The sequence below is a fragment of the Buttiauxella sp. AC142 genome (genome assembly GCF_979253435.1).
In genome coordinates, this window is sequence record NZ_CEEDCH010000001.1 from 1,784,339 (window position 1) to 1,842,009 (window position 57,671).

Sequence of the window (57,671 nt, forward strand, 5' to 3'; positions counted from 1 at the left end):
TGATTTTGCACGACAGCCTCGGCCTTGCTGACGAGCTGGAAAAAGAGATGGTCAGCGTAGTCGATACCTTCCAGTGCGAATGGCAAACCACGCTCAACAGCCCGGATCGCCTGGCATTGTTCCGCTCTTACGTGAACAGCGAACAACCGGACGAAGCGGTGCAGCGTCAGACTCTGCGCGGCCAGTTACAACCGGTCAGCGAAGTTGTCCATCTGCCCCCCACGACGCCAGCCAAACCCTGGCACGCGGTGTGTGATATCAACGCCATTCCTTTGCAGGCAGGCATTGGCGCGCGTTTAGGCGAGCTGCAAATCGCTCTGTTCCGTTTTGGCGATGCGATTTACGCGCTCGATAACCTCGAGCCGGGCAGCGATGCCAACGTGCTTTCGCGCGGTATTGTCGGCGATGCGGGCGGCGAGCCGATTGTTATTTCCCCGCTGTATAAACATCGCATTCGTCTGCGCGACGGGCGCACTCAGGATGGCGAACAGGCGGTTCGCGCCTGGCCGGTGAAAGTGGAACAAGGCACCGTGTGGGTGGGAAGCCAGGCGCTGATTATGCGTGCGGAGGCATCATGACTAACGTCGTGCGTTCAACATGCCCTTACTGCGGCGTCGGTTGCGGTGTGGAGGTTCGTCAAACCGAGAGCCGAGGTTTTGAGATAAGCGGTGACAAACAGCATCCGGCAAACTTTGGGCGGCTGTGCGTCAAAGGTGCGGCATTAGGCGAAACGCTGGGTCTGGAAGGGCGTTTGCTGTATCCCGAAATCAATGGCGAGCGCGTGGAATGGGAAGCCGCGCTGGATGAAACGGCGCATCGTTTGCAGGCGATTATTGACGAGTTCGGCCCCAAAGCGGTGGCGTTTTACGCCTCCGGCCAGTTGTTGACCGAGGATTATTACGCAGCCAATAAGCTGATGAAGGGGTTTATTGGCGCGGGGAATATCGACACCAATTCGCGGCTGTGTATGTCCTCGGCGGTAGTGGGATACAAACGCGCATTTGGCGCGGATTTTGTGCCATGCAGCTATGAGGATCTTGAGCAAACTGACTTGGTTATCCTGGTGGGTTCCAATGCGGCCTGGGCGCATCCGGTTCTGTATCAACGCCTGATGAAGGCTAAACAACAGCGCCCGCAGATGAAAATGGTGGTTATCGACCCGCGTCGTACGGCGACGTGTGACATTGCCGATTTGCACCTCGCGCTTCGTCCGGGCAGTGACGCCGCATTGTTTGTTGGGTTATTGAACCATTTGCAGCCGTCATTGGCGGAAACGACATTTGACGGGCAAACCGCAGCGCTGGATATCGCCGCCGACTGGACACTGGAGAAATGCGCGGACTTTTGCCAGCTCGAAAGCGCGGATGTGCAGACTTTATGGCAATGGTTCGCCCAGGCAAACCGGGCGATGACGCTTTACACCATGGGCATTAACCAGTCGTCGAGCGGCAGTGATAAATGCAATGCGATCATCAACGTGCATCTGGCGAGCGGCAAAATTGGGCGCGAAGGGTGCGGCCCCTTTTCGCTGACCGGACAACCGAATGCCATGGGCGGGCGTGAAGTCGGCGGCCTGGCGAATCAACTGGCCTGCCATATGAATTTTGAGCCAGCCGATATCGCCCGTGTCGGGCGTTTTTGGGGTACTGAACGTATTGCCGAAACGCCGGGGTTAATGGCCGTCGAACTGTTTGAAGCGGTAGGGCGCGGTGAAGTCAAAGCCGTGTGGATTATGGGCACCAATCCCCTGGTTTCGCTGCCGGATAGCTCGCATGTGGCGCAGGCACTGGCGAAATGCCCGCTGGTGATTGTCTCGGAGGTGGTGTCAGACACGGATACTTCGCGTTTCGCCACCGTCAAATTTCCGGCACTGGCATGGGGAGAAAAAAACGGAACCGTCACCAACTCTGAACGGCGTATTTCCCGCCAGCGTGCGTTTCTACCCGCACCGGGCGAAGCGCGCGCCGACTGGTGGATGGTCGCGCAAATTGCCCAACGCCTGGGTTATCGCGAAGCCTTTCAGTGGCAACATCCCCATCAAATATTCAGCGAACATGCGGCTCTTTCCGGCTATGAAAATAACGGCACTCGCGCATTTGATATCAGCGGTCTGGCAAATTTAAGCCGCGTGCAATACGACGCGCTTGAACCTGTGCGCTGGCCAGTCACGGGGCAGGAGCATCCACCCTTTAAAAGCTGGCATCCGAACGGGAAGTTCCAGTTGCTGCCGGTTGAACCGGCTTTACCCCAGGCGAGCGCCGACCACACTTACCCGCTGATTCTCAACAGCGGGCGTATTCGCGACCAGTGGCACACCATGACGCGCACTGGCAACGTGCCGCGCCTGATGCAGCACATGAAAATGCCGTTACTGGAGATCCATCCGCGTGACGCCAAACGTTACGGTGTCACTAATAGTGGTCTGGTCAGAGTGGCTTCACGTTCCGGTGGCATGGTTGCGAAGGCGTGGGTGAGCGAAAACCAACTGCCGGGAAACGTGTTTGTACCGATGCACTGGAACCAGCAGTTTGCGCGTAAAGGGCAGATCAACAGCCTGGTGAAAAGCGTGTGCGATCCCCATTCCGGGCAGCCTGAAAGCAAACAAACAGCCGTGCGCATTCAGCGCTGGCAGCCTGGATGGTGTGGTGAGATTTTTGCGCGTGAAGATATCGTGTTTGCGCAGGAGATCCAATGGTGGAAGCAGGCTTCACCCGGTGTTACGCATTTCCTGTGTGCCGCAGACACTCATGCTTCTGCATGGATAGAAGCGCTTGCTGCCGGACGCGGCTGGCAGTTGCAAACCGCCAGCGGAGACGGTCAGTTTTACCATGTCCTCGCCTGGCAATACGGGGAGTTACAGCTGGCTTTCTATAGCGCAAACGCCTGGCCTCAGATCGCCACGGCTGCGGTAGTGAATGCGTTTGAACAGGCCCCGAAAACGGCGGCGGATCGCCATCGGCTGTTAGCCGGAAAAGCGCCCGGCGCACATGCCGATGTGGGTTCGACAGTGTGTAGTTGCTTTGGTGTGGGAGAGAAAACGATTCTTGCCGCAATCGCAGGGGGCTGCCAGTCCGTCGCACAACTGGGTGAAAAACTGCGTTGTGGCACCAACTGCGGCTCTTGTATTCCAGAGCTGAAAGCGTTGTTGAAATAACACCCGGAGTAATCCGTGTTTACGAGTTTGGGAATGAATTGCTGCGGTGTGATGTTATAATTTCCAGATGTTTAGAAAAGCCGTTCCATTTTTCACCCTGTCATACGCACTCCTTAGCGCTGGAGGGGCTGCCAGTACCCGCCAGACCTTTATCGAGAAAGCCGAAAACCCTTTTGACCAGTCAACCGAACAACTGCCCGATTTGGGGATGGCCCCGGAATCGGACGCCGCCGCACGTGAAATTGCCGCCATGGCAAAGAAATTCGGTGAAGCCAGCATGGTCGATGATGGGCTGGATGCGGGGGATCAGGCGCGATTGCTGGCTTTTACTCGCCTGCGCGATGTGCTCACCGACAAAGTCACCAGTGAAGCGGAATCGCTGTTATCTCCCTGGGGGAAAGCCAGCGTCAATTTGCTGGTGGATGAGCACGGTAACTGGAACGGCAGCAGCGCCTCTTTGTTTACGCCCTGGCAGGATAACAACCGTTATCTCACCTGGAGCCAGGTGGGGTTTACCCAGCATGACGACGGGTCGATAGGGAATATCGGTGCCGGGCAGCGTTGGGTGGCGGGCGGCTGGCTGCTGGGATATAACGCTTTTTACGACAATCAGCTTGCCAACAATTTACAGCGTGCCGGGTTTGGCACCGAAGCGTGGGGCGAGTATTTACGTCTGTCGGCTAATTATTATCAGCCATTATCCAGTTGGCAGGACGGGAGTAGCGAAACTCTGGAGCAGCGTCTGGCGCGAGGTTATGACATTACCGCGCAGGCGTGGCTGCCGTTTTATCGCCATATCAATACCAGCCTCAGCTTCGAGAAATACTACGGTAATAGCGTTGACTTGTTTGATAGCGGTACGGGTTATCGTAACCCGGTGGCGGTGACGATGGGATTGAGTTACACGCCGATACCGCTGCTGACGCTCACCGCGCAGCATAAGCAGGGTGAAAGCGGCGTATCGCAGGATAATCTCGGCCTGAAGCTGAATTACCGTTTTGGTGTGCCGGTGGCAAAACAGTTGTCTGCGGCTGAAGTTGCGACCACCAGTTCATTACGCGGCAGCCGTTACGACAACGTGGAGCGTGATTCCTTGCCGGTGATGGAATATCGCCAGCGTAAAACGTTATCGGTATTTTTGGCGACGCCGCCATGGGAATTGCATGCGGGCGAAACGGTGGCACTTAAGCTGCAAATTCGCGCCAGCCATAAAATCCGCAATATTACCTGGCAGGGCGATACCCAGGCGTTGAGCCTGACGCCGCCTGCGAATAACCGCGACACTAACGGCTGGAGCATGATCATGCCGATGTGGAACGATAACGGCCCGAATGAATATCGTCTTTCTGTGGTGATTGAAGATGATAAGGGCCAGAAAGTGACGTCTAACTGGATTACGCTGAAACTGGCGGAGCCGTTGGTGGTGAGTCCACTTGCCGATCCGCGTTATGAGTTGTTACCGCAATAATCTGTGATTTCGGGATACGGTTTGGTTTTGTAGGGTGGATAAGCGAAGCGTCATCCACCACATTCCCCGTTCTAACCTTAAAATATCCGGTCCTGATGCACCCAAACCGCCGCTTCGACACGGGATTTCAGTTTCATCTTTTTAAGCAGGTGCTTAACGTGAACCTTCACCGTACTTTCGGTGATATCGAGGCGGCGGGCAATCATCTTATTCGGCAAACCCTGGGCGATGAGTTTAAGGATATCGCGCTCGCGTGGTGTCAGCAGGTTAACGTCACGGTCAGACGTGGCGCGATTTGCACGCAGGCTGGCGGCCAGCACTGGCGTTAACGCTTCGCTTAATACCATTTCACCCGCAGCGGCCTGTTGCAACGCTTTGAGTAAATCTTCTGGCTCCATATCTTTCAGCAGATAACCATCTGCGCCGCGTTTCAGCGCGGTGACAACGTCTTCCTCATGATTTGAAACGCTGAAAACCACAATGCGACCAGACAGCGGTTTTTCACGCAGGCAATCGAGTGTTTCCAGTCCGTTCATCCCTGGCATATTCAAATCCAACAGGATCAAATCAGGGTCGAGTTCTTCGGCAAGTTGTACGCCTTGTTCACCATTCCCCGCTTCACCAACAACCGCCAGTTCCGGCGCCATACTGATGAGTTGTTTAACGCCAGTGCGCAGCATGGGATGATCGTCGATAAGCAATATGGTCGAGGCTTCCGGGTTACTCATGTTGTGCTCCTGGGTTTATTTCGGGGATAAAACTCACGATGACCTGAGTGCCGCCACCAGGGCGTTCGCGCACCTGGCAATCGCCTCTCAGACTTTGCGCACGATCTCGCATAATAATAAGACCGTAATGGTTACGGCGCTCGCCGTTGTCGGGAATGCCACAGCCGTTATCCCAGATGGTTAAGGTAATTTGATTGTCGCGATGAATTACGCTGACGCCACTTGCGGTGGCGTTGGCGTGTTTCAGACTGTTATTTAACGCTTCACGGGTAATTTGCACCAGGTGAATGGCCTGATGAGACGGCACCAGGCGCGGCGGCACCTGGTAATCCAGATTGACCGGGAAGCCGAGTTTTTCGCTAAATTCGCGGCAACTGGCTTCCAGCGCCGGGCGCAGCCCCGGCTCGATTAATTGCAGGCGGAAGGTCGTCAGTAATTCACGCAGTTGTCGCCATGAAGTATTCAGCTCGCTCCGCATCTGCCCCAGCAGCGTCTGCATTTCGGCGGGCAGGGAAGCGCCTTGCATTTGCAGGCAGCTGACCTGCATTTTCAGGCAGGAGAGCGACTGGGCGATCGAATCATGTAATTCGCGGGCGATGGCTGAACGTTCTTCCATGACTACCAGTTGCTGCTGGCGCTCGTACTGCCGCTCAAGCGCCAACGTGGCGGTGAGCTGTTCCATTAGGGTTAAAACCAGTTGCTGCTGGTCATGCGTCAGGCTGCTACCGAGCGGTAATTGCGCCAGCACCAGACCGTACTGAATGTGGTTATCGGTCAAACGCCATTTTTGTGCGGTGGTTTCGCAAGGTTGTAGCAATGGCTCGCGCGGGCAAAGATTACAGCCGCTGGCTTCACAACTGCTGTCAGGTTGGTAGGTATATTCTTCGTAATTCTCTTCGTCTTCATATTCATAAACCCGCAGCTCGATGTTACGCAGCGGGGTCAAATGCTGTAATTCGCTGAGAACCGGCGACAGGCGCTGGCACAGCGGAGCTTGCGAGTGCAGGCGGCGGTTAGCCTGATACAAAAATGAGAGGATCTGGTTTTTTTGCTCAAGCCCGGCGGTTTTTTCACGCACGCGTTGCTCAAGGCTGGCGTAGCTTTCCGCCAGTTCGGCAGACATGCTATTAAGCGCGATGCCCAGCGTTGCCATTTCATTGCGACCACGAACGTTCACGCGGTGAGTGAAGTCCCGCTGCCCAATCGCCTGCGCCATGGTCAGCAATTTCTGCCAGGGACGCAGTAACTGTTTGCGTAACCAGATGACGGTGAAAATGATCAGCAGGCCCATTAATGCCGCCATGCCAAGTTGCAGCTGGATAATCCGGTGCAGGCGCATTTCGGTGGTGTGATCAAAGGTGGTGACAAGCTTATCTATGCGGGCGACAAAACCGGCAACATGCGGTTTAACCTGGTCGGCATTGTTGGCACGGCGCAGCGCGGGTTCGAGTTCCTCACGCCAGTAATGTTGCAGGGCGGCGAGTTTATCTTGTTGGCCGTCTTGTTCCGCCGCCTCCTGTAAATCTTTGCTCCAGGTGGTTTGTTCCATCTCATCGAGCAGCGCGTTGTCCTGATCGTTAAGCGGAATAGACGCCAGCAGACGATAGCTTTGCATGCGCATCGAACCCGCTTTATTGATGGCGTGCGCGTTACCCTGAATTCCTTGCGCCAGCCAGCCCGCAAGACTCATACCCGCGACACCCAACAATGCCAGCAACAGCACAATTAAGGCCAATTGGTTGAACAAAGTGAGCGGAGAGAGCAGGCGTTTAAGCATTAACAGAGGAACTCCGTAGAGTGAAAAATGACAATGCGGTTATTTTCAGACATCCCCCGGAGTATACCCATACCCCTTAAGGATTACCCACTAATTGCCAGGGATGGCATATTTCAGTGTAAGGGTATTAACAGCTTCTTTCAGGCATGTGAAAAACCACACTATTTACGGATTTGTTCATTACCCACAAAGAATGACGGTTATTTTTTGACCATTATTCTGATGGGTTATCCCTTGATTCACATCAATTTTTATTCCTCGTTAGCACCTAATGTGGCGGCAATTACTCTCACTCTTTTTGAGGTGTTTATGTCTCAGTCCCCCACAAATAACCAGAAATCGGGGTCGCTCATCACCGAATGGCGACCAGAAGAACCCGCATTCTGGCAAAGTAAGGGTCACGGCATTGCCAGCCGTAACTTATGGATTTCCGTTCCGTGTTTGCTGTTGGCGTTCTGCGTCTGGATGCTGTTCAGCGCGGTAGCCGTTAACCTGAACAAAGTCGGTTTTAACTTCACCACTGACCAACTCTTTATGCTGACGGCGCTGCCGTCTGTGTCCGGTGCTTTGCTGCGCGTGCCTTACTCCTTTATGGTGCCAGTGTTCGGTGGCCGCCGCTGGACCGCATTCAGCACCGGGATTTTGATCATCCCTTGCGTGTGGTTGGGCTTCGCGGTGCAAAACCCGGCAACACCTTTTAGCGTGTTTATCATGATTGCGTTGCTGTGCGGCTTCGCCGGGGCGAACTTTGCTTCCAGCATGGCAAACATCAGTTTCTTCTTCCCGAAAGCAAAACAGGGCGGCGCGCTGGGTATTAACGGCGGTTTAGGTAACCTGGGCGTGAGCGTGATGCAGTTAGTCGCCCCGCTGGTGATCTCGCTTTCCATGTTTGCGGTATTTGGCGGAACAGGCGTTGAGCAGGCTGACGGCACCATGCTGTTCCTCGAAAACGCCGCATGGGTTTGGGTGCCGCTGTTGGCTATCTTCACCATTGCAGCCTGGTTCGGGATGAACGATCTGGCCACGTCTAAAGCCTCTTTAAAAGAGCAGTTGCCGGTTCTGAAACGTGCCCACCTGTGGATTATGGGCGTGCTGTATCTGGCGACGTTCGGCTCGTTTATCGGTTTCTCCGCCGGTTTTGCGATGCTGGCTAAAACGCAGTTCCCTGACGTCAACATTTTGCACTTTGCTTTCTTCGGCCCGCTGTTTGGTGCGCTGGCTCGTTCTGCGGGCGGGGCGATTTCTGACCGCTTTGGCGGCACGCGTGTTTCGCTGTTGAACTTTATCTTCATGGCAATTTTCAGTGCGCTGCTGTTTACCACGCTGCCTCACAATGGCGTTGGCGGTAACTTTATTGCCTTCTTTGGCGTGTTCCTGATGCTGTTCCTGACGGCTGGTCTGGGGAGTGGTTCTACCTTCCAGATGATCTCCGTTATCTTCCGCAAATTGACCATGGACCGCGTGAAAGCGCAGGGTGGAACGGAAGAGCGTGCGCTGCGTGAAGCGGCAACTGATACTGCTGCGGCACTGGGGTTCATCTCTGCCATTGGCGCCATTGGCGGGTTCTTTATCCCGAAAGCGTTCGGCACCTCGCTTGCGCTGACCGGTTCTCCGGCGGGCGCGATGAAAGTGTTCCTGGTGTTTTATATTGTTTGTGTGGTGATCACCTGGGCCGTATATGGCCGGAAGTCATCCAAATAATCGTTTTGACCTTTTGGTTATCCCTTGCGCGACTTCGGTCGCGCTTTTTTTTGCCTGAAATTCCTCCCCGATCCGGCTTTATTCTGCGAGAAACCTCACATTTAGAATAACTACCCCGCCAGATCCCATTGTCACATTCACTGGCTAAGAGTACCGTGACGATAAATCTGGTTTAAACCAAATGGATTAAAACATGAAAACCCATTCCACCGTAGAAACGGCAAAAGAGATGCTCAATGACTGGCTGAGCAAAGGTGTCGTCCAGCCGGGCGGGAAATTACCTTCCGAGCGTGAGCTGGAAGAATTACTGGGCATCAAGCGCATGACACTGCGGCAGGCGTTGTTGTTTCTCGAAGGGGAAGAAAAGATCTTTCGTAAAGATCGTCGCGGCTGGTTTGTGGCCTTGCCGTGCTTCAAATACACCCCGAACACTTCCACCAGTTTTAAGCAGGCAGCTTTGGAGCAGGGGCGTTTGCCGTCCTGGGGTTTTCTGGAAAAAGAGCGGGTTTATACCGCGGAACCCGAAATTTTGTCGCAGTTGAATGTAAAAGACGGTGATGAAATCTACAAAATTTGCGGCTGGGGAGCGCTTGATAACCATAAAGTTTTCTATCACGAAACCTTTATCAACGCGCAGTCCGCTCCCGGTTTTATCGACAAATTAGGCGATCGTTCTTTTGTTGATGTATGGCAAGAAGCCTTCGGCAAAAGTTCGCACACGCAGCATTTAGCGTTTAAACCCACACGACTTTCGGCAGGGGCTTGCAAAGGGATGGGCGGCACCGCAGGAACACCTTCTATCCGGGTTGAAAAATACCGCGCCGATGAAGCCGGGCAAGTTATTCAGGTTGATATCGAATATTGGCGTTTTGAATCAGTAGAGTTTTATATCGATTTCCAGGAGTTTCCATGAACAACATCCAGGCTACAAAAATTGTCGAACGCGCCGCAAATCTGCCGCTGTATCTACATGCCTATGCGTTTCATTTAAATATGCGCATGGAGAAGATTCTGCCGGAAGATTTACTGGATATTGCCAGCCAGCAGCAACTGAAAGGGGTGAAAATTCATGTTGTGGATGGAGAAAGCCAGTCGTTACGGCATGCCAGCGATGAGCGACTTGAGAAGTTTGCAGAAAAATCGCGCCATTTGGGGTTGGATGTTCACATCGAAACCAGCGCCTCGGATGCCCAAACCATTGATGAGGCGGTGAACATTGCGTTGAAATCCGGGGCGACTTCGGTGCGGTTTTATCCGCGCTATGAAGGGACACTTTCTGAGGTCACGGAAATCATTGCTCAGGATATTCAATACATTAAAGCGCAATACCAACACAGCGGCCTGACATTTACGCTTGAGCAACACGAAGATTTACAGAGTCACGAACTGGTGCAGCTGGTTCAACAGGCTGATTTTCCGCAGCTTTCCCTGCTGTTTGACTTTGCCAACATGATTAATGCCAACGAAGAGCCGCTTGAGGCGCTGGCGGTGATGGGAAAAGAAGTCACTCAGGTGCATATCAAAGATGCGTTAATCAATCACGAAGGTGAAGGGCGCGGGCATACCGCATGTATTTCTGGCGCAGGTGAATTACCGTTTAAAGAATTATTACTGCAATTAATTTGTCTGGGCGAAGATAAACCGCAAGTCACCGCCTTCGGTCTGGAAGAAGAAGTAGATTATTACGCACCGGCATTTCGTTTTACCAACGAAGATAAAAACCCGTGGATTCCATTGCGCCAGATGAGTGAAACCCCGTTGCCGACCTCCGGGCTGGAAGAAAGGCTCAATAAAGAAATTGACGATGCAATGAATCAAATAATGCATGTGCGTAATATTCTTGGCGATCTTCATAAAGACGCTGTAGCTATTTTAAGAAAGTAATTAATCAATAAACATTTAAATTCAGCTGTCTCACTTTTTGTGAGGTAACTGTACTCTCAAAATAATAATTAATTCCGCTAATTCAGGGGTGGGTGTCTTATGCTATCTAAAAAAAGATGGACTATATTTAGTTTGTTGGTTCTGTGCGGCGGGACAATATATAAATTGCCGTCCTTGAAAGACGCATTTTATGTTCCGATGCAGGAGTATTTTCACCTGACCAACGGTGAGATTGGTAATGCGATGTCGGTTAACTCCATTGTCACGACCATTGGTTTCTTCTTATCCATTTACTTTTCCGACAAACTACCGCGCCGCTTTACCATGTCGCTTTCACTGATTGCGACTGGCCTGTTGGGGATCTACCTTTCTACCATGCCGGGCTACTGGGGTATACTGTTTGTCTGGGCGTTGTTCGGCGTGACTTGCGACATGCTCAACTGGCCGGTGTTGCTAAAGTCGGTGAGCTTGCTGGGGGACAACACTCAACAGGGGCGCTTGTTTGGCTTCTTTGAAACCGGGCGAGGGATTGTCGATACCGTTATCGCATTTAGCGCCCTGGCGGTGTTCACCTGGTTTGGCAGCGATTATTTCGGATTTAAAGCAGCAATATTGTTTTACTCTTTTATCGCTATTCTGGTCGGTGTGGTTATTTTCTTTGTATTAAAAGAAAGTCCGGAAGAACAAGCGGCTAAACAAGAGAAGGCAGAGAAAAAAGAAGCGAACCCCGGCCTAGGCGGTGTATTAAAAAACAAAACTGTCTGGCTAATCGCTTTTAGCGTGTTCTGTGTTTATGCGGTGTATTGCGGGCTGACATTCTTTATTCCATTCTTAAGAAATGTCTACGCTTTACCGATTGCGTTGGTAGGGGCGTATGGGATTATCAATCAGTATTGTTTGAAAATGGTAGGTGGCCCGATTGGTGGATTAATTGCGGATAAGGTTTTAAAATCACCCAGCCAATATTTGTTCTATACCTTTATAATTAGTGCGCTGGCTTTGGTTGCATTAATATTACTGCCTCATGAACAAATGCCTGTTTATTTAGGCATGGCCTGCACCCTGATGTTTGGTGCGGTCATCTTTACTCAGCGAGCGGTATTTTTTGCCCCTATTGGCGAGGCGGGAATCAGTGAGAAAAATACCGGTGCGGCAATGGCGTTAGGAAGTTTTATCGGTTATGCCCCAGCGATGTTCTGCTACAGCCTGTATGGCTACATCTTAGATACCAACCCAGGGTTATTGGGCTACAAAATCGTGTTTGGCTTGATGGCTGTTTTCGCCTGCGCCGGAATAGTGATTTCGGGCCTGCTTATCAAAAACATTCGTGCGGAACGCAAAGCAGAACCGCTAACTGTCTGATCATTACACCATTCAACATGGGGCTTCTCTGCAAGGGGATGCCCCATTTTTTTGCTTCAATGCTCCCTATATTGGCTGACTTACCCCTTAATACCCAGTCGCTCTGATTTCTACTCCTTGCAGAAAGTAGAGAATCGTTATTTTGATTATATATCAGTTGCTTAACTATAAAGTACGGATTGCCACTTTGGTGGTATATCGACCGTCTACGTGCAAATCTTCCTCCGCCCCAGTTGATCGTTATCAATTCTCCCTTCATATGCGCGCGTTACCGTGCCAACAAATTAGCAATGTCGTATTCATAAGATAGAGCCTCCAGGCTCCACATCAGGAGAACCCCGATGAGCAAATTTCTTGACCGGTTTCGGTACTTCAAACAGAAGGGCGAAACTTTTGCCGATGGACATGGCCAACTGCTCGATACCAATCGTGATTGGGAAGAAGGTTATCGTCAGCGTTGGCAGCACGACAAAGTGGTTCGCTCCACTCACGGTGTAAACTGCACGGGCTCCTGTAGCTGGAAGATCTACGTCAAAAGTGGCCTGGTGACCTGGGAAACTCAACAAACTGACTACCCGCGTACTCGCCCGGATATGCCAAACCATGAACCACGCGGCTGCCCACGCGGCGCCAGTTATTCCTGGTATCTCTATAGCGCGAACCGCCTGAAATATCCTTTGATGCGCAAGCGTCTGATCAAACTTTGGCGTGAAGCGAAAACTCTGCACGAAGACCCCGTCGATGCCTGGGCCTCAATCATCAACGACCCGGAAAAAGCAAAAAGTTATAAACAAGCCCGTGGTCGCGGTGGTTTTGTGCGCTCAAGCTGGGCTGAAGTAAATGAACTGATTGCCGCCGCTAACGTCTTTACCGCAAAAACGTTCGGCCCTGACCGTATCGCAGGCTTCTCGCCGATTCCGGCGATGTCGATGGTGTCGTATGCTTCCGGCGCGCGCTACCTTTCCCTGATTGGCGGGACTTGCCTGAGCTTCTACGACTGGTATTGCGATTTGCCGCCAGCGTCACCGATGACCTGGGGCGAGCAAACTGACGTCCCGGAATCCGCAGACTGGTACAACTCAAGCTACATCATCGCCTGGGGTTCTAACGTTCCGCAGACGCGTACGCCAGATGCTCACTTCTTTACCGAAGTGCGTTACAAAGGCACCAAAACCGTGGCGGTTACGCCGGATTACGCTGAAATCGCCAAGCTGTGCGACCAGTGGCTGGCACCGAAACAAGGTACGGATGCGGCGATGGCGCTGGCGATGGGCCACGTTATGCTGCGTGAATTCCATCTCGATAACCCAAGCCAATATTTCACCGATTACGTGCGCCGTTACACCGACATGCCAATGCTGGTGATGCTCGAGGAGCGTGACGGCTTCTACGCCGCAGGCCGCATGTTACGTGCGTCCGATCTGGTTGATGGTCTGGGTCAGGAAAATAACCCGCAATGGAAAACCGTTGCACTCGATAACCAGAACGGCGAACTGCTGGCACCAAACGGTTCTATCGGATACCGCTGGGGCGAGAAGGGCAAGTGGAACCTGGAGCAACGTGATGGCACCAGCGGCGAAGAAGCCGAACTGCGCCTGAGCCTGCTCGGCAGCCACGACGAAGTGGCGGATGTGGGCTTCCCATATTTTGGTGGTGAAAGCACCGAACACTTCAGCAACGTTAAGCTCGATAACGTGCTAATGCACAAACTGCCGGTGAAACGTATTCAACTGGCAGATGGTTCAAGCACGCTGGTCACGACCGTTTATGACCTGACGCTGGCGAACTATGGTCTGGATCGCGGCCTGAACGACGAAAACTGCGCCTCCAGCTATGACGACGTGAAAGCGTATACCCCGGCGTGGGCGGAACAAATCACTGGCGTTTCTCGCCAGAACATTATCCGTATCGCTCGTGAATTTGCTGACAACGCCGACAAAACCCATGGACGTTCGATGATCATCGTCGGTGCCGGTATGAACCACTGGTTCCACATGGACATGAACTACCGTGGCCTGATCAATATGCTGATCTTCTGCGGTTGCGTCGGCCAAAGCGGCGGCGGCTGGGCACACTATGTGGGCCAGGAAAAACTGCGTCCACAAACCGGCTGGACTCCGCTGGCATTTGCTCTCGACTGGCAGCGCCCGCCACGCCACATGAACAGCACGTCATTCTTCTACAACCATTCCAGCCAGTGGCGCTACGAGTCGTTGACTGCTGAAGAACTGTTGTCTCCGCTGGCGGATAAATCCCGCTATAGCGGTCATTTAATTGACTTCAACGTGCGTGCTGAACGCATGGGCTGGTTGCCATCGGCACCGCAGTTGAACACCAACCCATTACACATTGCGAAGCAGGCGAAAGCGGCAGGCATGAGCCCGGCTGATTTCACCGCGCAGCAACTGAAAAGCGGCGATATTCGCTTTGCGGCGGAGCAACCAGATGCGGGCAATAACCATCCGCGCAACTTGTTCGTCTGGCGCTCAAACCTGCTGGGTTCTTCCGGTAAGGGCCACGAGTACATGCTCAAATACCTGTTGGGTACTGAGAACGGTATTCAGGGCAAAGATTTGGGCAAAGAAGGCGGCGTGATGCCGGAAGAAGTCGAGTGGGTTGATAACGGTCTGGATGGAAAACTGGACTTGGTCGTGACGCTGGACTTCCGCCTGTCGAGCACCTGTTTGTATTCCGATATCGTGCTGCCAACGGCGACCTGGTATGAGAAAGACGATATGAATACTTCGGACATGCATCCGTTTATTCACCCGCTTTCAGCAGCCGTTGACCCAGCCTGGGATTCAAAAAGCGACTGGGAAATTTATAAAGCCATCGCGAAGAAATTCTCCGAAGTGTGCGTCGGCCATTTAGGCAAAGAAACCGACGTGGTGACACTGCCGATTCAGCACGACTCCGCCGCAGAACTGGCGCAGCCGTTTGGCGTGATGGACTGGAAAAAAGGCGAATGTGACCTGATTCCGGGTAAAACTGCACCGCATTTGATCACCGTTGAACGTGATTACCCGGCGACTTACGAGCGTTTCACCTCGATTGGCCCGCTGATGGAAACCATCGGTAACGGCGGCAAGGGCATCGCCTGGAATACCCAGGCTGAGATGGACTTGCTGCGTAAGCTTAATTACACCAAAGCAGATGGCCCGGCGAAAGGCCAGCCGATGATCAACACGGCGATTGATGCCGCAGAAATGATCCTCACCCTGGCACCCGAAACCAACGGCCAGGTGGCGGTGAAAGCCTGGGCAGCACTGAGTGAGTTTACCGGTCGTGACCACACGCACCTGGCGCTCAATAAAGAAGACGAAAAGATTCGCTTCCGCGATATCCAGGCGCAACCGCGCAAAATCATCTCCAGCCCGACCTGGTCTGGCCTTGAAGACGAACACGTTTCTTACAGCGCGGGTTACACCAACGTTCACGAGCTGATTCCGTGGCGCACGCTGTCTGGCCGCCAGCAGCTGTATCAGGATCACCAGTGGATGCGTGATTTTGGCGAAAGCCTGCTGGTATACCGTCCGCCGATTGATACCCGCTCCGTAAAAGGTGTGATGGGTAAGAAATCGAACGGTAACCCGGAAAAAGCGCTGAACTTCCTGACGCCGCACCAGAAATGGGGCATTCACTCAACATACAGCGACAACTTGCTGATGCTGACGCTGTCACGCGGCGGCCCGATTGTCTGGATGAGTGAAATCGACGCCAAAGATCTGGGCATCGAAGATAACGACTGGATTGAAGTGTTCAACAAAAACGGGGCGCTGACGGCGCGTGCGGTTGTGAGCCAGCGTGTGCCGGAAGGCATGACCATGATGTATCACGCCCAGGAACGCATCGTGAACCTGCCGGGTTCTGAAATTACCGGTCAACGCGGGGGGATTCATAACTCGGTCACCCGAATTAGCCCGAAACCAACGCACATGATTGGCGGCTACGCGCAACTGGCCTACGGCTTTAACTACTACGGCACCGTCGGGTCAAACCGTGATGAGTTCGTGGTGGTGCGCAAGATGAAAGACATTAACTGGTTAGACGGTGAAGGCAACGACCAGAAACAGGAGAGCGTAAAATGAAAATTCGTTCACAAGTCGGCATGGTGCTGAATCTTGATAAATGCATCGGCTGTCACACCTGTTCTGTGACCTGTAAAAACGTCTGGACCAGCCGCGAAGGGATGGAGTACGCGTGGTTCAATAACGTCGAAACCAAACCGGGGATTGGCTACCCGAACGACTGGGAAAACCAGGAAAAATGGAAGGGCGGTTGGATCCGTAAAATCAACGGCAAACTGCAACCGCGCATGGGCAACCGTGCCATGTTGTTGGGTAAAATCTTCGCTAACCCGCATCTGCCGGGCATCGACGATTATTACGAGCCGTTTGATTATGACTATCAGCATCTGCATAACGCGCCGGAAGGTAAGCACCAGCCGATTGCACGCCCACGCTCGCTGATTACCGGCCAGCGCATGAACAAAATCGAAGCTGGCCCGAACTGGGAAGAGATCCTCGGTGGCGAATTTGAAAAACGCGCCAAAGATCAGAACTTCGTCAACATGCAGAAGGCGATGTACGGCCAGTTCGAAAACACCTTTATGGCGTATCTGCCGCGCTTGTGCGAACACTGCCTGAACCCGGCATGTGTGGCGACTTGCCCGAGCGGTGCCATCTATAAACGTGAAGAAGACGGCATTGTGCTGATTGACCAGGACAAATGTCGCGGATGGCGGATGTGCATCACCGGTTGCCCGTACAAAAAAATCTACTTCAACTGGAAGAGCGGCAAATCAGAAAAATGCATTTTCTGTTACCCGCGTATCGAAGCAGGCCAACCCACTGTCTGTTCCGAGACTTGCGTAGGTCGTATTCGTTACCTCGGCGTGTTGTTGTACGACGCGGATGCGATTGAATCCGCAGCCAGCACCGAGAACGAAAAAGATCTGTACGAGCGTCAGTTGAGCATTTTCCTCAACCCGAATGACCCGGCGGTGATTGAACAAGCGCTGAAAGACGGCATTCCGCAGAGCGTAATCGACGCAGCACAGCAGTCGCCAGTTTATAAAATGGCGATGGACTGGAAACTGGCGCTGCCTTTGCACCCGGAATATCGCACGCTGCCGATGGTGTGGTATGTGCCGCCGTTGTCGCCAATTCAGTCTGCGGCTGACGCAGGTGAGCTTCCGCATACCGGGATCCTGCCTGACGTTGAAAGCCTGCGTATTCCGGTGGAATACCTGGCAAATCTGTTGACTGCGGGTGACACCGCGCCGGTTCTGCGCGCTCTGAAACGCATGATGGCGATGCGCCATTACAAACGTGCTGAAACGGTGGAAGGTGTTCACGATATTAGCGCGCTGGAAGAAGTGGGTTTGACTGAAGCGCAGGCGCAGGAAATGTATCGCTATCTGGCCATAGCGAATTACGAAGATCGCTTCGTGATCCCAAGCAGCCACCGTGAACTGGCCGCAGATGCATTCCCTGAAAGCAAAGGTTGTGGTTTCAGCTTTGGTGATGGCTGCCATGGCTCTGACAGCAAATTCAACCTGTTCAACAGTAAACGTATCGACGCGATTGATGTGTCCAGCAAAACGGAGCCAAAACCATGATTGAACTTCTGGTGATTTCCCGCTTGCTGGAGTATCCGGATGCTGCCCTGTGGCAGCATCAACAGGAACTCCGCGAGGCATTGGCTGAAGGGAGTGCGTTAAATCTGCAACCGGCGGCCCAGCTCAACGGTTTCATTACCTCATTGTGCAACCGTGATTTGCTGGATGCGCAGGCAAGTTATAGCGAACTGTTTGACCGTGGCCGCGCGACCTCGCTATTGCTGTTCGAACACGTTCACGGTGAATCCCGTGATCGCGGGCAGGCGATGGTGAACCTGATGAACCAGTATCAGCAGGCGGGTATGGAAATCGACAGCCGCGAGTTGCCGGACCATCTTCCGTTGTACCTGGAATACTTGTCACAACGCGACGAAGCCGAAGCGCGTGGCGGTTTGCAGGATGTGGCACCGATTCTGGCACTGCTGGCAGCGCGCCTGAAACAGCGTGAAAGTGATTACGCCGTTCTGTTTGACGTGCTGTTGGGGTTATCGCAAAGCGATGTGGCCGTTGAAAGTGTGAGCCAACAAATTGCCGGTGAAGCACGTGATGACACTCCGCAAGCTCTGGATGCCGTTTGGGAAGAAGAGCAGGTGAAATTTGTTGCAGAGGCAGGGTGTGGCGAGTCTGAAATTAGCAGCCATCAGCGTCGTTTTGCCGGGGCTGTCGCTCCGCAGTATCTGAATATCGGAGGACAGTAATCATGCATTTTCTCAATGTGTTCTTCTATGACATGTATCCGTACATTTGCGGTACTGTTTTCCTGCTGGGCAGTTGGCTGCGCTATGACTACGGGCAGTACACGTGGAAAGCCGGTTCCAGCCAAATGCTCGATCGCAAAGGGATGAATCTGGCGTCAAACCTGTTCCATATCGGGATTCTGGGGATTTTCGCCGGGCACTTCCTCGGCATGTTAACGCCACACTGGATGTACGAGTCATTCCTGCCAATTGATGTGAAGCAGAAGATGGCGATGATTGCCGGTGGCGCATGTGGTGTGATGACGCTGGTGGGCGGTTTGCTGCTGCTTAAGCGCCGTCTGTTTAATCCACGTGTGCGGGCGACATCAAGCGTGGCGGATATTTTGATTCTGAGCTTGCTGATGATTCAATGCGCACTCGGCCTGCTGACGATTCCGTTTTCGGCTCAGCACATGGACGGCAGCGAGATGATGAAGCTGGTGGGATGGGCGCAGGCGGTGGTGACGTTCCACGGCGGCGCATCTGAGCATCTGGATGGCGTGGCGTTTATCTTCCGTGTGCATCTGGTGTTGGGGATGACGCTGTTCCTGCTGTTCCCGTTCACCCGTCTGGTGCATGTCTGGAGTGCTCCGGTGGAGTATTTGACGCGTAAGTATCAGGTAGTTCGCGCTCGTCGCTGAGTGTTGTTATTTGATTTGAAAGATACCTGGCTTCGGCCGGGTATTTTTTTGTGCTTTTGTTGATGGTGTCGGATGACGCTGCGCTTATCCGACCTACGGAACGGTTTTGCGTTTGGTGTTGAATTTGGTTTTGTAGGTTGGATAAGCATAGCGTCATCCAACAAAGGATCTGTATGCAGTGCGATTTGGAATTTGTTTGGGAGGTACTACTTGAGAATGGTGGCGGGGGAAGGATTCGAACCTTCGAAGTCGATGACGGCAGATTTACAGTCTGCTCCCTTTGGCCGCTCGGGAACCCCGCCAGGGGTGTGATGCTTGTTTAAAACTACTGGCCGAACTTAATGCTTGAAGATGGTGGCGGGGGAAGGATTCGAACCTTCGAAGTCGATGACGGCAGATTTACAGTCTGCTCCCTTTGGCCGCTCGGGAACCCCGCCAGGGGTATTACTTTTTGTTGGCTTTCTTGCTCGCGTCCTTTGTCTGGAAGCGGGGCGCATCATATCAAATGAAGCGCCGCTGTAAAGCATTCGCTGTAAGAAAATGAATCGTTTGCCGTTTTTTTACACGTAACGTCGTAAACCTAAGCAATTACATGATTGACCTACAGAATAATCGTGCGATTACCATAAACAAACACGCGTTGCGCCAGAACCTGATACAGAGCACGGCTCAAAACATTTTTCTCAACATCACGCCCGGCACGCATCATATCTTCTGCGGTGTAGGTGTGATCGACGTGAATCACATCCTGCATGATGATTGGGCCTTCATCCAGATTGTCATTCACATAGTGCGCGGTGGCGCCAATGATCTTCACGCCGCGCTCGTAGGCCTGGTGATAAGGGCGTGCGCCAATAAAAGCAGGCAGGAATGAGTGGTGGATATTGATAATCTGGTTCGGGAAGCGTGAAACGAATTCTGGAGTTAACACGCGCATGTATTTAGCCAGCACCACATAATCAGGTTGATGCGCTTCAATCGCGTCAGCCATCTGTTTATCGTGATCTTCGCGCGTCAGACCTTCATGGCTCACCAGCTCAAACGGGATATCAAAACGCTCGACCAGAGTGCGCAGCGTTTCGTGGTTGCCAATAACGGCGGCGATTTCGACATCGAGGCCGCCGTAATTCGCTTTCATTAATAAATCGCCCAGGCAGTGCGCTTCTTTAGTGACAAGAATCACCACGCGGCGACGGCCAGCAGGAATGAGTTCACGCAATGAACCTTCAGGCAATGCGCCATCCAAATCTGCCAGCAAAGTGGTGTCGTTGAAAATACCTTCGAGTTCGGTACGCATAAAGAAGCGCCCGGTGCGATGGTCAACAAACTCATTGTTCTGAACGATGTTCAGTTCGTGCTTGTAACAAATATTGGTGATCTTGGCGATCAGGCCCTTTGCGTCAGGGCAAATGGTGCGGAGTACTTTTCGCTGTAATGATTGCATTGCAGGGTGAGTCCTGTTGTTCGTTTGTTTGCTAAATATCTTGTGCCACGTCGCGTTAACGCCCACAACACTTTTTATATTTTTTGCCGGAACCGCAAGGGCAGGGGTCATTACGACCAAATTGCGGGCGGGTTCCGTCGACATAGTACCACTGACCGTTTTCCTTTAAGAAACGAGAACGTTCAATGATGGCACTTTCCTCGCCTTGCTCTTCAAAGCGTGCGACGAAACTGACGAAACCTTCGTTTTCGTCATCGCCATCTGCCGATTCATAAACGGTTAGACCCAGCCAGTGCGTCGTCGCAAAGCTACCGGAAATATCGGTCTTCAGCGAAGGGCTACGAGTCTGGGGATACCAGGTTGCGACAAGGTAATCTGCGTCTTGCATCACATAGGCGCTATAACGTGAGCGCATAAGCTGTGATGGTGTTGGCGCATGGCGCTCCGCGCGTAGGTAAGGCTGGCAACATAAGCTATACTCCAGACCGCTACCACAAGGGCAAAGTTGCGACACAGCATCTCCTTGGTTACAAAAAAATAGTCAGCGTAAATACGCGGGGTAGTTATGTTAACTGAGCTGTGGCGAGTTCGCCACGCGGTGATATACCGGGGAAGAAAGACCGAGGCGAAATGAGACAGGTAAAGATCGGCCTGGCATTAGGGTCGGGAGCAGCAAAAGGATGGGCGCATATTGGTGTCATTAATGCGTTAAAACGAGCGGGAATTCAGGTTGATATCGTAGCAGGTTGCTCGGTGGGGGCGCTGGTTGGCGCGGCGTACGCCAGTAATCGTTTACCTATGATGGAACGCTGGGTGCGTTCGTTCGGCTATTGGGACGTACTGCGGCTGATGGATCTTTCCTGGCGTCGTGGCGGTTTGTTACGTGGCGAGAGAGTTTTCAACAACGTCCGTAAAATCATAACTGAAGAAAAAATTGAAGATTGCGCGCTGCGGTTTGGCTCGGTTGCAACCAATTTAAGCACCGGGCGCGAGTTGTGGTTCACCGATGGCGATCTTCATCAGGCCGTACGTGCTTCTTGTAGTATGCCGGGGCTGCTGTCGCCTGTCGGATACAATGGTTACTGGCTGGTGGACGGAGCGGTGGTTAACCCGGTGCCGGTGTCGCTGACCCGCGCGTTAGGCGCTGATATTGTTATTGCAGTCGATCTCCAGCATGACGCCCATCTAATGCAACAAGATTTACTTTCCGTAAATATGACCACGCCGTTGGCTGAAAACCAGGTGCAACCGGATTCCTGGCGTGGCCGTTTACGCGAGCAGCTCGGAAAAATCACTACGCGACGCGCTAATACCACGCCGACGGCCATGGAAATCATGACGACCTCAATTCAGGTGCTGGAAAACCGCTTAAAGCGCAACCGTATGGCCGGTGATCCTCCTGATATTTTGCTCCAGCCATTTTGCCCTCAGATTTCTACCCTGGATTTCCACCGCGCCGCAGAAGCGATCAGTGCGGGGAGTCTGGCCGTCGAGAAAAAGATGGATGAGCTGTTACCTTTGGTTCGTACCCATGAATGAGTACGGTGAAAACTCGCATCTTCGGGCAATTCTGACAGGCGGTGATTGTCATACCATGCCACTATTGATCTATCGCCAGTCAGGGGAGCGCACATGACACAGCCACTCGTTGGAAAACAGATTCTCATTGTTGAGGACGAGCCCGTTTTCCGCTCTTTGCTGGAGAATTATCTTTCTTCTTTAGGGGCAATCATTGCCGTTGCCACTGATGGTATCGACGCTCTGGAAAAAATATCCACTTTTGCACCCGATTTACTGATTTGTGATTTGGCGATGCCGCGCATGAATGGGCTGAAATTAGTCGAGCATCTGCGTAATGAAGGGGTGCAAACGCCGATATTAGTTATCTCCGCGACTGAGAATATGTCAGACATCGCCAAAGCACTGCGTTTTGGTGTGCAGGATGTTCTGCTTAAACCTATTAAAGATCTTAACCGCTTGCGTGAAACCGTTTTTGCTTGCCTCTATCCCAATATGTTTAATTCGCGGGTTGAAGAAGAAGAACGTTTGTTCCAGGACTGGGACGCGCTGGTCAGCGACCCGCAGGCGGCGTCTAAATTACTGCAAGAACTGCAACCCCCGGTGCAACAGGTGATGTCGCATTGTCGCGTCAATTACCGTCAACTGATTACCCTCAATCAACCTGGGCTGGTTCTGGATATCGCTCCGCTTTCAGAAAACGACCTGGCATTTTATTGCCTCGATGTGACTCGAGCAGGGGATAACGGCGTGTTAGCTGCACTGCTATTACGGGCATTATTTAATGGCTTATTGCAGGAACAGCTTTCCCACCAGCATCAGCGGTTACCAGAATTAGGGAATTTGCTTAAACAAGTTAACCAGTTATTACGACAAGCTAATTTGACCGGACAGTTTCCCCTCATGGTTGGCTATTACCATAGCGAGCTTAAAAACCTCATTTTGGTCTCCGCTGGACTGAATGCGACTTTAAATACCGGCGAGCATCAAATTCAGGTCAGTAATGGTGTGCCTCTGGGCACTCTGGGCAATACTTACCTTAATCAGATTAGCCAGCGTTGCGAATCCTGGCAGTGTCAGGTGTGGGGTTCAGGCGGGCGTTTAAGACTCATGTTGTCTGCGGAATGAGCATCTGGATGCTTGAAAACATTTAGGTTTTCTCCCCTATCTTTGCTGGTGCTAATATCGTACTTAACCAACTCGTATTTATCTTAAATTACCAGCGCAGCGGGTAAACAGCGGCAGATTTCATTTTTAAGCTGATATACTCGATGCGTATTTTAATTGACTTGCAAGTGAAAACTTGAACAGTCCAGGAGATTTTTCAATGGCTGCCATTAATTCTAAAGTAAGAAAAGCAGTAATCCCTGTTGCGGGATTGGGTACACGCATGTTACCGGCCACCAAGGCAATTCCAAAAGAGATGCTGCCGCTGGTTGATAAGCCACTTATTCAATATGTGGTCAATGAATGTATCGCCGCAGGTATTACTGAAATTGTGCTGGTAACGCACTCGTCGAAAAACTCCATCGAAAACCATTTCGATACCAGTTTTGAACTGGAAGCCATGCTGGAAAAACGCGTTAAGCGCCAGTTGCTGGAAGAAGTTCAGGCTATCTGCCCACCGCATGTAACTATCATGCAGGTTCGTCAGGGTCTGGCGAAAGGCCTCGGCCACGCCGTTCTGTGTGCGCATCCGGTTGTCGGTGATGAGCCGGTAGCGGTTATTCTGCCTGACGTAATCCTCGATGAATTCGAGTCTGATTTGTCTCAAGACAACCTGGCAGAAATGATCAAACGTTTTGATGCGACAGGCCACAGCCAGATTATGGTTGAGCCGGTAGAAGACGTGACGGCTTACGGTGTTGTTGACTGTAAAGGCGTTGAATTAAATGAAGGTGACAGCGTGCCGATGGTTGGCATTGTTGAGAAGCCAAAAGCAAACGTCGCGCCGTCCAACCTGGCTGTTGTGGGCCGTTACGTGCTGACCGCCGATATCTGGCCGCTGTTGTCCAAAACGCCTCCAGGTGCGGGCGATGAAATTCAGCTGACTGACTCCATTGCGATGCTGATGGAAAAACAAACCGTTGAAGCGTATCACATGAAAGGCGTGAGCCATGACTGTGGTAACAAACTTGGCTATATGCAAGCGTTTGTGGAATACGGTATTCGTCACAACACTCTGGGTGCTGATTTCAAAGCATGGCTTGAAGAGACGGTTGGCACGAAAAAGTAATTCATTGCAACGCAGGATAGAAAGATGAAAGTTACTGTATTTGGTATCGGCTATGTAGGACTCGTGCAGGCAGCAGTGCTTGCGGAAGTCGGGCACGATGTAATGTGCATAGATGTCGATGCAAAGAAAGTCGAAAATCTGAAAAACGGCGTGATCCCTATTTTTGAGCCGGGCTTAACGCCGCTGGTGAAAAAAAACTATGAAGAAGGGCGTTTACATTTCAGCACTGATGCTGAAATGGGCGTTCAACATGGTGAAATGCAATTTATCGCCGTGGGTACACCGCCTGATGAAGACGGTTCTGCCGACCTGAAATACGTTACCGCCGTCGCGCGAACCATCGCCCAGTACATGACTTCCCATAAAGTTGTGCTCGATAAATCTACGGTTCCGGTTGGAACCGCAGATAAAGTCCGCGCCGTAATGGAAGAAACCCTGAAAGCGCGTGGCGTGGATGTTTCCTTTGATGTGGTCTCTAACCCGGAATTCCTGAAAGAAGGTGCCGCGGTTTCCGACTGTATGCGTCCTGAGCGTATCGTTATCGGCACCGATAACGAAGACATCGTTGATCTACTGCGTGAGTTGTACGAGCCATTCAACCGTAACCACGACCGCATGATCCTGATGGATATCCGTAGCGCGGAGCTGACCAAGTACGCAGCCAACTGTATGTTGGCGACCAAAATCAGCTTTATGAACGAGATTTCGAACCTGGCAGAACGTCTGGGTGCGGATATCGAAAAAGTGCGTATGGGTATCGGCTCAGATTCGCGTATTGGCTACAGCTTTATTTATCCAGGCTGTGGTTATGGCGGTTCCTGTTTCCCTAAAGATGTTCAGGCTCTGATTCGCACTGCCCAGCAGATTGGCTATACGCCGCGTATTCTCCAGGCGGTTGAAGAGGTGAACCAGGACCAGAAGTTAAAACTCCCTGAGTTTATTTATCGTCACTTTGGTGAAAATCTGGAAGGCAAAACCTTCGCGCTGTGGGGGCTTTCTTTCAAACCTAATACTGACGATATGCGTGAAGCCTCAAGCCGCGTCCTGATGGAAGCGCTGTGGGAACGCGGTGCTCAGGTGCAGGCGTATGACCCGGAAGCAATGGATGAAACCCAGCGCATTTATGGACATCGCTCAGATCTGAAACTGATGGGAACTAAAGAAGCTGCATTGCAGGGAGCGGATGCTCTGGTTATTTGTACTGAATGGCAGAGTTTCAAAGCACCTGATTTCGATGCAATTAAGAAGTCTCTGAGACAACCTATTATCTTCGATGGCCGTAACTTGTATGATCCTGAAAGGCTCAGTAAGCGCGGTTTTGTTTATTATGCAATCGGTCGCGGAGCGTCCCTCAATATTGCGTAATAAGTAGGGTTAAAGGAAATATCCGGTTACCGGCGCAGCAAATCTTATTGGCGATCGAGTCCTGAGGATTTGTTGGCGTCCGGTTTCCCGGATACAGATATCGCTTCCCCGCAAGACTATTATTACTCGAGCTTATAGCTAATCCCGTTTTATCCCATCTCCTTCCATTCTTACTTCTACTTGCAGAAATTTGACCCTGCCCAGCGTAATGCTATGGCTGATTTATTGACCGCAGACAAATTGATCCGTGATTTATCTCACAGTGCAGGCTGGCGTTTGTTATTCGTTCGAAACCCCTCGGACTTATGCGGAGCCAAACCTGACAACCATTTTAATGCTCTGCAATGGAACTGTTAATTCCATTTCTTTATATGTGGTAATCCATAAAATCGACGATTCACTGGCACATACATACTCGAATTTATATTGATAGCCAGAACGGCGTACAGTGGCAGGGAGAGAGGCTCAGGGCAATTCAGGACGATATCAGAGGAGGTGAAATGAAAAGGTCACCTGGTTTCTTTTTATGTTCTTGTTGAAAGCGTACAAAACAAAAATCCCGCCGAAGCGGGATTTAATAAGCAGCACTAAAAGCAAAAATTAGGCAATCAGGAAGTCTTCCAGTTTTTTGCCTTGTTCTTCCATTGCTTTTTTGATTACTGCTGGAGTACGGCCCTGGCCAGTCCAGGTTTTGCTTTCGCCGTTTTCGTCGATGTACTGATATTTAGCTGGGCGCGCAGCGCGTTTTGCTTTGCCTGCAGATTTAACAGCAGCCATGCTATTCAGTAATTCGTTAGGATCAATGCCATCAGCAATCAGCATTTCACGGTATTGTTGCAGTTTACGAGTGCGTTCTTCAATTTCTGCTGCAGCAGCATTATCTTCTTCGCGACGTTCGTTAACAACAACTTCTAATTTTTCCAGCATTTCTTCCAGCGTTTCCAGAGTACATTCTCTAGCTTGTGCACGAAGAGTACGGATGTTGTTCAGAATTTTAAGTGCTTCGCTCATTTTAGTAATCTCAATCTTATATTGATGGTTGGCTTGTTGGGCTAATAATAGAGGCTTAAATTAACTTCTGCAATAGGGGGTAATGTAAGGAATCTAAAATTCCATAATATTTTGTCGATTTATAAAAGCGTATTAACTTAAATTTTGACTTACATGCGTGGTAAACAAAACGTGGATAACTCAATTTTTCTTCAACAACCCTGATAGAGTCATGGGTTGTTGGTGCAGTAAATTGAGCCATAAGAGCATTAATGGCGAAATATCAACCTTTGGTATTATTGTCCTTTCCAGGGGATATTCTTAATAGAACATTATTATTAGCGATTCATCACACTTTAAGGAATAGTGGGGAAAACACTGAAAACTCCGTAAGTTAAGTGCTGCATGATGGCTTTTAAACAACCGGCATGCCGAACCAATGCGCTGTGAGATTTATATATCGGCCCGATAATGCAGGAATTTTCCATACTACCATCAGGTAGCGGCAACTCTGTAACGGCTTATGATATAATCCGTGTTAATAATATTTACATTTTAACTCAGGCTAGCTGACCAATGGCGCAACTCTACTTTTACTATTCCGCAATGAATGCGGGGAAATCCACTGCATTACTGCAATCTTCATACAACTATCAAGAGCGCGGAATGCGCACGCTGGTGTATACCGCAGAAATTGACAATCGATTTGGTTCTGGAAAGGTGAGTTCTCGTATTGGATTGTCGTCGCCTGCAAAGCTCTACAATGCTTCAACTCAATTGTTCAATGAAATACGAGATGAGCATCAACGTAATGCCGTGAATTGTGTCCTGGTGGACGAATGCCAGTTCCTGACGCGAGATCAAGTATTAGCTTTATCAGATGTCGTAGATGACCTTGATATTCCCGTGCTGTGTTATGGATTACGCACTGACTTCCAGGGTGAACTATTTGGCGGGAGCCAATATTTATTGGCATGGTCAGATAAGCTGGTGGAATTAAAAACCATTTGTTTCTGTGGCCGCAAGGCGAGCATGGTGTTGCGACTTGATCACGAAGGTCGCCCGTATAACCAGGGCGAACAGGTAGTTATCGGTGGTAATGAACGCTATGTATCGGTATGCCGCAAGCATTACAAAGAAGCGCTGCAAAAAGGCTCCCTACAAGGCATTCAGGGCGCTTAAAAAACTAAATGAAGGGAAAGGGAAGGCTTTCCCCTTGAAGGCTGTATAACGCTTTACAGTGTGATTTTGAAAGATGCAGATATAAAAAAACCCGCCGAGGCGGGTTTTTTATTAGCGATAACAATTAAGCGGTTTTCTTCGCTTTCTTGTCAGCTTTAGCGGCAGGAGCTGCTGTTTTAGCCTGTGCTGCTTCGTTGCCTTCTTCGGAGAATTCACGACCGTAGAAGGTATCCATCAGAATTTGTTTCAGCTCAGAGATCAGTGGGTAACGTGGGTTAGCACCGGTACACTGGTCATCGAACGCATCTTCAGACAGTTTGTCAACGTGAGCCAGGAAGTCAGCTTCCTGAACGCCAGCTTCGCGGATGGACTTAGGAATACCCAGTTCAGCCTTGATGCTGTCAAGCCATGCCAGCAGTTTCTCAATCTTAGCCGCAGTACGGTCGCCCGGTGCGCTCAGACCCAGATGGTCTGCGATTTCAGCATAACGACGACGCGCTTGTGGGCGGTCATACTGGCTGAATGCAGTCTGCTTAGTTGGGTTGTCGTTCGCGTTATAACGGATAACGTTGGAGATCAACAGGGCGTTCGCCAGACCGTGAGGAATGTGGAACTGAGAACCCAGTTTGTGAGCCATTGAGTGACACACACCCAGGAAGGCGTTCGCAAACGCGATACCCGCGATGGTCGCAGCGTTGTGTACACGCTCACGAGCAACTGGGTTTTTAGAGCCTTCGTTGTAAGATGCTGGCAGGTTTTCTTTCAGCAGTTTCAGCGCTTGCAGAGCCTGACCGTCAGAGAACTCGCTCGCCAGAACAGAAACGTAAGCTTCCAGTGCGTGAGTTACGGCATCAAGACCACCGAATGCACACAGGGACTTAGGCATGTCCATTACCAGGTTGGCATCAACAATCGCCATGTCTGGAGTCAGAGCGTAGTCAGCCAGTGGGTATTTCTGGCCAGTTGCATCATCAGTTACAACTGCAAACGGAGTCACTTCTGAACCCGTACCGGAAGTGGTGGTAACCGCGATCATTTTCGCTTTTACGCCCATTTTCGGGAACTTGTAGATACGCTTACGGATGTCCATGAAGCGCAGAGCCAGTTCTTCGAAGTGAGTTTCTGGGTGCTCGTACATAACCCACATGATTTTCGCAGCATCCATTGGTGAACCGCCGCCCAGCGCGATGATCACGTCTGGTTTGAAGGAGTTCGCCAGTTCTGCACCTTTACGTACCACGGTCAGAGTTGGGTCAGCTTCTACTTCGAAGAAGACTTCAGTTTCAACGCCAGCTGCTTTCAGAACAGAAGTGATCTGGTCCGCATAGCCGTTGTTGAACAGGAAACGGTCGGTAACGATCATCGCACGTTTGTGACCATCAGTAATCACTTCGTCCAGCGCGATTGGCAGAGAGCCACGGCGGAAGTAGATAGATTTCGGAAGTTTATGCCACAACATGTTCTCAGCTCGCTTAGCAACGGTTTTCTTGTTGATCAGGTGCTTAGGACCCACGTTCTCAGAGATGGAGTTACCACCCCATGAACCACAACCCAGAGTCAGGGAAGGCGCGAGTTTAAAGTTGTACAGGTCACCGATACCACCCTGTGAAGCAGGGGTGTTGATCAGGATACGTGCAGTTTTCATTTTGTCGCCGAAGTGCTTAACGCGCTCTGGCTGGTTGTCCTGGTCGGTGTACAGGCAAGAGGTGTGGCCGATGCCGCCCATCTCAACCAGTTTCTCAGCTTTAACAACTGCATCTTCGAAGCTCTTAGCACGGTACATAGCCAGAGTTGGAGACAGTTTTTCGTGAGCAAATGGCTCAGATTCGTCAACAACGCTAACTTCACCAATCAGAATCTTGGTGTCAGCCGGTACTGTAAAGCCTGCCAGTTCAGCAATTTTGGTTGCTGGCTGACCAACGATAGCTGCGTTCAGCGCGCCGTTTTTCAGGATGATGTCCTGAACAGCTTTCAGCTCTTTGCCCTGCAGCATGTAGCCGCCGTGGGATGCAAAACGTTCGCGCACTGCGTTATAAGCAGAGTCAACAACGATAACTGATTGCTCGGAAGCACAGATTACGCCGTTATCAAAGGTTTTAGACATCAGGATAGAAGCAACAACACGTTTGATGTCGGCAGTTTCGTCAACAACAACTGGAGTGTTACCTGCGCCTACGCCGATGGCTGGTTTACCGGAGCTGTATGCAGCCTTAACCATGCCTGGGCCACCAGTAGCCAGAATCATGTTGATATCTGGGTGGTGCATCAGAGCGTTAGACAGTTCGACAGATGGCTGGTCAATCCAACCAATCAGATCTTTAGGAGCACCCGCAGCGATTGCAGCTTGCAGAACGATGTCTGCGGCTTTATTGGTCGCGTCTTTTGCACGTGGGTGTGGAGAGAAGATGATCGCGTTACGAGTCTTCAAGCTGATCAGAGACTTAAAGATAGCCGTTGAAGTTGGGTTAGTCGTCGGAACGATACCGCAGATGATACCGATTGGCTCAGCGATGGTGATAGTACCGAAGGTCTGGTCTTCACTCAGAACACCACAGGTCTTTTCATCTTTATAGGCGTTGTAGATATACTCTGAAGCAAAGTGGTTTTTGATCACTTTATCTTCAACGATACCCATGCCAGATTCGGCAACGGCTAGTTTCGCGAGAGGGATTCGAGCATCTGCGGCAGCCAGAGCGGCGGCGCGGAAGATTTTATCAACTTGCTCTTGAGTAAAGTTGGCATATTCACGCTGGGCTTTCTTGACGCGCTCTACAAGTGCGTTAAGTTCAGCGACATTAGTTACAGCCATAATGCTCTCCTGATAATGTTTAAACTCTTTTAGTAAATGAGCTGCTCGAGACGACAGTATAGTCAGCGGGCAACAGCTTGCGTAAAACCACGAGCCACGACTATCCAAAAACTTCCCAAAACGACCTGCTGATTTACTAAAAGAGCCTTATCGAAAAAACCTATTCATGGTCTGAATTATACGCTCTTCAGATGTATCCAAGAGTACTCACTTCTGAGTAGGTTTTTTGTGATGTAAATCACATTATCCTAAGGCTGACTCCATTCAGCACGCCAGAATCAGGTTACTGATAAATCTTTAAAATTTTAGTCACAGCTAAGACAAAACAAACTACCATATTTTCAACAAGCGGGTAACATTATTGATTAATATCGCATTTGCTTCTAAAAGTAGTTATCTATGCTACGAAAGGGCGTAGCGCCAGCAACTGTTTTCCATTACATTACGCCGGCCTTTGCTACGTTCATTTGCGGAGTTTTTAGTGGCTCAATCCTTGTTTGATTTGCCTACCTATTTTAAGTTCTTTATTGGCTTGTTCGCGCTGGTAAACCCGGTGGGGATTATTCCCGTCTTTATTAGCATGACCAGCTACCAAACCGCGGTAGCGAGGAATAAAACCAACCTTACTGCAAATCTGTCAGTAGCTATCATCTTATGGACGTCATTGTTCCTCGGTGACGGCATTCTTCAGTTATTCGGTATATCAATAGATTCTTTCCGTATTGCCGGTGGGATTCTGGTCGTGACTATTGCGATGTCGATGATTAGCGGTAAGCTCGGGGAAGATAAACAGAACAAACAAGAGAAGTCAGAAAGTGCTATTCGCGAAAGCGTAGGTGTTGTTCCCCTGGCACTACCACTAATGGCCGGCCCTGGTGCAATCAGTTCTACCATTGTCTGGGGAACGCGCTACCATAGCTGGAATTATTTAATCGGTTTTACGATTGCTATTGCACTATTTGCTTTCTGTTGTTGGTTGGTTTTCCGCCTTGCGCCATGGTTAGTACGTCTGCTGGGGCAAACGGGCATTAACGTCATCACCCGTATTATGGGGTTGTTATTGATGGCTTTGGGGATTGAATTTATTGTCACCGGTCTGAAAACTATCTTCCCCGGATTGCTAAGTTAGTTCTGCTGAATCTGATATATGAAAAAGCAGAATAACCATTCTGCTTTTTTCTTGTTAACTTCCCACCAAAACTCATCTGTTAAGAACAATCCCGCATCGTTTATTTTAAAAATCAATCATAAGAAAATGCTTTGGAAACGGGGTATTAGCCGCCTTGATTTTCTTCCGTTGTACATAAAATTCACAATCGCATCGTTATTTCACTCACACTACACAATGATACTTGCTGCGGCTTTATTGAGATGATATTAGTTAATCAAGCTCTCTTGTAGATGAATGTGCTAAAAAACAACCAATTGTTAATTTATTGTGAATTGCCTTATGGTGCCAAAAACCTGAAAAGCATCTGCACGCGATCACGCTACTATCTCTTTTATTTTTAATCAGTTAGCCAGAGAAAGTGCGCCGATATGGCACATCTACAAATGTGATGCTGACTAGATAAAAGAGAAATGCTTAACAAATTTGCAAATTGTATTGGCGGGCATCAGGCGCTTTTGATACTTTCCGGGCAACACAATTATCTGAAAAATGTTTCATTTACAGATGACTCATCAATATCAACCTGAGAACAGGGTAGGTTGATTAAGAATCGACGGAGCAGGGTGCCAATAAGAGCATCCCCCAAATAAAGTCGGTGATAGCAAGTAACACAGAAGAACAACCTGGCAGTTGCATAACGCTCTTGCACTGTTAAGGAACCCCCAGAGGGGAAGAGGCTGGCTTTCGGGTCGGTAATTATAATGAGTGGAGTATCAACACAATGTCCATCATCACAAAAAAAAGTCTGGTAGCAGCAAGCATTTTATCCGCGCTTATCGTAGGCAATGTGGCCATGGCGGCCGAAGTTCCTGCAGGTGTTCAACTGTCAGAAAAGCAAACGTTGATTCGAAACAACGGTGCTGAACCACAGTCTCTGGACCCAAATAAAATTGAAGGTGTTCCTGAGTCAAACGTGAGTCGTGACCTGTTTGAAGGTTTATTAATTACTTCTCCAAAAGACGGCCACCCAATTCCGGGCGTAGCAGAGTCCTGGGATAATAAAGATTTTAAAGTCTGGACCTTCCATCTGCGTAAAGATGCGAAATGGTCTAACGGCGAACCTGTTACCGCGCAAGATTTCGTCTATAGCTGGCAGCGTCTGGTTGATCCAAACACCGCTTCGCCATACGCAAGCTACCCGCAATACGGCCATATCGTAAACGTTGATGCCATCATCGACGGCAAAATGAAACCAAGTGAACTGGGCGTAAAAGCCATTGACGACCACACTCTGGAAGTCACTCTGAGCGAGCCTGTTCCTTACTTCTACAAACTTCTGGTCAACCCGGCGATGTCCCCGGTGAATAAAACCGCCATCGAGAAGTTTGGTGAGAAGTGGACCCAACCTGCAAACATCGTAAGCAACGGCGCTTACAAACTGAAAGACTGGGTGGTTAACGAACGCATTGTCATGGAGCGTAATACTAATTATTGGGATAACGCGAAAACTGTTATTTCACAAATTACTTATCTGCCAATCTCTTCCGAAGTGACGGATGTGAACCGCTACCGTAGCGGCGAGATTGACATGACCTATAACAACCTGCCAATCGAACTGTTCCAGAAGCTGAAAAAAGAAATTCCAGCTGAAGTTCACGTTGACCCGTATCTGTGTACTTACTATTACGAAATCAACAACCAGAAAGCTCCGTTCAATGATGCGCGCGTGCGTACCGCTCTGAAACTGGGCCTGGATCGCGACATCATCGTTAATAAAGTGAAAGCGCAGGGCGACCTGCCAGCTTATGGCTACACGCCTCCTTACGCTGACGGTGCAAAACTGACTAAGCCTGAGTGGTTCTCCTGGACTCAGGAAAAACGCAACGAAGAAGCGAAGAAATTGCTGGCTGAAGCGGGCTACACCAAAGATAAACCGCTGACCTTCGATTTGCTGTACAACACCTCAGATCTGCACAAGAAACTGGCTATCGCTGCCGCATCTATCTGGCAGAAAAACCTCGGTGTGAACGTTAAGCTGGTAAACCAGGAGTGGAAAACCTTCCTTGATACCCGTCACCAGGGCAACTACAACGTTGCGCGTGCTGGCTGGTGTGCGGATTACAACGAACCGACTTCCTTCCTGAACACGATGCTTTCAACAAGCTCAATGAACACCGCGCATTATAAGAGCCCAGCGTTTGACGCGATCATGGCGGAATCGCTGAAAGCAACTGATGATGCGCAACGTGCTGCTGCATACGATAAAGCGGAACAGCAATTGGGCAAAGATTCTGCAATCGTTCCGGTTTATTACTACGTGAATGCCCGTCTGGTGAAACCATGGGTTGGTGGTTATACCGGTAAAGACCCGATGGACAATATCTACACTAAAGATATGTATATCATCAAACATTAATGGCAATTCGTGGGGCAAGTTTTATCCCTCATACTTCACGCTGCAGATGCGTTAACTGCGCTCATTCACTCCAGTCACATAGTTTGTCTATGTTCCTGGGGATTCATGAGCTTGTCGCCTTCCTGCAACGTGAATTATTTAAGATAAAAGGGTAGAGCTTGCCCCATCGTGTCTTATTTTATCGCACTCTAAAGGCACAGCCAGAAGGTACGGGCAATGTTGAAATTTATTCTGCGTCGTTGTCTGGAAGCAATTCCGACACTCTTTATTCTTATAACAATTTCATTCTTCATGATGCGCCTTGCGCCGGGTAGTCCATTCACCAGCGAACGCGCACTGCCGCCGGAAGTGATGGCGAACATTGAAGCCAAATACCATTTAAACGATCCGATCTCCACCCAGTATTTCAGCTACCTGAAACAACTGGCACACGGTGATTTTGGCCCGTCATTTAAATATAAAGATTATTCAGTGAACGACCTGGTGGCTTCGAGCTTCCCTGTCTCTGCCAAATTAGGCGCAGCTGCATTTATTTTTGCAGTGGTCTTAGGAGTATTAGCAGGGGTAATTGCCGCACTGAATCAAAATACCAAATGGGATTATGCCGTAATGGGGGTGGCCATGACCGGGGTTGTTATCCCGAGCTTCGTGGTTGCGCCATTACTGGTTCTGATATTTGCGATAACCCTGAAGTGGTTACCCGGAGGCGGGTGGAACGGAGGGGCCATTCAATACATGATCCTGCCAATGGTCGCGCTGTCTTTGGCTTACATTGCCAGTATCGCGCGTATCACTCGTGGCTCGATGATTGAAGTTTTGCACTCCAACTTTATCCGTACCGCACGTGCAAAAGGGTTGCCAATGCGCCGCATTATTTTGCGTCACGCTTTGAAACCTGCACTGTTACCGGTTCTGTCTTATTTAGGCCCGGCTTTCGTCGGTATCATTACGGGTTCAATGGTTATTGAAACCATTTACGGATTACCAGGTATTGGCCAGTTGTTCGTTAATGGTGCGCTGAACCGCGATTACTCTTTGGTGCTGAGTTTGACCATTCTGGTCGGCGCACTGACGATTCTCTTTAACGCGATTGTTGATGTGCTGTACGCCGTTATCGATCCGAAAATCCGTTACTGATCTGGAGTACGCCATGATGTTGAGTAATAAAAACAGCGAGGCGCTGGAAAACTTCAGTGAAAAACTAGAAGTAGAAGGCCGCAGCCTTTGGCAAGATGCTCGCCGCCGCTTTATGCATAACCGTGCAGCGGTTGCGAGCCTGATTGTCCTGGCATTTATCGCGCTGTTCGTCACTTTCGCGCCGATGCTGTCGCAGTTTAGTTATTTTGATACCGACTGGGGAATGATGTCGGCCGCACCGGATATGACCTCTGGTCACTATTTTGGTACTGACTCCTCAGGACGTGACCTGCTGGTGCGTGTCGCCATCGGCGGACGTATCTCGCTGATGGTTGGCGTTGCAGCAGCGTTGGTCGCGGTCGTCGTCGGGACGTTATACGGTTCGATGGCGGGTTATCTGGGCGGCAAAATCGACTCGGTAATGATGCGTCTGCTGGAAATCCTGAACTCCTTCCCGTTCATGTTCTTCGTGATTTTGCTGGTGACTTTCTTTGGGCAAAACATCCTGCTTATCTTCGTGGCAATCGGGATGGTTTCCTGGCTGGACATGGCGCGTATTGTGCGCGGCCAGACACTCAGCCTGAAACGTAAAGAGTTCATCGAAGCCGCCCAGGTCGGTGGGGTTTCTACCGCCAATATTGTGGTTCGTCACATCGTGCCAAACGTACTGGGTGTGGTCGTCGTTTACGCCTCGTTGCTGGTGCCAAGCATGATTCTCTTCGAATCCTTCCTGAGCTTCCTGGGTTTGGGTACGCAAGAGCCGTTAAGTAGCTGGGGTGCATTGCTGAGCGATGGTGCTAACTCCATGGAAGTTTCCCCATGGTTGCTGATGTTCCCGGCAGGCTTCCTGGTTATCACTCTGTTCTGTTTCAACTTTATCGGCGATGGCCTGCGTGATGCCCTCGACCCGAAAGATCGTTAAGGAGTGCCGCGATGAGCACAATTGAAAATCCTGCGGTGGTTACTCCACTGAACGCGACTTCTGCGTTGTTAGACGTAAAAGATTTGCGTGTCACCTTCGGTACGCCAGACGGTGACGTTACTGCGGTAAACGATCTGAATTTCAGCCTGAAGGCCGGTGAAACGCTGGGTATCGTAGGCGAATCTGGTTCCGGTAAATCGCAAACTGCTTTCGCCCTGATGGGCTTGCTGGCGGCGAATGGCCGTATCGGCGGCTCAGCAAAATTCAATGGACGCGAAATCCTCAACCTCCCTGAAAGCCAGCTTAACCGCTTGCGTGCAGAACAGATTTCGATGATTTTCCAGGACCCAATGACCTCACTGAATCCTTACATGCGAGTAGGTGAGCAGTTGATGGAAGTGCTGATGTTGCACAAAAAATTGGGTAAAGCGGAAGCGTTTGAAGAATCCGTTCGCATGTTAGACGCGGTTAAAATGCCTGAAGCGCGTAAGCGCATGCGCATGTTCCCGCATGAGTTTTCCGGCGGGATGCGCCAGCGCGTGATGATTGCGATGGCGTTGTTGTGCCGTCCGAAACTGCTGATTGCCGATGAACCAACCACTGCACTGGACGTCACCGTTCAGGCGCAAATCATGACGCTGTTAAACGAGCTGAAACGCGAATTTAATACGGCGATTATCATGATCACCCACGATCTCGGCGTCGTTGCCGGGATCTGCGACAAAGTGCTGGTGATGTATGCCGGTCGTACCATGGAATACGGTCAGGCGCGGGATGTGTTCTACAACCCAGTGCACCCGTATTCTATCGGCCTGCTGAATGCGGTTCCGCGTCTGGACGCTGAAGGTGAATCACTGCTGACTATTCCTGGTAATCCGCCAAACCTGCTGCGTTTGCCGAAAGGTTGCCCGTTCCAGCCACGTTGCCCGCACGCCATGGAAATTTGTAATACAGCGCCACCACTTGAGCGTTTTGGTGAAGGTCGCTTGCGCGCCTGCTTTAAGCCAGTGGAGGAATTAGTATGAACGCAGTGACTGAAGAGAAAAAAGTTCTCTTAGAAATCGCCGATCTCAAAGTGCATTTTGATATCAAAGATGGCAAACAGTGGTTCTGGCAACCGTCCAAAACTCTGAAAGCCGTTGATGGTGTGACGCTGCGTTTGTACGAAGGCGAAACTCTGGGCGTGGTAGGGGAATCCGGTTGCGGAAAATCGACTTTTGCCCGTGCCATTATCGGCCTGGTAAAAGCGACCGAAGGCCGCGTTGCCTGGTTGGGTAAAGATTTGCTGGGGATGAATCCGGACGAGTGGCGTGAAGTGCGTAGCGATATCCAGATGATTTTCCAGGACCCGCTGGCTTCGCTTAACCCGCGTATGAATATTGGCGATATTATTGCGGAGCCGCTGCGCACTTATCACCCGAAAATGCCACGCCAGGAAGTTCGTGACCGCGTAAAAGCGATGATGATGAAAGTGGGCTTGCTGCCAAACCTCATCAACCGTTACCCGCACGAATTCTCAGGCGGCCAGTGTCAGCGTATCGGGATTGCTCGTGCATTGATCCTCGAGCCAAAATTGATTATCTGCGACGAACCGGTATCGGCACTGGACGTATCCATTCAGGCTCAGGTCGTTAACCTGCTGCAAAAACTGCAACGTGAAATGGGGCTTTCCCTGATCTTCATCGCGCACGATTTGGCGGTGGTAAAACATATTTCTGACCGTGTTCTGGTGATGTATCTGGGCCATGCGGTCGAATTGGGTACTTACGACGAGGTTTATCACAATCCGCTGCATCCTTACACCAAAGCATTGATGTCAGCGGTGCCGATTCCTGACCCGGACCTGGAAAGAAATAAAACGATACAACTTCTTGAAGGGGAGTTGCCATCGCCTATTAACCCGCCGTCAGGCTGCGTATTCCGTACACGTTGCCCGATTGCAGGACCAGAATGTGCGAAAACTCGCCCGGTACTGGAGGGCAGCTTCAAGCATGCCGTTTCCTGTCTCAAGGTAGACCCGCTATAATCTCGCAGGGCTGGCATGATGCCAGCCCTTTTAGTTTGTGAGGCTACTGTGCTGATTACGACCGCCCGTAAGCGGATGTACCATCTTCTCTTCGATCAAAGAACTCATTCAGGTCGACGCTTTGAAGCGTTTTGTGGCTTATTCGCCTTACTCAGCGTGATTGCCGTATTTGTCGAATCAGGGCTTGGGACGCAATATCATCTGACTTACGACGAATGGAAGCTGTTTGTTTACCTGGAAATCGGTTTTACGCTGCTATTTACTCTGGAATATATTTTGCGGGTACTGTGTTGGCCCAATCCGCGCAAATATGTTTTTAGCTTCTGGGGTTTTATCGATCTGGCGACTATTTTGCCGTTATATGTTTTGTGGCTGTGGCCCGAAATTGGCGTTAATTACGTCTTCGCCTGGCGCGCAATGCGTGCCATTCGCGTCCTCAGGATCCTCAAATTGCTGCGTTATATGCCGACGCTGCATTCTTTGTGGCAGGCAGTTTTCAATGCCCGGCACCAGCTCATTCTGTTTTACGCCTTTATTTTGATTGTCATGGTGGTGGCTGGCGGCTTGATGTATGGCATTGAAGGGCCACCCAACGGCTTTACGACATTAAGCACATCGGTCTATTGGGCTGTGGTGACGGTAACAACGGTGGGGTATGGCGATATTACGCCGCATACCGGGCCTGGCCGAATGGTTGCGTCGATACTTATTTTGATTGGTTACTCGGTCATTGCTATCCCGACCGGGATTATCACCGCGCATTTGACGAATGAATTTCAAAAGCAGCGTAATGCGCGCCTTTGCCCAAATTGCCATAAAGGCAATCACGACGAAGAAGCGCGATTCTGCAAATCTTGCGGGAGTGCGTTACCTAAGCTGTAGTTCAGATGTAAATGGCGGATGGCGCTAACGCGTATCCGCCCTACAAAAGCTTACTCGCGCCAAAGAATATGGCAAAGTTTGTGGTCTTTTTCACGGCACAGCAGAACACGAGCAAAGATATCGTTGAGTTCGCCACCGTCGGTATCGGCAAGGCCAATCACCACTTCGGCAAAGAAGTCCGGGTTCAGGTCAAAATCAACGTGTTCCTGCCAGTCTTCGGCTGGGTCAAAAAGTTCGGCACCGCCGCGCTCTTCAAATTGCAGGTTAAACAGAATCACATCTGCCGGATCGAGATTATCTACCGCCAGTTCGAGAAAAATATCGTAAGCCTGCTCGAGCGTTTCATCTTCTGTCAGGCGGTTGTTCAGATCCATTTCCATCTCTTTTTCCACTTATCGAGTGCTAATGCGCCACGTTTTACAGCAACGGGCTAAAGAAGTAAAACAGTCGCTCTACCACGCGCTGCCACATTGGTCGTTTCACCCACAAACGCAGGTCTACCAGCCGTGATCGGGAGATATAATCGTCTTGTACCGCGGCAAGGTCACTGGCAAAACCGGCGTCGTCGATAACCATCGTAATCTCGAAATTAAGCCACAGACTACGCATATCCAGGTTCACGGTACCCACCAGACTCAATTGCCCATCGACCAACACGCTCTTGGTATGCAGTAATCCGCCTTCGAACTGATAAATCTTCACGCCAGCTTCCAGCAATTCGGTAAAGAAGGCGCGACTCGCCCAGCCCACCAGTAACGAATCATTCTTGTGCGGAATGATAATGCTCACGTCAACACCCCGTTGTGCGGCGGTACAAATCGCATGGAGCAAATCGTCGCTCGGCACAAAGTACGGCGTGGTCATAATCAAATATTCACGCGCTGCATAAACCGAAGTCAGTAACGCCTGGTGAATCAAATCTTCTGGGAAACCAGGACCTGAGGCTATGGTGTGAATTGTGTGTCCGGTTGCTTCCTCAAACGGCATGATATTCGCGTCAGGGGCGGGCGGTAATATGCGTTTTCCGGTTTCGATTTCCCAGTCGCAGGAATAGACAATGCCCATTGCAGTGGCGACCGGGCCTTCCATGCGCGCCATTAAATCCACCCATTGCCCAACGCCTGCATCTTGCTTAAAGAAGCGCGGGTCGACGAGATTCATGCTGCCGGTGTAGGCAATATAGTTATCGATCATCACCATTTTGCGGTGCTGGCGTAAATCCATGCGGCGCAGGAACACACGCATCAGATTAACTTTGAGCGCTTCAACGACTTCCACGCCCGCGTTACGCATCATGTTCGCCCAGGGGCTGCGGAAGAATGCGACGCTGCCCGCAGAGTCGAGCATTAACCGGCAATGGATGCCGCGACGTGCCGCCGCCATCAGGGATTCCGCCACCTGATCGGCTAAACCGCCAGGCTGCCAGATGTAAAACACCATCTCGATGTTATGGCGTGCCAACTGGATATCACGAATTAGCGCATGCATTGTCTCATCAGAAGTGGTGAGCAACTGGAGCTGATTGCCTTTGACGCCACCAATCCCCTGGCGGCGTTCGCATAGCTGGAATAATGATGCGGCGACTTCGCTGTTTTCTTCAGCAAAGATATGTTTGCAGCTTTTAAGATCGTTAAGCCATTTGGCGGTCGACGGCCACATCGCACGTGCGCGTTCTGCGCGACGTTTACCCAGATGAAGCTCACCAAACGAGAGATAGGCGATTATCCCGACCAGCGGCAGAATATAGATAATCAGAAGCCATGCCATGGCAGAGGGAACTGCGCGACGCTTCATTAAAATGCGTAACGTCACGCCGGCGATTAAAAGCCAGTAACCTAAAATTATCAGCCAACTAACGACTGTATAGAAGGTTGTCATAGTTCAAAAATCCTTTAGAAACCGTATGCTTTTGAGTTTACGCATAACCGCCATAAAACAATACCCAAATAATTCGCGTTGTAGGAAGGCGGCAAACACGTGAGTCCCCAGGAGCATAGATAACTATGTGACTGGGGTGAAAGCGAGCAGCCAACGCACCAACAACTTGAAGTATGACGGGTATAATCGTAAAACGACTGGCCTGGCGGGAAGAAGACACTATAATGGTGCGTGTTAAATGCAACCTGAGTCGTAAAAATGAGGCGTAGTAGAACTGAGGTCGGACGGTGGCGTATGCTTCGTCAGACACAACGGCGCAGATCGCGTTGGCTGGAAGGTCAGTCGCGCCGCAACATGCGCATTCACGCCATCAGAAAGTGCCAGACAAACCGCCAACGTAATTCCTTGCTGTTTGCCATTCACGATCAATGGGCGTCGTAAAGAAAAGGGCACCGCTTGCGGTGCCCCGAATCTTCAAATCGTTTTACGAGAAATGCATTGCCAGTAAGATAATCAACACCGTTATCGAACCTGCGGCGACGATCACTAACGGATGCTTTGCCAGCCAGGCATTCCAGCGAGCTTCCTGATTACCCACCGATTGCTTATGGCGTTCATACGACTCGTCAAAAAGATCCATCAAAATTTCCTGATAACTTCATTCACCGAACTGATAGTTGAATCAGAATACCTTTTTATATGGCTTGATAGCCACCTGCTTATAAACACCCGCAGCAATATAAGGGTCAGCTTCGGCCCAGGCTTGTGCATCTTCAAGTGATGCAAACTCAGCAATCACCGTTGAACCGGTAAAACCCGCAGCCCCTGGATCGTTACTGTCGACCGCAGGCATTGGACCCGCCGTTAGTAGGCGGCCTTCATCGCGTAACAATTGTAGACGAGCGAGGTGGGCAGGGCGCACTGCCGTACGCTTTTCGAGAGAGTCGGCATTATCTTCCGCATAAATGACATACAGCACGAGCAGCACTCCTTAATGATATGAGGGTTGTAAAGTACGGTAAGTGAATGACGTTAATACTGCAATTGAAAGATAAACAAGATGTTAAATCGGTGCGGTGAATGAGGGAAAATCCAGCGTCTGGCAGGAAAATAAACGACTTTATACGATGCGTTGTTGAATATGATTGCTATTTGCATTTAAAATTAACGCCTGTTTAAGACACCTAAGCCATTATGACGTCAATGACCCTTGATTTACCTCGCCGCTTTCCGTGGCCGACCGCACTCTCTGTCGTGCTACATGGCGCTGTAGTTGCGGGGTTGCTCTATACCTCGGTACATCATCAGGTTATTGAGTTGCCCGCACCGGCACAGCCGATCAGTGTCACGATGGTTGCACCTGCTGAGCTTGAGCCTCCGCAGCCTGAGGTTGTGCAACCGCCGCCTGAGCCGGTTGCAGAACCTGAGCCAGAACCGATCCCCGAGCCGCCGAAAGAAGCGCCGGTCGTCATTCACAAGCCAGAGCCGAAGCCTAAACCTAAGCCAAAACCGAAGCCGGTGAAAAAGGTTGAAGAGCCGAAACGCGACGTGAAGCCTGTTGAACCGCGCCCGGCTGCTCAGACTAATACCGCGCCTGCTCGCCCGGCACCGGTGGCAAAAGCGGCACCGGTTACTTCTACGGCACCTGTTGCAACAGGCCCTCGTGCACTGAGCCGAAATTCGCCGACCTATCCGCAGCGCGCTCGTGCCCTGCGCCTTGATGGCAACGTTCGTGTGCAATTTGATGTGGAACCTGATGGCAGCGTGACGAATATCAACGTGCTGGAAGGAAAGAACTCAAATCTGTTCGCGCGTGAAGTGAAAATGGCCGTGAAAAAATGGCGCTATGAGAGTGGCAAACCTGCACGTGGCATGACCGTGAACGTGATATTCAAACTTAACGGTAGCGCGACGATGGAGTAATCGCACTCCTGACGCCACAAAAAAACGGAACCTTCTGGTTCCGTTTTTTTGTGCTTACGAGATGCGCTTACATGAAGGTGTAACTCAGGTTCACCCCCACGCCATAATTACGCCCTGGTGCCGGTTCGTAATAGCGATTATTCCCTTCGTTAACAATAACGGAGCCGACGTATTCGCGGTCGAACAAGTTATCAACGCGCCCCCAGACATCTAACATCCAGCTTTCCTGAATGCGCAGTTTATAGCCGCTGTTGAGCGACGCGACGGTATAAGAAGGCGCTTTCGCGGTGTTTTCATCATTCGCCTGAATGTCACTCATATAACGTACATCGGCACCCGCGTAGAAACCTTCAGGCGGAGCGTACCCCAGCGACGCGTACCCCATATTCCGCGCGATACCTGGAATGCGATTACCCTCGCAGTTTTCAGCGCCACAGGCGTTGCTGCGATATGTCGCGTCCAGATAAGTCCACGCCATTTTCACGCGCCAGTCATTGGCAAACTGGCTATCAGCAGAAAGTTCTAACCCCTGGCGACGCGTTTTCCCGGCATTTTTGTATGTCGTGCGTCCGCCGCTGCTCTGGTCTGCGACGATTTCATCATCGGTATCGGTCTGGAAAAGAGCCGCGCTAAACAGGCCATTGCCCACACGCGTTTTGCTGCCGATTTCAACCGTATCGCTGGTGGACGGTTTTAAACCGAAATTCAAACCAGACTGCCCATTATCACGATAGGAAAGCTCGTTGATGGTCGGTGTTTCAAAACCCCGGCCCGCAGAGGTATAAATATTCCACGCGTCGGTCATTGCATATTTCAGTGCCGCCGCGGGTAGCCATTTGTGGTAGCTCGCGTCACCACTGTCGTCGCCATTTTTCCCGACAATATATTGATCGTTCGAATCAAAATAGACCGAACTAAACCGCACGCCCGCATCAAGACTCAGCTTATCGGTGAATTGCCATGCGGTTTGCAAATAAGGATCGACATTCCACATCAGGTTGCGCTCATCACGCCGCAGGTCGCCTTTCTCACCCAAAACCGTCGTGCCATTTTCGACGACAAAGTTTTGATAGCCTTTACGCTTTTCCGACATAGTTTCGTAATCAAGCCCGGTGGTAAATGTCACAGGAACAGCGAGCAGATTTCCACGATGCGTCCAGCGCGAATCAATCCCCTGATAATGCCGGGACAGCGCTATCACGCCGCCTGGATGAGTAGGGTTCAACTGCGGAGCCACAGGAATTGACTGGTATTGCGTGGTTTCTCGCACACCGGCATACATCATCACGCTCAGATCGTCATTGGCACTTAACTGGCGGTCATAACGCAGCCCGGCTTGAGTCTGTTTAGTGCTCTTGCGTGTATTGTATTGTTCAGCGCGAGGGGCTTGCGTCGGATTGTCATGCCATTCTTGCTCGGTTAAACCGCCCGGATCGTCGGCATCAATGTCTACGCTATTGAGCAGAAGCGTTAATTTACTTGCCTCGTTAAGCCGCACACCCAGTTTGGCATTGCCGAGATTTTTTTGCGCGCTGCTGTGGTCGCGATAACCGTGTGTGGTAAAGCGTGAAGCTGAGATAGCGTAGTCAACATCGCCCGCCTGAGTGCCGTCGCCGGTAGCGCCTGTCGCTTTAACGCTATTGCGCCAGCTTCCAAAACTCCCGTAATACGTGCTGGCTTCGAGCGTCGGCGGCTGTGTGCCGGTGGTTGTCGTGACATTAATGACGCCACCCGATGCGTTGCCGTAGAGCGCTGAAAATGGCCCGCGCAGCACTTCAATGCTTTCAACGCTGTTAATGTCGATATTCGAGGTTTGCCCTTGCCCATCAGGCATGGTGGCAGGAATACCGTCGACATACATCCGTATCCCGCGCACGCCGTAAGTGGAACGCGAACCAAATCCACGAACCGAAAGCTGTAAATCCTGCGCGTAATTCTGGCGATTCTGAACTTGCAGACCCGGCACGCTGCCGAGGCTTTCTGAAAGATTAACGCGCGGGGCCGCCTGACGCATATCGTCGCCATTGACCACACTCACCGCCGCGGGCGTATCCAGCTCGGAAATCGGGCCTGGCGTGGCGCTGACGACCATCGTGTCTTCTACCGCGAGTACGGGAAGCGCAAAGGTAGAGAGGGCCGGAGCTAAAATCAGCGGTAGGGAGATCTTTCCATGGTGCACAATTTTCATCAGACATTTTCACTGGTGGGGACATTTACGTTCCGGACGAACCATCTGGAACATTCAGGTGGGTATGTTAATACTTGTGATGAATGTTTGAAAAGTGTTAACGGCACATAACGTTAATGCAAATTTTTAGCGTGACGAAGAAAAAGAACGAATCTGAAAAATATTTCACTTTTTCTGCATCCAGTTCGTTTCCTCATTCGTATATCAGAGTGTGAGCCAATAACGCGCTCCTGACGCAATGAGGAATTAACCATGAACAAATTGATTACTGCTGCTGTTACTACATCGTTACTGTTCAGTGCAACCTCCATGGCTGCCATGATGTCAGACTCCGTTATGGTAGGCGGCGCTGCGATGTATCCTTCTAAAAATATTGTAGAAAATGCGCTGAATTCTAAGGATCACACCACGCTGGTTGCGGCGGTAAAAGCGGCAGGGCTGGTGGATACCTTGCAAGGTCCAGGGCCATTTACCGTGTTTGCGCCAACTAACGCCGCCTTTGCAAAACTGCCGGCAGGCACCGTTGAAAATCTGGTAAAACCGGAGAATAAAGCCGCGCTGACCAGCATCCTGACTTACCACGTGGTGGCAGGTAAATACGACATGAAGCAGCTTGAGAAAAAAATCAAAGACGGCGGCGGTCATGCAGAACTGAAAACCGTCAACGGCCAGCCGCTGTGGATTATGAGCAATGGCCCGCACAACATTCAGCTTAAAGACGGCAAAGGCAATATTGCCAATATCAGCACTTATGATGTGAATCAGAAAAACGGGGTGATTGATGTGATTGATACGGTTCTGATGCCGAAATAAATCCTGTCTATACTCGGTGTGGGTGAATTCGCCCACACCCCAATCAGGATGGATATGGATAATAAGCAGGTGCAGCATCAGGTTATGCTGGTAAGGGCGGTTGCCGAGGGCGACCGTCGCGCTTTTGAACAACTCTATCGCCAGACTTCCCCGCACCTTTTTCCCGTCGCTTTGCGAATGTTGCGCCGTTCGGCCTGGGCGGAAGAAGTGCTTCATGACAGCTTTCTCGCGGTGTGGAACCGTGCCGCTTCTTACGACCCGGCGGCGAGCTCCCCGATGACATGGATGACGCATATTGTCCGCAACCGCTGCATTGACTGGCTGCGAAGCGGTACAGCACGCGCCAGCGAACTCGAAGAAGAACTCACCGAGTTCACACCGATGTCGGGTAACGAAAGCGCAGAAACTCATCATGGCGACGACGAAGTCGACCAACTCACTCGCTGCCTGGCACATCTCCCCCCGGAGCAGCGCCAAAGTGTGGTTCTGGCTTACTACCAGGGGATGTCGCATAGCGAAATTGCGACATGGATGCATCAGCCGCTCGGCACCATTAAAAGCTGGGTTCGCCGTGCGCTCGGCCATCTGAAGGACTGTTTGGGATTATGAAAAGCAGACAAGATATCGATAGCGCGCTGGCTGCACAGTATGCCCTGGGCACATTGCGTGGCGGTGCGCGTCTGCGTTTTGAGCGCCGACTGGCCAACGAACCCGATTTAGTCGCCATTTTAGGTCGCTGGCAAACGATGCTAGCCGTACTCGATAACAACGTTGTGGCGCGAACGCCGCCGGAACGCGTGTGGAAGAAAATACAACTCAGCTTGCCGCCAACAAAGCGCATAGCAGGGTGGAACTGGAACTATTTAGGATGGGCGTTGGCCGCAGGGCTTGCCGCAATTGTGCTGGTCCCACATTTCACCCGTCCTACTCCGGAACTTGCGCCGCTGGTGGTATTAAACAGTAGCGATGCGGCGAAAGGGCAGTGGATTATCAGCACCGACAGCAATCGCCAAACGCTGAAGCTGGTTCCGGTACAAACGCGTGAAATTGCCGCCAATAGCAGCTTGCAGCTGTGGGCCATCCCGCAAGGGGAAAAACCGATTTCATTGGGCTTAGTGAATACGCAGCAGACGACGCAGTTAGCGGCAGGAAATGTGAAGCTTGTGGCAGGGATGACGATTGCAATGAGTCTCGAACCCCAGGGGGGTTCTCCAACCGGCCAGCCGACCGGGCCAGTTGTGTTTAGTGGGACGTTATAAACACTGCAAAAGGGCAGAAAACTCATTTCTGCCCTTAATGTTTAAACCGGACTAAACGTTTGGAATATCGTCTGGATGCGCATCAGGATTATGCGCCAGCTTGTGGACGCGTTTACGCGCACCAAACCAACCCAGCACCAGCAACACCCCAATCAGTGGAATGGACGCAATGGTATAGGTTCCATTCGGATAATCGAACGCCATTAACGCCAGCACGCTGAACAGGAACAACAGCGTCAACCACGAGGTGAACGGCGCGCCCGGCATTTTGAAACTGACATCCGCTGCTTTCCCTTCTTTAATCGCTTTGCGCAGACGCATCTGGCAAATCACGATAAACGCCCAGGAAGTGATAATTCCCAGCGAGGCCACGTTCAGGACAATCTCAAACACTTGCGAAGGCACAAGATAGTTCAGCACCACGCCAATCACATAAACGCCAAGCGTCACCAGAATCCCGGCATACGGCACTTGTTGCTTACTCATCTTTGACATGAATTTGGGTGCCGAGCCGCCCATCGACATGGAGCGCAGAATACGCCCGGTGGAATAGAGGCCAGAGTTGAGGCTCGAAAGTGCGGCACTCAGCACCACCATATTCATGATGTCACCGATGTAAGGCACGCCAAGTTTTGAGAAAAATGTCACAAACGGACTTTGCCCGGCTTGATAGGCATTCCACGGCAGCAACAGCACAAGCAAAACCACGGAGCCGACGTAAAACAGGCCGATGCGCCAGATAACGCTGTTAATCGCTTTCGGCACCATGGTCTGCGGGTCTTTACACTCGCCAGCCGCCGTGCCGACCAGTTCAATCGAGGCAAAGGCAAATACTACGCCCTGCACCAGGACCAAAGCAGGCAACAGGCCGTGGGGGAAGAAACCGCCGTTATCGGTGATTAAATGGAAGCCAGTCGCGTTGCCATCAAGCATTTTGCCGCTGCCGAGGAAAACCGTCCCGACGACCAGGAACGCGACAATGGCGAGGACTTTGATCAGCGCGAACCAAAATTCCATTTCCGCGAACCACTTCACGCCGATCATGTTCATCGTGCCGACGATCCCCAGGGCGCAGAGCGCAAACACCCACTGCGGAATATCTCCGAAGGCGCCCCAGTAATGCATATACAGTGCGACGGCGGTGATATCGACGATGCCGGTCATCGCCCAGTTTACGAAGTACATCCAGCCTGCGACGTAAGAGGCTTTCTCACCGAGGAACTCACGGGCATAAGAAACGAAACTGCCGCTGGAAGGGCGATGGAGCACCAGTTCGCCCAGGGCGCGCAGAATAAAGAAAGAAAAGATCCCGCAAACCAGATAGACCAGTGCCAACGCCGGGCCAGCCATCTGCAAACGAGCACCTGCGCCTAAGAACAGGCCAGTACCAATCGCGCCGCCAATGGCAATCATCTGCACCTGGCGGTTGCCCATCGCTTTGTGATAACCGGAATCGTGTGAATTTAGCCAACGTCGTTTGGCCGCGTGTTTTTCTGCTTCTGTGGTCGATGTTGTGTTCATGTTTCCCTTTATCCTTGTCAAAAGAATCCCGGTTTGTAACCTGACATTTTTTAACTTCAGCCTTATAACGGCAGCGTCATGGCAAAACGGGCGCTAAATCCTATCCATAAATGGTTAAGGACGCTAATGCCTTTTTTCAGAGATGAAGGGGAAAAGTGCGAGAAATAGTTTTGTAGGTCGGATTACCGGTAGCGTCATCCGACAATCAGATGTAAATGCCGGATGACGCTGCGCTCATCCGGCCTTCGATTAACGACGCGTCCAGCTCAACTCGTAATGATAATGCTGTTTATCCAGCAGATATTCCGGCGAAACGCTCGGGCTCCAGGAATCATCACCCCCAACACCCATATGGAAACCGTCCAGATTCAGCCAACTCCCTGCTTCTTCGACTAATAAATGGCGATGGGACGTTTCGCGCAATTGCTGCTGGCTAAAGCGGCTGATGTTGAAATGGAAATTTCCACACCATTGATTATCGCCATATTCCAGCCTTTGAGTGTCGCACCGCAGACCATTTTCGCCAGGGAAAACATACGGCGTGTGCATATCCTCAAGCGGGCGCTGCCAGGAATCAAACAGTGCAGATTGCTGACGGTCGGGGTAGTTTTCGTGCGGCCCCAACCCGAGCCAACTGACCTGCGAATCTACGTGGGCAAGCTGGCAGGTTAAACCAATCCGCGCAGGCGGCGGTGTGCCAAATGCTACATCAACATCCACGCTGACATGCAACTCACCCTGGCAATCAATCCGCCACAGTTTGCGGCTGACAAACAACGTTTTACCGTCATGCACCCAGCTATGAACCGTGCGTAACTGGACTTCATTGGCCAGCGCTTCGGCTTCGCAGTATTCCAGTTGTGCCTCGAGTTGATACATGCCTGCGGCTTTCCAGCGCTCCACCCAGGCATTGGGGTCAATGCGCGTCACTTCGCTTACGCCGATGTCGTTATCTAACGGAGCACGCGTGAATTGATCGTGCAGCGGGTGTAGCAGGGCGGGCTGTTGCGCCGTCCACCACTGATTGAGCAGCCCGGTTTCACGGTTAAATTGCCAGTGGTGGTGGCCAAGGTGAACATTAAAGTGACAAGGGCTGGTTTCCAGCTGCGGCGCTTCGCCCGTAATCTGCGGCACCGTAGCGTTCAGCGCACCCGCAAGCTGCCATTGATCCCAGGCGCAAATATGACCGGCATCAGACCAGGCGGTGGCGCTGATTTGTTCGACTTTTACCGTAAGCCAGACGTCGCCGTTTTGGGTGATTTTCGGTAGGGAATCGAAGATAACGGTCTGCGTACCAAGCGCAGCGATCTCTAACAGCACTTCGCCGCTGGCGAGGGTTTCTCCGGCCTGGGCGATATTCCAGATCAGGCGTTCGTTATCGCTCTGGCGGAATAAATATTCGCTGGAAATGACCAGGCGTAATGGGGATTCACGATGCAGTTCAAACTGGAAAAACTGCTGTGCCTGCTGGGCTTCATACAACGCCGGGTGTGGCGTGCGGTCGGCGAACACCAGCCCATTCATGCAGAACTGACGATCGTTGGGTTTATCGCCAAAGTCGCCGCCGTAAGCAGAAAAAGCGTTGCCGTTTTCATCGTGTTTAATCAGCGATTGGTCCACCCAATCCCAGACGAAACCACCTTGCAGACGCGGGTGTTGACGGAACGCCTGCCAGTATTTATGGAAGCCGCCGAAGCTGTTACCCATGGCGTGAGCGTATTCGCACAGGATCAGCGGGCGCGTTTCACCGGGCATCCCAATCCACTTTTTGATTGACCATTTTGGTACCGCAGGGAAAGGCTGATCCTGGTCGACTCGCGCATACATCGGGCAAATAATATCGGTGGCTGCACTGTCGGCACCTCCGCCTTCGTACTGCACCGGGCGCGCCGGGTCGACGGATTTAATCCAGCGGTAAAGCGCGTCGTGGTTCGCGCCATGGCCGGATTCATTACCCAGCGACCAGATAATAATCGAGGGATGGTTGAAATCGCGCAGCACCATTCGCGTGACGCGTTCGGTCATCGCGGGGAGCCACACCGGATCGTCACTCAGACGGTTCATCGGCACCATACCGTGAGTTTCAATATTTGCTTCGTCGACCACGTACATTCCGTATTTGTCGCACAGCCGATACCAGAGCGGGTGATTGGGGTAATGCGAGCAGCGCACCGCATTAAAGTTATGCTGTTTCATCAGCATAATGTCCTGGCGCATGGTTTCTGCGTCCATCACCTGGCCATGGATCGGGTGATGCTCATGGCGGTTGGTGCCGCGGATCAGCAGCGGTTTGCCGTTAAGTTTCAGCAAACCTTGCTGGATTTCGACTTTACGGAAACCCACGTCATAGGCTTCCGCTTCAATGATGTTGCCCGCGCCATCGCGCAACACCACCACCACGCGATATAAATGCGGAAGTTCGGCACTCCACAAAAGCGGATTGGCGACCGGGAGTTTCAGCGTCGTGCGGTCGTGATATGCACCACGTTCATCAATAATTTCACTGCCGAGTTTCTGCTGCTTCTCGCCAATACATTGCTCGCCGCGCCACAACTGGACTGAAACCTGCACCGACGCTGTATTTTCCCCCTGGACTGTGACCTGAGTTTCCAGCACCGCATGACTGAAATCTTCATTAAGATGCGTACTCACTCGCACATTGCTCAGATGAGTGGCCGGTTTGTGCAACAGCGTGACATCGCGGAAAATCCCGCTCATGCGCCACATATCCTGATCTTCCAGATAACTGCCATCGCACCAACGCAACACCATCACGGCGATCCGGTTCTCTCCCGCATGCAGTACATCGCTTAAATCAAATTCAGAAGGCAAACGGCTGTCCTGGCCGTAGCCAACCCAGGCCCCGTTGCACCACAGGTGAAAGGCAGAATTGACGCCGTCGAAAATAATGCGCGTCTTGCCGCTCTCGAGCCACGCTTCATTAATATTAAATGTGAGCGAGTAACAACCGGTTGGGTTCTCTTCAGGAACCCGCGGCGGAGTGACGGGGATTGGATAGGTCACATTAGTGTAAATGGGCGCATCAAAGCCGTGCATTTGCCAGTTTGAGGGGACGGGTAAAGTCTGCGCATCGGGTAAATCGGCGGCAATCCAACTCTGCGGAACACGCTCTGGCTGAGTAAAATAGCTAAACTGCCAGTCACCATTGAGGCTAACGGTACTTTCAGAAGCCGTGTCTTTCCGCGCCGCCTGTTCACAACGCCAACTGGCAAAAGGGGGATGTGCAAGCAGGCGGTTTAATTGCGTCACCGCCGGGTTTTCCCAGTCACGTCGCCCAAGAATTGCAGCCAGTGAAGCCGCGACGGTTGCCGATTTTATCGTCATATTCAATGTTCCTTTGTGTTTTGCGATGCGCTCACAATTGTCATTAATATGATTTTTACTCACGCAGATGTAAAGCAGCAAAACACGTCCAGGTGAGTCGATTCACAAAATCATTTCAGGCGTGCAACCTGGCGGGCAAGAGCCGTCAACGCGTCGGCTAACGCTTGCGGTGAGTCGGTTTCCGAGTGGGGAGTGGCGGTGGTCTTGCGCTCGATAAGCGTCACCGGCAGCACTGTCGCCTGCAAGGGAAGGTCGCCGCTATGAATCAGGGCAATCAGTCGGTCGACACTGGCAGATCCCAGTGCTTTAAAGTCCTGCTTGATGGTAGTGAGCGGCGGGATAAAACAGGCGCTGTCCTCGGTGTCGTCATAGCCGACGACCGAAACGTGCTTCGGGACGGACAAACCCGATTCGTTGAGCGCACGCAACGCACCTAACGCCATTTGGTCGTTGGCGACCAACAGGGCGGTGAACGGAGTATTGAGACTGATGAGCGCCAGTGTTTGCAGATAACCCGACAACGAACTCCAGTCGCCTTGCAGCTGCGCCACTGCATTCAGTTGATGCTTCGCCAGCGCCTGTTGCCAGCCTTGCTGACGCAGACGAGCGGATACCGAATCCTGCGGGCCGCAAAGTAAGGCGACCTGTTTGTGACCTTGCGCAGTGAGATGTTCAACCGCCAAATGCGTACCCGCAACGGCATCAAACGTAATACTATGGGTTGCCATTTCAGGGGAAACATCCACGAACAACACCGGAATATTACCGCACATCACGCGGATAGCTTGTGCCTGCTCATCTTCCAGCGGGATGTTAACGATCAGCCCATCGACACGCTGGGAAAGCAAACCGTTCACTGCATTTTTACAGGCATTTAAATCGGCCTGCTCAATCATCGACATCACCACGTTAAAGTGGAGTTTGCTGGCCTGAGATTTAATCGCCGCGGCAATTTGCGAGGGGGCGTGCAATGATAAATTACTGGTGACCAGCCCAAGGGTATGGCTCAGTTTCCCGGCCAGTTGCTGCGCGACGCGATTGGGAACGTAATTGAGTTCCTGCATGGCGGTTTCTACTTTACGCCGTGTTTTTTCCGAAACATGCTCCGCCTGATTAATGACTCGCGACACGGTCTGATATGAGACGTTGGCATGTTTTGCCACATCGTAAAGTGTCATCGATTTAGTTTTCATGGCGGCTTCCTTCTGGCGCAACTATTCCGGGGCGTGTTTGGCATTATCGATCATTTGCTACTAAAAAAACGCATTATAGTGAAGTCATCTTCTTTTAAGAGATTGAGATTATGGCTTTTGACCCACAGGCATATTTCGCGCGCATTGGTTTTGATGGGGCAGCAACGCCTGATTTAGAAACCTTGCAACGCATTCATCTACTGCATACTTCCACGATCCCCTTTGAAAATGTAGATGTGCTGCTGGGGCGACAAATCAATATCGGACTGGATGATGTGTTCGAAAAGTTGGTTGTTGCTGGCCGCGGTGGATACTGCTACGAGCAAAACGCATTGTTGCGTGCCGCCCTGGAAAACATCGGTTTTGAGGTTGAGGACTTAGGCGCCCGAGTGCTTATCGCCAACCCGCCTGAAATGCCTGCGCGCACCCACCGTTTACTGCTGGTGAGCATCTATCAGCAACGCTTTATTGCCGATGTCGGTTTTGGCGGCAAGACTTTGACGGCACCGTTGCGCCTTGCGGTCGATATCTCCCAACCCACCGCCCACGGCGTTTATCGTTTAACGCAGGTGGAAGGCGATTATTTGCTGAGTATTCAGCAGCAAAATGAATGGCTACTGCTGTACCGATTCGATTTAAACCCACAGTATCCGGCCGATTTTGAGGTGGCTAATTACTACGTCTCGAACTGGCCGACGTCCCATTTCCGCCATCATTTGATGATGTGTTTAAAGAGGGGTAACGGGGTGAGCCTGACGCAAAATGACTGGCAATTCAGTGATGGGCAGCCGCGAACCCTGGACAATGCCGCTGAACTCTATCAATTAATTCAGCAAAGATTCGGGCTGCGCGTCGATGATAAACAGCATGGTTTCAGCCTTGATGAGTTTGCTGCAATTTGTCGCTTTTAGCGATTGCAACAAAACAGGGCTTCACGTAAGTATATTGTTTCCAATAAAAGGGGAGAACCGCTGTGCCGCATATCACTGTAAAACACTTTCCACGTGAGTTGACTGACGAGCAAAAAGAAGCGCTGGCTGCCGATATTTGCGACGTGCTTAAAAAGCATTTCCATTCATCGGATGAATCGCTTTCTGTGGCGCTAACGCCGATTGAAAAAGATCGCTGGAAAGAGGACGTCTACGATAAAGAGATAGCCCCGCAGCTTGAGACTCTTGCCAAAAAACCGGGTTACAGTCTGTAATCTCATGTTGGAGCCGCTCTCAATAAAGCGAACGGCTCCGCATGATTAGTTTTTTGTCACATCACTGAGCAGCATCGCAATGCTTTTGCCACCTTCGTTTTGTTCAAGTGCAATTTTCACCGCGATAGTCAGCGGAACCGAAAGCAACATGCCCACAGGTCCCAGCAGCCAACCCCAAAAAATTAACGACAAAAACACCACCAGCGTTGATAAACCCAGCCCGCGTCCCATCATGCGAGGCTCAATGATATTGCCGAATACCAGGTTTATCGCCAGATAACCCGCCACCACCAGCAACGCTTCATATAACCCACTGAACACCAGAACCTGCGCGACAGGAGGGATTGCAGCCAAAACGGAACCGATATTGGGAATGTAATTAAGCGAGAAAGCGAGCAGCGCCCAGACAAAGGCAAAGCGTACATCGAGCATCGCGAGCATGATCCACACCACCAAACCGGTGACCAGGCTGATGGCCGTTTTCAGCACCAGATAGCGACTGACGCTATCCAGGGCACGTTGAATCGCTCCCATACCTTCCGCCGGGCGCGACATTAATTGCTGAAGTTTTATCGGCAACTGCGGCACTTCGGTCAGCATAAATACCACGGTCAGCAGCAGCAAAAAGATGGACGTCATGGCGTTAGAAAGCTGGGTAATCAGGCTGGTGACCAGCGTCATTGCAGCATTCGGATCGATATATTTCACCAGTTCATCGACCGAAATGGAAATCCCTGCACGTTGTAACCAGGGTTCCAGCGTTTGCAGCGGAGAAATTAGCGACGAGCGATATTGTGGCAGAGTGCGCGTGAGTTCATTCAGCGTAGTGCCAAGATAGGCGAGTAAAAGCACCACAAAACAAACGATCACCGAAATGACGAGCACAATCGCCATCACGCGCGGCACCCGTACACGCTCCAGACGGCGAATCATCGGATTGAGGATAATGGCAATAAACAGCGCCAGAATAAATGGCACGATAATCTCTGCGGCTATTTTTATGCCCACCAGAATGATGACAATCATCCCGAACATAATGACGGCTTTTAAACCGCTGAGTGTAATAATGGGTTTTGCCATTATTGATGATCCCGTCTGAATAGAATGTTCCTTAATGGAGCTTATAATACGGGCGAGAAAAGAAGGGGTATACACTTATTTTCCCTGCTCCTGAGCGTAAAGAATTGAAAAGGGAAAGCGGCACATCCTGAAATATGGTACAAATTCAGGGTGTTTGACTACTGAGGACAATTTACTATCCGCAACTGATGAGAAGCAACACCGCGGATATGTTGTGAAAATTATGGACATTATGCTTACGAACAAGCTGTTCAGAACGTTACTGACCCATCAAGCCCCGTTTTTCTCTTCTGCTTTCTCCCTATCCGGTGAACAACACTGGCGTAACGCGCTTTAGATCCCTTTGCCTGGCAGTATCTCGAATAAATTCGGGATAAAAATCACACTTATTTTATTTGGTTTGCAGGCTTTATTAAGCACATTTGCAAGCCGTGGTTAGGCTATTTTCTCTGTCAGGAGAGAAATCATGATCTATTGGATTTTATTAGCGCTTGCTATCGCTGCCGAAATTACCGGCACATTATCCATGAAATGGTCGAGCGTCAGCGATGATAATCTCGGTTATATTTTCATGCTGGTAATGATCGCACTGTCTTATATTTTACTTTCATTTTCGGTTAAAAAAATCGCACTTGGCGTGGCCTATGCGATGTGGGAAGGGATTGGCATTTTATTCATCACCCTGTTCAGCGTCTTATTGTTTGATGAGTCAATCTCACCGCTTAAAATAATGGGATTGACGACGCTGGTGGTGGGGATTGCGCTGATTAAATCAGGCACCAGCGCCAAAAAACCACACACCCCAAAACCTGCAAAGGAGAGGGAACATGCCGTCGTTTGAATGGATTCACGCGTTGTGGTTACTGCTGGCAATCGTGTTGGAAATTGTCGCTAACATTCTCTTAAAGCACTCTGATGGATTCCGTCGTTTTGGCTACGGTGTGTTATCGCTGTGTGCGGTGCTGGCCGCTTTTAGCGCGCTGGCGCAGGCGGTAAAAGGTATCGATCTTTCAGTGGCTTACGCCTTGTGGGGCGGTTTCGGCATTATGGCTACCGTGGCTGCGGGTTGGATTTTGTTCGGCCAGCGGCTAAATCGTAAGGGATGGATTGGGCTGGTTTTATTGCTGGCGGGTATGGTGCTCATCAAACTGGCATAAAGCAAAACCGCCCGGCATGTTGGCCGGGCGGCGAAATTACTGCCTGGCTAAAACTTCTAGCTGGTCACGAAAACCTGTCACTGAAATCGCCCGGTTATCTGCGCGGTAACGGTCTTTAGCAGCAGGCGCGGAGCTTTGTACTGCAATCAACTTCCAGCCACTGTCTGTTTTTAACATCAATGGCGAACCGCTATCTCCCGGCAATGTATCGCACTGATGCGAAAGCACGGTTTTTTGCGCCCAACCTGTAATCAGGCAATCGCTATGGGTATACAGGTCGTCAAGATGATCTTCCGGATAACCCGACTGCGTGACTTTGCGGCTCTGACTTTTAAGCGCTTCAGTGAGTGCGTCGCGATCCCCTTCAAACAGAGGCAACGGGGTAATTCCTGAAGGCGGGTTATGCAAAATAATCAGGCCAAAATCATGTGGTGCGGCACCCGACGGCACAATCCAACCCTCCCCATCCGGTTTCAGGCGACGGCCAAGCGTCGATTCAACTCTGCCTTCAATATCATGAATTTCATAACGCCATTTGCCTTTATTAGAGACAAAACGCAATGCAATGGCTTTATCAGGCTTGCCGCGAGGCGGTTGCAGCAAACAGTGTCCGGCAGTCAGCGCCAGATGAGGGGAAATTAACGTTGCGGTACACAAATTACCGCTGGCCGTTTCGAGCTGACCAATGGCATCCCAGGGCGGTGTTGCAGGGTCGTTGACGTGTGTACGGTCATCCTTACCAAAAAAAAGCGTTTTGACGTCGGCCGCGCTATCGTCATCGGCATGGGAAAGGGCGGGTAAAAAACACAGCACTCCTAACAACATCACAACTTTTTTGCGCATATCACTCTCTGATGGGGCGATTAATTTTGATTTTTATATAAACGAGATGAATGGTCTAACTATAGACGGGTCGCACAAAAAGTGGGAGTAAAAAGTCATTAAAGCCAGAAGCTTAGCGTAATAATGCCGCAAAGAATGAGCAGCGTGAGGATGATTT

50 protein-coding genes and 2 tRNA genes (2 of these 52 running past the window's edge) are annotated in these 57,671 nt (G+C 51.0%); 33 read left to right on the forward strand and 19 right to left on the reverse strand.

The window, feature by feature from the left end; genetic code table 11:
• The 3 genes from nirB to AC0IWZ_RS08185 form a co-directional block, all read left to right on the forward strand.
• Positions 1–578, forward strand: partial view of a nitrite reductase large subunit NirB gene (gene nirB / locus AC0IWZ_RS08175; RefSeq protein ID WP_471677645.1) — the final stretch only. It extends 3,490 nt beyond the left edge of the window; 578 of the gene's 4,068 nt are visible here — the last part of the coding sequence; its start codon lies off the left edge, out of view; it ends in the stop codon at positions 576–578.
• Positions 575–3,154: a nitrate reductase gene (locus AC0IWZ_RS08180; RefSeq protein WP_471677644.1), complete on the forward strand. Its 2,580-nt coding sequence runs from the start codon at positions 575–577 to the stop codon at positions 3,152–3,154. Before nirB ends, AC0IWZ_RS08180 begins: the two co-directional genes overlap by 4 nt.
• Positions 3,155–3,221: 67 nt before the next feature.
• Complete coding sequence (locus AC0IWZ_RS08185; protein WP_471677643.1) at positions 3,222–4,622, forward strand: YchO/YchP family invasin; 1,401 nt, start codon at positions 3,222–3,224, stop codon at positions 4,620–4,622.
• A gap of 77 nt (positions 4,623–4,699) precedes the next feature.
• Here AC0IWZ_RS08185 and narL read toward each other — a convergent pair whose 3' ends face one another.
• Both narL and narX read right to left on the reverse strand, forming a co-directional pair.
• The gene (gene narL / locus AC0IWZ_RS08190) at positions 4,700–5,350 is read right to left on the reverse strand and encodes a two-component system response regulator NarL (RefSeq protein WP_034494964.1); all 651 of its coding nucleotides are present in this window, start codon (positions 5,348–5,350) and stop codon (positions 4,700–4,702) included.
• Positions 5,343–7,127, reverse strand: a complete 1,785-nt coding sequence (narX, locus tag AC0IWZ_RS08195) for a nitrate/nitrite two-component system sensor histidine kinase NarX (protein ID WP_471677642.1) — start codon at positions 7,125–7,127, stop codon at positions 5,343–5,345. The genes narL and narX overlap by 8 nt, the downstream gene beginning before the upstream one ends.
• Positions 7,128–7,436: 309 nt before the next feature.
• Between narX and narU the strand changes: the two genes are divergently transcribed.
• The 8 genes from narU (at position 7,437) to narI (ending at position 19,072) form a co-directional block, all read left to right on the forward strand.
• Complete coding sequence (gene narU, locus AC0IWZ_RS08200) at positions 7,437–8,828, forward strand: nitrate/nitrite transporter NarU (RefSeq protein WP_034495098.1); 1,392 nt, start codon at positions 7,437–7,439, stop codon at positions 8,826–8,828.
• A 193-nt stretch (positions 8,829–9,021) separates the two neighbouring features.
• Positions 9,022–9,741: a GntR family transcriptional regulator gene (locus AC0IWZ_RS08205; RefSeq protein WP_259267659.1), complete on the forward strand. Its 720-nt coding sequence runs from the start codon at positions 9,022–9,024 to the stop codon at positions 9,739–9,741.
• Positions 9,738–10,712 carry a sugar phosphate isomerase/epimerase family protein gene (locus AC0IWZ_RS08210; RefSeq protein ID WP_471677641.1) on the forward strand — a complete coding sequence of 325 codons (975 nt, stop codon included), beginning with the start codon at positions 9,738–9,740 and terminating at the stop codon, positions 10,710–10,712. Before AC0IWZ_RS08205 ends, AC0IWZ_RS08210 begins: the two co-directional genes overlap by 4 nt.
• 99 nt (positions 10,713–10,811) lie before the next feature.
• Positions 10,812–12,074, forward strand: a complete 1,263-nt coding sequence (locus AC0IWZ_RS08215) for an MFS transporter (RefSeq protein WP_034494968.1) — start codon at positions 10,812–10,814, stop codon at positions 12,072–12,074.
• Positions 12,075–12,415: 341 nt separating this feature from the next.
• On the forward strand, positions 12,416–16,162 hold the full coding sequence (locus AC0IWZ_RS08220) for a nitrate reductase subunit alpha (RefSeq protein ID WP_471677640.1): 3,747 nt from the start codon (positions 12,416–12,418) through the stop codon (positions 16,160–16,162).
• Entirely contained in the window at positions 16,159–17,694 is a 1,536-nt protein-coding gene (gene narH / locus AC0IWZ_RS08225; protein WP_034494970.1) for a nitrate reductase subunit beta, read from the forward strand. The genes AC0IWZ_RS08220 and narH overlap by 4 nt, the downstream gene beginning before the upstream one ends.
• Positions 17,691–18,392, forward strand: coding sequence for a nitrate reductase molybdenum cofactor assembly chaperone (narJ, locus tag AC0IWZ_RS08230; protein ID WP_034494971.1), 702 nt, complete (start codon positions 17,691–17,693; stop codon positions 18,390–18,392). The genes narH and narJ overlap by 4 nt, the downstream gene beginning before the upstream one ends.
• 2 nt (positions 18,393–18,394) lie before the next feature.
• On the forward strand, positions 18,395–19,072 hold the full coding sequence (narI, locus tag AC0IWZ_RS08235; protein WP_115629021.1) for a respiratory nitrate reductase subunit gamma: 678 nt from the start codon (positions 18,395–18,397) through the stop codon (positions 19,070–19,072).
• 217 nt (positions 19,073–19,289) lie between these two features.
• Here the strand turns inward: narI and AC0IWZ_RS08240 are convergent.
• From AC0IWZ_RS08240 to AC0IWZ_RS08255, 4 genes are all read right to left on the reverse strand, one after another.
• Positions 19,290–19,374: transfer RNA gene (locus AC0IWZ_RS08240), tRNA-Tyr, on the reverse strand.
• A 50-nt stretch (positions 19,375–19,424) separates the two neighbouring features.
• Positions 19,425–19,509, reverse strand: a tRNA-Tyr gene (locus AC0IWZ_RS08245).
• Positions 19,510–19,673: 164 nt separating this feature from the next.
• Positions 19,674–20,516 (reverse strand): formyltetrahydrofolate deformylase, encoded by an 843-nt coding sequence (purU, locus tag AC0IWZ_RS08250; RefSeq protein WP_034494973.1) that lies wholly within the window; start codon positions 20,514–20,516, stop codon positions 19,674–19,676.
• Between the two features lie 55 nt (positions 20,517–20,571).
• Positions 20,572–21,030 (reverse strand): YchJ family protein, encoded by a 459-nt coding sequence (locus AC0IWZ_RS08255; protein WP_072011157.1) that lies wholly within the window; start codon positions 21,028–21,030, stop codon positions 20,572–20,574.
• A 116-nt stretch (positions 21,031–21,146) separates the two neighbouring features.
• On the opposite strand from AC0IWZ_RS08255, the gene rssA reads away from it, so the two are divergent.
• The 4 genes from rssA (at position 21,147) to AC0IWZ_RS08275 (ending at position 25,635) form a co-directional block, all read left to right on the forward strand.
• Complete coding sequence (rssA, locus tag AC0IWZ_RS08260; protein ID WP_034494978.1) at positions 21,147–22,055, forward strand: patatin-like phospholipase RssA; 909 nt, start codon at positions 21,147–21,149, stop codon at positions 22,053–22,055.
• Between the two features lie 93 nt (positions 22,056–22,148).
• Entirely contained in the window at positions 22,149–23,162 is a 1,014-nt protein-coding gene (gene rssB / locus AC0IWZ_RS08265; protein WP_034494979.1) for a two-component system response regulator RssB, read from the forward strand.
• A 199-nt stretch (positions 23,163–23,361) separates the two neighbouring features.
• On the forward strand, positions 23,362–24,270 hold the full coding sequence (gene galU / locus AC0IWZ_RS08270; RefSeq protein ID WP_034494981.1) for a UTP--glucose-1-phosphate uridylyltransferase GalU: 909 nt from the start codon (positions 23,362–23,364) through the stop codon (positions 24,268–24,270).
• Positions 24,271–24,294: 24 nt separating this feature from the next.
• A complete protein-coding gene (locus AC0IWZ_RS08275) occupies positions 24,295–25,635 on the forward strand; it encodes a UDP-glucose dehydrogenase family protein (protein WP_034494983.1) in 1,341 nt (446 codons plus the stop codon).
• 600 nt (positions 25,636–26,235) lie between these two features.
• Here AC0IWZ_RS08275 and hns read toward each other — a convergent pair.
• Positions 26,236–26,646, reverse strand: coding sequence for a histone-like nucleoid-structuring protein H-NS (gene hns / locus AC0IWZ_RS08280; RefSeq protein ID WP_034494985.1), 411 nt, complete (start codon positions 26,644–26,646; stop codon positions 26,236–26,238).
• A gap of 555 nt (positions 26,647–27,201) precedes the next feature.
• On the opposite strand from hns, the gene tdk reads away from it, so the two are divergent.
• Positions 27,202–27,807 carry a thymidine kinase gene (gene tdk / locus AC0IWZ_RS08285; protein ID WP_034494987.1) on the forward strand — a complete coding sequence of 202 codons (606 nt, stop codon included), beginning with the start codon at positions 27,202–27,204 and terminating at the stop codon, positions 27,805–27,807.
• A gap of 124 nt (positions 27,808–27,931) precedes the next feature.
• Here the strand turns inward: tdk and adhE are convergent, their stop codons facing one another.
• A complete protein-coding gene (adhE, locus tag AC0IWZ_RS08290) occupies positions 27,932–30,616 on the reverse strand; it encodes a bifunctional acetaldehyde-CoA/alcohol dehydrogenase (RefSeq protein ID WP_034494988.1) in 2,685 nt (894 codons plus the stop codon).
• 481 nt (positions 30,617–31,097) lie between these two features.
• Between adhE and AC0IWZ_RS08295 the strand changes: the two genes are divergently transcribed.
• The 7 genes from AC0IWZ_RS08295 (at position 31,098) to AC0IWZ_RS08325 (ending at position 39,110) form a co-directional block, all read left to right on the forward strand.
• Positions 31,098–31,745 carry a YchE family NAAT transporter gene (locus AC0IWZ_RS08295; RefSeq protein WP_034494989.1) on the forward strand — a complete coding sequence of 216 codons (648 nt, stop codon included), beginning with the start codon at positions 31,098–31,100 and terminating at the stop codon, positions 31,743–31,745.
• Between the two features lie 763 nt (positions 31,746–32,508).
• Positions 32,509–34,143 carry an oligopeptide ABC transporter substrate-binding protein OppA gene (gene oppA / locus AC0IWZ_RS08300; protein WP_034455837.1) on the forward strand — a complete coding sequence of 545 codons (1,635 nt, stop codon included), beginning with the start codon at positions 32,509–32,511 and terminating at the stop codon, positions 34,141–34,143.
• A gap of 216 nt (positions 34,144–34,359) precedes the next feature.
• Positions 34,360–35,280 (forward strand): oligopeptide ABC transporter permease OppB, encoded by a 921-nt coding sequence (gene oppB, locus AC0IWZ_RS08305; protein ID WP_034455836.1) that lies wholly within the window; start codon positions 34,360–34,362, stop codon positions 35,278–35,280.
• Between the two features lie 13 nt (positions 35,281–35,293).
• Positions 35,294–36,202 carry an oligopeptide ABC transporter permease OppC gene (gene oppC / locus AC0IWZ_RS08310; RefSeq protein WP_034494990.1) on the forward strand — a complete coding sequence of 303 codons (909 nt, stop codon included), beginning with the start codon at positions 35,294–35,296 and terminating at the stop codon, positions 36,200–36,202.
• 11 nt (positions 36,203–36,213) lie between these two features.
• Complete coding sequence (oppD, locus tag AC0IWZ_RS08315; protein WP_034494992.1) at positions 36,214–37,227, forward strand: ABC transporter ATP-binding protein; 1,014 nt, start codon at positions 36,214–36,216, stop codon at positions 37,225–37,227.
• Positions 37,224–38,228, forward strand: coding sequence for a murein tripeptide/oligopeptide ABC transporter ATP-binding protein OppF (gene oppF, locus AC0IWZ_RS08320; protein WP_034494993.1), 1,005 nt, complete (start codon positions 37,224–37,226; stop codon positions 38,226–38,228). The genes oppD and oppF overlap by 4 nt, the downstream gene beginning before the upstream one ends.
• A 15-nt stretch (positions 38,229–38,243) precedes the next feature.
• Positions 38,244–39,110 carry an ion transporter gene (locus AC0IWZ_RS08325; RefSeq protein WP_471677639.1) on the forward strand — a complete coding sequence of 289 codons (867 nt, stop codon included), beginning with the start codon at positions 38,244–38,246 and terminating at the stop codon, positions 39,108–39,110.
• A 50-nt stretch (positions 39,111–39,160) separates the two neighbouring features.
• On the opposite strand, the gene AC0IWZ_RS08330 is transcribed toward AC0IWZ_RS08325, so the two are convergent.
• Together AC0IWZ_RS08330 and cls are read right to left on the reverse strand one after the other, a co-directional pair.
• Complete coding sequence (locus AC0IWZ_RS08330; RefSeq protein WP_034494996.1) at positions 39,161–39,490, reverse strand: HI1450 family dsDNA-mimic protein; 330 nt, start codon at positions 39,488–39,490, stop codon at positions 39,161–39,163.
• Positions 39,491–39,527: 37 nt separating this feature from the next.
• Positions 39,528–40,988: a cardiolipin synthase gene (gene cls, locus AC0IWZ_RS08335; protein ID WP_034494997.1), complete on the reverse strand. Its 1,461-nt coding sequence runs from the start codon at positions 40,986–40,988 to the stop codon at positions 39,528–39,530.
• 258 nt (positions 40,989–41,246) lie between these two features.
• Here cls and AC0IWZ_RS08340 point away from each other — a divergent pair, with 258 nt between their 5' ends.
• A complete protein-coding gene (locus tag AC0IWZ_RS08340; RefSeq protein WP_072009405.1) occupies positions 41,247–41,429 on the forward strand; it encodes a YciY family protein in 183 nt (60 codons plus the stop codon).
• A 43-nt stretch (positions 41,430–41,472) separates the two neighbouring features.
• On the opposite strand, the gene AC0IWZ_RS08345 is transcribed toward AC0IWZ_RS08340, so the two are convergent.
• Positions 41,473–41,628 carry a hypothetical protein gene (locus tag AC0IWZ_RS08345; RefSeq protein ID WP_172588694.1) on the reverse strand — a complete coding sequence of 52 codons (156 nt, stop codon included), beginning with the start codon at positions 41,626–41,628 and terminating at the stop codon, positions 41,473–41,475.
• A 42-nt stretch (positions 41,629–41,670) separates the two neighbouring features.
• A complete protein-coding gene (locus AC0IWZ_RS08350) occupies positions 41,671–41,967 on the reverse strand; it encodes a YciI family protein (RefSeq protein ID WP_034494998.1) in 297 nt (98 codons plus the stop codon).
• A gap of 224 nt (positions 41,968–42,191) precedes the next feature.
• Between AC0IWZ_RS08350 and AC0IWZ_RS08355 the strand changes: the two genes are divergently transcribed.
• Positions 42,192–42,911 (forward strand): energy transducer TonB, encoded by a 720-nt coding sequence (locus tag AC0IWZ_RS08355; protein WP_034495000.1) that lies wholly within the window; start codon positions 42,192–42,194, stop codon positions 42,909–42,911.
• 67 nt (positions 42,912–42,978) lie between these two features.
• On the opposite strand, the gene pqqU is transcribed toward AC0IWZ_RS08355, so the two are convergent.
• On the reverse strand, positions 42,979–45,099 hold the full coding sequence (gene pqqU / locus AC0IWZ_RS08360; RefSeq protein WP_471677638.1) for a TonB-dependent receptor PqqU: 2,121 nt from the start codon (positions 45,097–45,099) through the stop codon (positions 42,979–42,981).
• 252 nt (positions 45,100–45,351) lie between these two features.
• On the opposite strand from pqqU, the gene AC0IWZ_RS08365 reads away from it, so the two are divergent.
• From AC0IWZ_RS08365 to AC0IWZ_RS08375, 3 genes are read left to right on the forward strand one after another with little or no spacing between them, the layout of a single operon-like run.
• Entirely contained in the window at positions 45,352–45,912 is a 561-nt protein-coding gene (locus tag AC0IWZ_RS08365; protein WP_471677637.1) for a fasciclin domain-containing protein, read from the forward strand.
• A 54-nt stretch (positions 45,913–45,966) separates the two neighbouring features.
• Positions 45,967–46,521, forward strand: coding sequence for an RNA polymerase sigma factor (locus AC0IWZ_RS08370; protein ID WP_471677635.1), 555 nt, complete (start codon positions 45,967–45,969; stop codon positions 46,519–46,521).
• Complete coding sequence (locus tag AC0IWZ_RS08375; RefSeq protein WP_471677634.1) at positions 46,518–47,171, forward strand: anti-sigma factor; 654 nt, start codon at positions 46,518–46,520, stop codon at positions 47,169–47,171. The genes AC0IWZ_RS08370 and AC0IWZ_RS08375 overlap by 4 nt, the downstream gene beginning before the upstream one ends.
• A 51-nt stretch (positions 47,172–47,222) precedes the next feature.
• Here the strand turns inward: AC0IWZ_RS08375 and ansP are convergent, their stop codons facing one another.
• The 3 genes from ansP to AC0IWZ_RS08390 all read right to left on the reverse strand — a co-directional run bounded on the left by ansP (position 47,223) and on the right by AC0IWZ_RS08390 (position 53,230).
• Positions 47,223–48,692, reverse strand: a complete 1,470-nt coding sequence (gene ansP / locus AC0IWZ_RS08380; protein WP_471677633.1) for an L-asparagine permease — start codon at positions 48,690–48,692, stop codon at positions 47,223–47,225.
• A gap of 249 nt (positions 48,693–48,941) precedes the next feature.
• Positions 48,942–52,037: a beta-galactosidase gene (locus tag AC0IWZ_RS08385; RefSeq protein ID WP_471677632.1), complete on the reverse strand. Its 3,096-nt coding sequence runs from the start codon at positions 52,035–52,037 to the stop codon at positions 48,942–48,944.
• Between the two features lie 110 nt (positions 52,038–52,147).
• A complete protein-coding gene (locus AC0IWZ_RS08390) occupies positions 52,148–53,230 on the reverse strand; it encodes a LacI family DNA-binding transcriptional regulator (protein ID WP_471677631.1) in 1,083 nt (360 codons plus the stop codon).
• Positions 53,231–53,340: 110 nt separating this feature from the next.
• Here AC0IWZ_RS08390 and AC0IWZ_RS08395 point away from each other — a divergent pair, with 110 nt between their 5' ends.
• Together AC0IWZ_RS08395 and pptA are read left to right on the forward strand one after the other, a co-directional pair.
• On the forward strand, positions 53,341–54,141 hold the full coding sequence (locus AC0IWZ_RS08395) for an arylamine N-acetyltransferase family protein (RefSeq protein ID WP_471677630.1): 801 nt from the start codon (positions 53,341–53,343) through the stop codon (positions 54,139–54,141).
• A 62-nt stretch (positions 54,142–54,203) separates the two neighbouring features.
• Entirely contained in the window at positions 54,204–54,434 is a 231-nt protein-coding gene (pptA, locus tag AC0IWZ_RS08400; protein WP_172894489.1) for a tautomerase PptA, read from the forward strand.
• Positions 54,435–54,479: 45 nt separating this feature from the next.
• Here pptA and AC0IWZ_RS08405 read toward each other — a convergent pair whose 3' ends face one another.
• Positions 54,480–55,514 (reverse strand): AI-2E family transporter, encoded by a 1,035-nt coding sequence (locus AC0IWZ_RS08405; RefSeq protein WP_471677629.1) that lies wholly within the window; start codon positions 55,512–55,514, stop codon positions 54,480–54,482.
• Between the two features lie 232 nt (positions 55,515–55,746).
• Between AC0IWZ_RS08405 and AC0IWZ_RS08410 the strand changes: the two genes are divergently transcribed.
• The 3 genes from AC0IWZ_RS08410 (at position 55,747) to mdtI (ending at position 56,671) form a co-directional block, all read left to right on the forward strand.
• A complete protein-coding gene (locus AC0IWZ_RS08410; RefSeq protein WP_471679474.1) occupies positions 55,747–55,851 on the forward strand; it encodes a protein YdgV in 105 nt (34 codons plus the stop codon).
• Positions 55,852–55,977: 126 nt separating this feature from the next.
• Entirely contained in the window at positions 55,978–56,355 is a 378-nt protein-coding gene (gene mdtJ / locus AC0IWZ_RS08415) for a multidrug/spermidine efflux SMR transporter subunit MdtJ (RefSeq protein ID WP_471679074.1), read from the forward strand.
• Positions 56,342–56,671 (forward strand): multidrug/spermidine efflux SMR transporter subunit MdtI, encoded by a 330-nt coding sequence (mdtI, locus tag AC0IWZ_RS08420; protein WP_471677628.1) that lies wholly within the window; start codon positions 56,342–56,344, stop codon positions 56,669–56,671. Before mdtJ ends, mdtI begins: the two co-directional genes overlap by 14 nt.
• 36 nt (positions 56,672–56,707) lie before the next feature.
• Here the strand turns inward: mdtI and AC0IWZ_RS08425 are convergent, their stop codons facing one another.
• Together AC0IWZ_RS08425 and ydgU are read right to left on the reverse strand one after the other, a co-directional pair.
• A complete protein-coding gene (locus AC0IWZ_RS08425; protein ID WP_034495011.1) occupies positions 56,708–57,514 on the reverse strand; it encodes a trypsin-like serine peptidase in 807 nt (268 codons plus the stop codon).
• A gap of 98 nt (positions 57,515–57,612) precedes the next feature.
• On the reverse strand, positions 57,613–57,671 hold the 3' portion of the coding sequence (gene ydgU, locus AC0IWZ_RS08430) for a small membrane protein YdgU (protein WP_471679510.1). The gene runs 25 nt beyond the window's last position; only the last 59 of its 84 coding nucleotides appear in the window; the start codon falls outside the window, past its right edge — the gene reads right to left on this strand; the stop codon is at positions 57,613–57,615.

What these genes read in the sequence shown, in the direction of transcription:
- AC0IWZ_RS08210 (WP_471677641.1), top strand. Translation starts at nt 9,738, where the DNA reads ATGAACAACATCCAGGCTACAAAAATTGTCGAACGCGCCGCAAATCTG.
- AC0IWZ_RS08405 (WP_471677629.1), bottom strand. Translation starts at nt 55,514, where the DNA reads ATGGCAAAACCCATTATTACACTCAGCGGTTTAAAAGCCGTCATTATG.
- AC0IWZ_RS08375 (WP_471677634.1), top strand. Translation starts at nt 46,518, where the DNA reads ATGAAAAGCAGACAAGATATCGATAGCGCGCTGGCTGCACAGTATGCC.
- oppD (WP_034494992.1), top strand. Translation starts at nt 36,214, where the DNA reads ATGAGCACAATTGAAAATCCTGCGGTGGTTACTCCACTGAACGCGACT.
- AC0IWZ_RS08355 (WP_034495000.1), top strand. Translation starts at nt 42,192, where the DNA reads ATGACCCTTGATTTACCTCGCCGCTTTCCGTGGCCGACCGCACTCTCT.
- rssA (WP_034494978.1), top strand. Translation starts at nt 21,147, where the DNA reads ATGAGACAGGTAAAGATCGGCCTGGCATTAGGGTCGGGAGCAGCAAAA.
- narX (WP_471677642.1), bottom strand. Translation starts at nt 7,127, where the DNA reads ATGCTTAAACGCCTGCTCTCTCCGCTCACTTTGTTCAACCAATTGGCC.
- AC0IWZ_RS08395 (WP_471677630.1), top strand. Translation starts at nt 53,341, where the DNA reads ATGGCTTTTGACCCACAGGCATATTTCGCGCGCATTGGTTTTGATGGG.
- narJ (WP_034494971.1), top strand. Translation starts at nt 17,691, where the DNA reads ATGATTGAACTTCTGGTGATTTCCCGCTTGCTGGAGTATCCGGATGCT.
- hns (WP_034494985.1), bottom strand. Translation starts at nt 26,646, where the DNA reads ATGAGCGAAGCACTTAAAATTCTGAACAACATCCGTACTCTTCGTGCA.
- AC0IWZ_RS08330 (WP_034494996.1), bottom strand. Translation starts at nt 39,490, where the DNA reads ATGGAAATGGATCTGAACAACCGCCTGACAGAAGATGAAACGCTCGAG.
- narH (WP_034494970.1), top strand. Translation starts at nt 16,159, where the DNA reads ATGAAAATTCGTTCACAAGTCGGCATGGTGCTGAATCTTGATAAATGC.
- AC0IWZ_RS08365 (WP_471677637.1), top strand. Translation starts at nt 45,352, where the DNA reads ATGAACAAATTGATTACTGCTGCTGTTACTACATCGTTACTGTTCAGT.
- AC0IWZ_RS08390 (WP_471677631.1), bottom strand. Translation starts at nt 53,230, where the DNA reads ATGAAAACTAAATCGATGACACTTTACGATGTGGCAAAACATGCCAAC.
- AC0IWZ_RS08370 (WP_471677635.1), top strand. Translation starts at nt 45,967, where the DNA reads ATGGATAATAAGCAGGTGCAGCATCAGGTTATGCTGGTAAGGGCGGTT.
- AC0IWZ_RS08410 (WP_471679474.1), top strand. Translation starts at nt 55,747, where the DNA reads ATGCTTACGAACAAGCTGTTCAGAACGTTACTGACCCATCAAGCCCCG.
- AC0IWZ_RS08345 (WP_172588694.1), bottom strand. Translation starts at nt 41,628, where the DNA reads ATGGATCTTTTTGACGAGTCGTATGAACGCCATAAGCAATCGGTGGGT.
- AC0IWZ_RS08215 (WP_034494968.1), top strand. Translation starts at nt 10,812, where the DNA reads ATGCTATCTAAAAAAAGATGGACTATATTTAGTTTGTTGGTTCTGTGC.
- pqqU (WP_471677638.1), bottom strand. Translation starts at nt 45,099, where the DNA reads ATGAAAATTGTGCACCATGGAAAGATCTCCCTACCGCTGATTTTAGCT.
- tdk (WP_034494987.1), top strand. Translation starts at nt 27,202, where the DNA reads ATGGCGCAACTCTACTTTTACTATTCCGCAATGAATGCGGGGAAATCC.
- narU (WP_034495098.1), top strand. Translation starts at nt 7,437, where the DNA reads ATGTCTCAGTCCCCCACAAATAACCAGAAATCGGGGTCGCTCATCACC.
- mdtI (WP_471677628.1), top strand. Translation starts at nt 56,342, where the DNA reads ATGCCGTCGTTTGAATGGATTCACGCGTTGTGGTTACTGCTGGCAATC.
- ansP (WP_471677633.1), bottom strand. Translation starts at nt 48,692, where the DNA reads ATGAACACAACATCGACCACAGAAGCAGAAAAACACGCGGCCAAACGA.
- narL (WP_034494964.1), bottom strand. Translation starts at nt 5,350, where the DNA reads ATGAGTAACCCGGAAGCCTCGACCATATTGCTTATCGACGATCATCCC.
- AC0IWZ_RS08385 (WP_471677632.1), bottom strand. Translation starts at nt 52,037, where the DNA reads ATGACGATAAAATCGGCAACCGTCGCGGCTTCACTGGCTGCAATTCTT.
- AC0IWZ_RS08220 (WP_471677640.1), top strand. Translation starts at nt 12,416, where the DNA reads ATGAGCAAATTTCTTGACCGGTTTCGGTACTTCAAACAGAAGGGCGAA.
- rssB (WP_034494979.1), top strand. Translation starts at nt 22,149, where the DNA reads ATGACACAGCCACTCGTTGGAAAACAGATTCTCATTGTTGAGGACGAG.
- cls (WP_034494997.1), bottom strand. Translation starts at nt 40,988, where the DNA reads ATGACAACCTTCTATACAGTCGTTAGTTGGCTGATAATTTTAGGTTAC.
- AC0IWZ_RS08185 (WP_471677643.1), top strand. Translation starts at nt 3,222, where the DNA reads ATGTTTAGAAAAGCCGTTCCATTTTTCACCCTGTCATACGCACTCCTT.
- oppB (WP_034455836.1), top strand. Translation starts at nt 34,360, where the DNA reads ATGTTGAAATTTATTCTGCGTCGTTGTCTGGAAGCAATTCCGACACTC.
- AC0IWZ_RS08325 (WP_471677639.1), top strand. Translation starts at nt 38,244, where the DNA reads ATGATGCCAGCCCTTTTAGTTTGTGAGGCTACTGTGCTGATTACGACC.
- purU (WP_034494973.1), bottom strand. Translation starts at nt 20,516, where the DNA reads ATGCAATCATTACAGCGAAAAGTACTCCGCACCATTTGCCCTGACGCA.
- oppF (WP_034494993.1), top strand. Translation starts at nt 37,224, where the DNA reads ATGAACGCAGTGACTGAAGAGAAAAAAGTTCTCTTAGAAATCGCCGAT.
- AC0IWZ_RS08425 (WP_034495011.1), bottom strand. Translation starts at nt 57,514, where the DNA reads ATGCGCAAAAAAGTTGTGATGTTGTTAGGAGTGCTGTGTTTTTTACCC.
- oppC (WP_034494990.1), top strand. Translation starts at nt 35,294, where the DNA reads ATGATGTTGAGTAATAAAAACAGCGAGGCGCTGGAAAACTTCAGTGAA.
- oppA (WP_034455837.1), top strand. Translation starts at nt 32,509, where the DNA reads ATGTCCATCATCACAAAAAAAAGTCTGGTAGCAGCAAGCATTTTATCC.
- AC0IWZ_RS08180 (WP_471677644.1), top strand. Translation starts at nt 575, where the DNA reads ATGACTAACGTCGTGCGTTCAACATGCCCTTACTGCGGCGTCGGTTGC.
- galU (WP_034494981.1), top strand. Translation starts at nt 23,362, where the DNA reads ATGGCTGCCATTAATTCTAAAGTAAGAAAAGCAGTAATCCCTGTTGCG.
- narI (WP_115629021.1), top strand. Translation starts at nt 18,395, where the DNA reads ATGCATTTTCTCAATGTGTTCTTCTATGACATGTATCCGTACATTTGC.
- adhE (WP_034494988.1), bottom strand. Translation starts at nt 30,616, where the DNA reads ATGGCTGTAACTAATGTCGCTGAACTTAACGCACTTGTAGAGCGCGTC.
- AC0IWZ_RS08340 (WP_072009405.1), top strand. Translation starts at nt 41,247, where the DNA reads ATGAGGCGTAGTAGAACTGAGGTCGGACGGTGGCGTATGCTTCGTCAG.
- AC0IWZ_RS08205 (WP_259267659.1), top strand. Translation starts at nt 9,022, where the DNA reads ATGAAAACCCATTCCACCGTAGAAACGGCAAAAGAGATGCTCAATGAC.
- AC0IWZ_RS08275 (WP_034494983.1), top strand. Translation starts at nt 24,295, where the DNA reads ATGAAAGTTACTGTATTTGGTATCGGCTATGTAGGACTCGTGCAGGCA.